Genomic DNA, 44,511 nt, shown 5'->3' on the forward strand with positions numbered 1-44,511 from the left:
CGATGCTGGTGGCATCGATATGGATGGAGCGCTTGATCCTGCGGCCGCCGGCCTGCACCATGCCTCTCCAGTTCCTGAAGGAATCTGATATGAGGGCGTAGGAGGGGATGGTGGTGATGGTCTTGTCGAAATTCTGGATCTTCACCGTGTGCAGCGCCAGGTCGATCACATCGCCATTGGCGTTGAGCTGCGGCATCTCGATCCAGTCGCCGACCCGGATCATGTCGTTGCTGGTCAGCTGCACCGAAGCGACCAGGGACAGGATGGTGTCCTTGAAGACCAGCAGCAGGACCGCGGCCATGGCGCCCAGGCCGGAGATCAGCAGCAGGGGGGAGCGATCAAGCAGGGTGGCCACCACCAGGATCGCGGCCGCCAGATAGAGGATGATCTTGCCGACCTGGATATAGCCCTTGATGGGCCGCTGCCGGGCTTCGGGTCGGCGGGAATAGAGGGCGTTGATCAGGTTCAGGCCGCCGGTGATGGCCAGGAACACCGTCAGGATCATGAAGGCGGCGGCCACGTTCCGCACCACCGTCTCGGCGGCGGCCGGCAGGTGGGGCACCAGCAGCACCGCCTGATAGATCACGATGGCCGGCGCCACATTGGCCAGGCGGGCGATGACCTCGTGGAAGAAGGTCTCCGCCTCTTCTCTCAGGGACAGGCTGAGGGCCCGGCGAACAATCCGCAGAAGCACGTGATGGGTCAGCCAATTGACCACGGCGGCGAGGATCGCCAGGACGCCAAGCCCGATCAGGGTCTGCAGGTAGGGATAGGCGTTGAGGCCGACGAGGGCCTGGTCAATGTCCAGCATGGGCCGGTCCTAGAGGAGGGTGGCCTTCCCCGGCAAGGCCTTCCGGCCTATTTCTCCCCGTGGCGCTCCGCCACCAGCACGGCCTGGGCGAGGCCCATGAATTCGTCGAGGGTGAGGGTCTCGGCCCGGCGGACAGGGTCGATCCCTGCGGCGGCGCATAGATCTGCGCCCCCGAGGGGCTTGAGGCTCGCCCGCAGCATCTTGCGCCTTTGACCAAATGCAGCCTGGCTGACCCGCTCAAGGGCCGCCAGCAGGGGCGTCGGCGGCCGGTCTGGCAGGGGGTCGAGGCGGACCACGGCGGAGTCGACCTTGGGCGGTGGGGTGAAGGCCCGGGCCGGCGCCTCCATCACGATCTTGGCTTGGGTGGTCGCCTGGGCGAGGACGGCCAGACGGCCATAGGCGTCATCCCCTGGACGGGCGACGATCCGCTCAGCCACTTCCTTCTGGAACATCAGGGTCATTGAGGCGGGGCGATAGGGGCCGGTCAGCCACTTGATCAGGAGGGCCGTGCCCACATTGTAGGGCAGGTTGGAGACTATGGTCAGCGGCGCGCCGGCGGCGAGGGCGCCCTCATCGACCTTCAGCGCGTCGCCCATCTGAATGGTCAGCCGGCCTTCGGAAACGGTCGTAAGGTCATTGAGGATCGGGAGAAACCGCGCGTCCTTCTCAATGACGGTCACGTCAGCCCCGGCCTCCAGGAGCGCACGGGTCAGGCCGCCGGGGCCGGGGCCCACCTCCAGAACCGGGCGTCCCTCCAGGGGGCCGGCGAGCCGGGCGATCTTGCGGGTGATGTTCAGGTCGAGAAGGAAGTGCTGGCCCAGGCCCTTGTCGGCCATCAGCCCGTGGGCCTCCAGGCTCTGTCTTAGGGGGGGGAGATTGGTCAGCGCGCTCATTGCCGACGGTCGGCGATCTCTTTGGCCAGGCGGATCGCCGCGATCATGCTGTCGGGGCGCGCCTGGCCGCGGCCGGCGATATCAAAGGCGGTGCCGTGGTCAGGGGAGGTTCGCACGATGGGCAGTCCCAGCGTGACATTCACCCCGCCCCAGAAGTCGAGCATCTTGAGCGGAATGAGGGCCTGGTCGTGATAAAGGCAGAGGACAGCATCGGACTTGGCGCGTGCGGCCTCGTGAAACAGGCTGTCGGCGGGGCTTGGCCCGACGGCGTTCACGCCCAGATCGCGCAGGGACCTTACGGCAGGGCCGACGATCTGAATTTCCTCCCGCCCGATGGTCCCGCCTTCGCCCGCATGGGGATTCAGCGCCGCCACAGCCAGGCGCGGCGATTCTATGCCGAAGTCCCGCCGCAGGGCCTGGGCGGTCACCAGGCCGGCATTGACGATCTTTTCCACAGAAAGACTGGCCGGGACCTCCGCCAAGGGCATGTGGACGGTCACCAATGAGACACGGAGGCCTGGGGCGGCCAGCATCATCACAGGCCCTCGGGCGCCGTCAAATCGGTGAGCCAGGGTGAGTTCACCCAGAAATTCTGTATGTCCGGGGAAGGAAAACCCGGCGCCATAGAGGCTTTCCTTGGCGATCGGGGCGGTCACCACGCCGCCGACGGCGCCCGACAGGGCGAGGCCTACGGCGGTTTCGATCCAGGCGATCACCGCCTTGGCCGCACGGGGCGAGGGCGCCCCGGCCACGACGGGCTCGAGCAGGGGAATGTCGATGACCGGCACGGCGTGGGGGAAGGTGCGGGCGGCGTCCTCCGCCGTGCTAATCGGCCGGACGAGACCTGTCGTCCCGCTGGACGCAGCGGCCACCTGCCCCAGATCTCCGACCACAAGGAAGTGCGGTCCTGTGTGGCGAAGTGCGCTCCAGGCCTTGAAAACAATCTCAGGGCCGATCCCGGAGGGGTCTCCCAGACTGACGGCCAGTGGGCGGTTCTTCACCGGGTCTCAAGGGTGGCTGCGTTTCGGAGGTCACGCATGTAACGCCGGGCGATGAGCCCGAGTTGCTCGAAGAACAGACGCCGTTCGACCATCTGGGGCGACAGCTCGGCCCCTCCAGAGGCGCGCTTGCCGCAAACCGCGACAATGTGCATGCCGGCTTCTGTGCGAATGGGCTCGGAGAGTTCGCCAATCTGCAGGCTCTCGGCCGCGGTCCTGAAGGCCGGCGCCAGATCGCCGATCTCCGCCTCGCCCAGGTCACCGGCGATCACGCCGGCCTCCCGGCTAGCGACAGCTTCAAGGTCGTCGCAACCTGTAATCTGCGACCGCAGAGACATGAGCCGCGACCGCGCGGCGGAGACCTGGCTCTCTGGAGCGCTGGCCGGAACCCCGATCGCCGCCTGCTTGAGGCTGACCACCGTCGCGCCAGCGCCAGACCGCTTGTCGCGGAGATAGACGATGTAGACCCCGTCGGACACCGGAATTGGGCGCGAGAGCTGACCGGGCCGCATCTGATCGAGGGCCTGTTCCACCTCGGCGGGCATTTCGCCAGGGCCGATCCAGCCAGCGTCGCCGCCGGCCGCCGCCGTCGGGGCGGCGGAGAACTGCCGGGCGACGGCCTGGAATGGCGCGCCCTGTTGCATCTGGCTGACCAGCTGCTCAGCGCCGCGAAGGGCCGTATCCATTCCGCCCACGCGGGCGCTGTCGATGAACACCTCGCTCACCTGGAACTGTGGACGCGTGGCCTGGGCCCGCTGCTGCTGCAGCACCGCCTGCACCTGATCATCGCCGATCCGAAGCCGCGAACCATAGCGGCCCTGAATCCAACGTTGCCAGCTGGCCTGGGCGCGCAGCTGTTCGCGCAGGGATCCCAGGACCCCCTGACTGCGGAGCATGGAGGTGAACTGCTCGGCCGTCATCTCATTGCCCGCCGCAAGCTCGGCGATTTCGGCGTCGACGTCCTCGTCGCTGGCGATGATGCTGAACTTCTGCTGGCGCTCAACCCGACGAAGTTCCTGAAGCTGCAAGGCTTCATCCACGAGGGAGACCAGGGCTTCCTGCTGGATTTGCGGCAGGTTCTGCTCGGTCGGCTGAACGCCGGTGGTGGCGATCAGCAGCCGCATCCGCTGGGCGAGGTCGTAGGTCGAGATGATCTCGTCATTGACGACCGCAGCGGCATACTCGGACATGCCCGCGGCGGGGGCGGGACGCGCAGGCGCCTCGTCCTGGGCGAACGCAACGCCGGAGAGGGCGCCGGTCGCCAGGAGAGCCGCAAGGGCGACGCCGCAGGCCGCACGGCCGCGAACTGAACGCGCAGACAACATCGCTTGGGTCATTCCTTCGTGGCGGCTCAAAGCGCCGCTGGTCCTAATTGGCATAGATAGGTTCGCCCAATGTGGCGAGGGTTAGGCGCACGGCTACGGACTCGCTGGGGCCTAGCCGTCCAACAACCGTGTCCTCGCGCCGATAGATGACTTCGATCCGTGTGCACTCGTCCCGATAGACCACTCCGATGTCGCGCACCACCCAGCCGTTCTGCACCATGTCCCGATTTCCGTAGGCGGTGACGCCCCAGTTCTGGGTCAGGAACACCTCTCCGCCCACGTCCAGATTTTCGCGTTTGACGCCGTTGATGTCGAGATCATCCCAGAGGTAGCGGAAGAAGCCTGATCCCCGGCCAAGGGACACATTGGCGCCGGTCTCAGCCCGCCGAACCTCCAGGGTATCGGCGTCCAGTCGAGCGCGGCCAAAGGCCGATATGCCACGGATCGGCTGGGCCTGGGCCGCGACGATCCAGTCTGATTGGGTGTCGCGCAGGCCTGTCCGCTCGGGAAAGGCCTGTTCTTCCCGGTCCCGGAAACTCCGGCCCACCAGCACCGTCGCGCGGCGCCCGTCATCCCAAAGAAGATTGGCCCGCGCAGCGACGCTCGCCCGAAGCCCACCCTCCATCAGGTCATAACCGGGGAAGCGGTCGGTCATGAGCAGGTTGGTCTCGTCAAATTCGAAGGCCAGGCTGTCCTCATCCAGGTAGGTTGGAGCGCCATTGGCGTCGACGCCGACCTGGATCTGGTGGGGGCGGGGGGAGGCCGACACCTGGATCAGAGGCTCAAGGACCGCCGTCATATTGTTGAAACGACGATAGAAGGGCCAGCTCACGTCCGCGCCGGCCGTCGCCATGCCGCGGGTCGTGGTGCGGCTCCCGAAGCCTTCCGAGGGCACATCACCCAGGCTGTAGGCGTCGCCGCGCAGATTGACAAAGGGCTCCAACCGCAGGCCGGCGGGGGTGGTGAAGGTTCTGCGCCAATCAGCCTGGGCCACCACGCGTCGGCTGTCGAGGCCAGGAACGCGCAAGGCCGCTGTGCTGGTGGGAGAGAGGTCCCGTTCCAACGCCACGGCGTTGGCCTGCAACCGGAGACGCCCCCCGGCTAGCCGCACGTCGGGAGTCCACCGGCCCTCGATCAGCGGGGCGACGGTGGGGAAGGTGCGGTCATCATCCCCGGGGCGCAGGCCCTGGATATCGAAGGCCGCGGCTGAGAGATAGGAGCGTTCATCCTGGCGGATGGCGTAGACTTGGGAGATCAGGCGCCGGTCGTCGGCGATGTAAGGGCCGCGGGACTGATAGACGTCGCCGATCTCGTACTTGTCGAACAGCAACCGGTCCGACACCCGTTCGGCGGTGAACCCCCAGTCCCAATGCTCGTCGATCGCGAAGGCGCCGCGGGCCAGAATATAGCTGCGGGATGTGGCGTCCCCGAACTGCCCAAAGGAGTCGAAGTCCTCAGCATAGGTGTAGCCGCCGCGGACATCGATCTCACCCGAATAGAACCGCTTTCGATACCGGGCGTTCAGGAACGGCTCGACCTTGGCGTTAATCTGAGGGCTGAGGGTGAGGTCGGAATAGTCTGAAAGAACAAAAAGATATGGCTGTTCGTAAGAGAAGCCGCGGCGATCTGAAGCGGAGATGTCCGGCATCAACAGGCCCGACTTCCGCTCCGCCTGCGGGTCGGGGTGCCAGAACAGGGGCAGATAGAAGACCGGCGTCCCGAACAGGCGGAAGACCGCATGGCGGTAATAGATGAGCTGCCGTTCCCGATCCTGCACCACCTTGTCAGCCTGGATCGACCAGGTGGGCGCCTTGGACTCATTGTCGGCGCAGATGTCGCACGGGGTATAGATAGCGCGGTTGAGCTCGTTGATGTTCTCGTTGCGGCGCACCGCGCTGGCCGCCGCCAGCTTGACGTTCTGAGGCAGGCGGGCCGAAAAGCCGCGGGCGACGCCCGCCCGCATCTGGTCATCGAGCACGATTTCCCGGGCGAATTCGACGCTGCCGTCGGGGTTCAGAATCTCGACATTCGCCGCTTCGAGCAGGCCTTGGCCCTCGTCATAGACCAGGGAATCGGCGCGTAGGTTGCGGTTGTCATAGCGCGCTTCAACCCCACCGGTGGCGGTGGTGCGGGCCTTAGGATCATCGCGCAGGATCGTTTCAGCCTCGAGATAGATGGCGCCGGGCGGCAGACCATCGGCGCCCAGCGTCGGCACGGTCTGAGCCGCCACCGTCCCTGCGCACAGGCTCGCCAGCGCAGCCCCGGTCAGGAGGCTGAGCTTGACCGAGGCGAACGATGTGCGCCGAGGTGAAGTCTTCAAGCGTGAAATCCCTTCTGGCCGCGGCCCCTGTGCAGGGAATAGCGGCGTGGCGGCGTCTTTCAACCGTCTTCGGTGTAGCAGAGCAGGGTGAGGCCCGACAGCAGGGCGATAATCGGGGGCGCCCAAGCGGCTGCGGCCAGGGGAATGATAGCCGCGTTGGCCAGGGCGCCGGCGAACTCATTCAGGAAGAAGAAGACAAAACCCAGGGCCACACCGGCCCCCGCCAGTCCCGCCATGCCGCCCAGACGCGCCAGGCGTAGGGAGAAGGCTGCCGCCAGGATCGTCATGGCTGCGAACAGGAGGGGTGTGGCCAGAAGTTGATGAAAGCGAAGTTGGTACCGGCTGGCGCTGAAACCGGCTTGCTCGGTGGTTCGGATCGCAGCCGGCAGCCGCCAAAAGGCGATCGCCTGGGGAGAGGCGAAGCGCTCCAGCGCCGATTCGCTGTCGAGACTGGATCTCAGGGACAGGCTCTCCGAGCGGACTGAGCTCTCGCCCGCCGCCGCCTCGCGGACGTCGGTCAGCCGCCAGAACCCCGGTAACAGACGAGCTTCGGCCGCTTCCAGACGGCGTTGGAACTGCGGAATCCCATCCTCATTCTTCTGGTAGATGAACAGGGAGACGGCACGCAGGACCACGGTCCCGTCGATGATCTCCCGGTCCTTGGCATGGATGACGATCTGGCTGCGCTCGTCGCCCTGCCGCAGCCAGATGTCGTCCGGGGCGTCGACCAGATAGTTGTCCATGATCCGCGCCCGCTCCAGGCCGAACCGCGAATTGGCCGCCGCCGCCAGGGGGTTCAGCAGGGAGACTGAAATGGCCCCGATGATCGCCGCCGCCGCCGCCGTGGGCAGGATGAAGCGCCAAGCCGAAACCCCGGCCGCACGCATGGCGACAAGTTCGCTGCGCCGATTCAGGCTGACATAGGCGGCCATGCAGCCAAACAGGAAGACGAAGGGCAGCAGCACCAGGATCAGACTGGGGGCGCCCAGGGCGGTCAGCCCGAACAGCTCCACAACGCTGACCTCGGTGCGTCCCCCGATGGAGCGGGACAGCTCGACGAACTGAACCAGCACGATGACAGCCGTAATCACCGCCAGGGCGACGCCGACGCTCAGCAGGCTGCGGGAGAGGACATAGGCCTCGATCCGACCAAATCTCATGCCCCACCCTCCGCTGCGACGACGGGTTTCGGGCGTCTCTTCCGGATATCGATGAAGCGGGTCACCTTCTGTCGGAACAGCCCGCGCAGCGCCAAGCCGATCGCCAGCAGGGGCACGGCGTATTGCAGCACATTGAGCCAGGCGCTGGCCTCGGAGGCCGCCTGGACGACGAAGCCCAGGATGCGGGTCACCGCGGCGGCGGCTCCGGCCCAGGCGATGCGCCGACCATAGCCCATGCGGTCATAGCCGCCCCCCAGAATGGCGGCCAGGGCCATGGCCATGAAGGCGATATTGTACAGGGGCGTGGCCAGGCGAGCATGCCCCTCGGCCAGCATGTCCAGTCGGTTCCGCCGTTCCCAGTCCTGTTCCAGGTCGGGAAAAAACAGCTCATGGAGATAGCGGTCCGATGGCTTGTAGTGGACCAGCTCCTCGGACGCGACCAGGGGACCCAGGTTGAAGATGTACTCATCGAAGGTCAGGTAGTTCAGCACGCCGGTAGCGCTGAACTCCTGGGTGGAGCCGCGAGACATCACCAGCACGGGGGTTCCGCCGCGGGTGGCCATGCGCCCCTGGTCAGCGGTGTAGGTGGTGGCCGCGCCGTCGCTTTCGGCCACGTGAATGAACAGGTTGCCCATGCGACCGCGGCTGTCGACGCTCTGGGCGTAGACGGTCAATCCTGGGGCGGGCTCGGTAAACTCGCCCTCGCGGACCAGGGTGGCGGCGAGATCGGTGCGCACGTCAAACAGCGTTTCGCGCAATTCCCGATAGGCGGCGGGCTGAATGAAGAGGTTCAGCACCAGGGCCAGCAGGGCGAGGATGACCGCCAGGCGCAGGGGAGGGGCGATAACCCGCCAGCGACTCATGCCGCCCGCGAAGCAGACGACGAGCTCCTGCTCGCTCTGCAAGCGGTTCAAGGCGACCAGGGCTGCCACAAACAAGGCTAGCGGCAGCACCATGTTGATCAGCTGCGGCATGGCCAGCAAGGTGATCTTGAGGAAGACCCCAGCGCTCTGGCGCTGGTTGATGATGACGTCGAGGGCCGAGAGGCTCTGGCTGAGCAAGGCCACTGCGGTGAGGGCGAGCGTCGCCAACAGGGTGGGACCCAGGAGCTGGCGCAGCAGGTATCGGTCGATCAGGCGCATGGAAAAAAGGCGTCGCCGGGCTGATTTGGCGCGCCCTTGGCGCGAAGCTGTTCTAAACCATGCGTCGCCGCGCCACACAACCGCCGCAGGTGACGCCAGACTGGGCGCCCTGGCGGTGGAGCGCCTTCAGCTTTGCTTTGGTTGAGATATCGCATGGACATTCAATTCGTCACGGCCGCTTCGGAAATCGCCGAAAAGTCGGCGCTCGCTCTCATCGTCTTCGAAGGCGCCACCCTTTCCGGGGCGGCGGCCGAGGCTGACCGGCAGGCCGGAGGTGTGGTCGCCCGCGCCCTGGCGCAAGGGCGCTTCACTGGCGCCAAGGGTCAGATCCTGGACCTCGCCGCCCCCGCGGGCCACAAGGCCGAGCGTCTGCTCCTGGTCGGCGCCGGCAAGCGCGAGGCTTTCGACGAGGTCGGCGCAGAGCATGCGGCCGCCAGCGCCTATAACGCCGTCAAGCTCTCGGGGCTGGCGACTCTTCGGGTGGCCTTCGCCGATGAGACGGCTGCTCAGCCCGAGCGCGCCGCCCTGGGGGTTCGTCTGGCCGCCTACCGTTTTGATCGCTACCGGACCAAGGAAGCCGCCGACAAAAAACCGTCGGTGCTCAAGGGTGAGTTCGTCTGCGCCGACATCGAGGCGGCCAAGTCTGGATTTGTCGCCCAATCGGCCCTGGCCGACGCCATCGCCTTCGCCCGCGACCTGGTTTCCGAACCCCCGAACGTTCTCTATCCGGCCGAGTTCGCCCGTCGTGTGAAGGCGTTGGAGAGCCTTGGCCTGGAGGTCGAAATCCTCGGCGAGGCCGAGATGGAGAAGCTCGGCATGGGATCGCTGCTTGGCGTTGGCCGCGGCAGCGCCAAGGACAGCCAGCTGGCCATCATGCGCTGGAACGGCGCCTCTGATCCCAAGGCCCAGCCGATCGCCTTTGTGGGCAAGGGCGTTTGTTTCGACACGGGCGGTATTTCAATCAAGCCGGCCGACGGCATGGAAGACATGAAGTGGGACATGGGCGGCGCCGCCGCCGTGGCCGGTCTCATGCACGCCCTGGCCGGCCGCAAGGCCAAGGCCAATGTGGTCGGCATCCTGGGGCTTGTGGAAAACATGCCCGACGGCGACGCTCAGCGCCCCGGCGATGTGGTCACCAGCATGTCGGGCCAGACCATCGAGATCATCAATACCGACGCCGAAGGCCGCCTCGTCCTGGCGGACGCCCTCTGGTACTGCCAGGAGCGTTTCAAGCCGAAGTTCATGGTCGATCTGGCCACCCTGACCGGCGCCATCATCATCAGCCTCGGCAACGATTATGCCGGCGTGTTCTCCAATAATGACGAGCTGGCCGACAATCTGCTGGCCGCCTCCAAGGCAGAGGCCGAGCCCCTGTGGCGCATGCCGCTGCCGGCCGCCTACGACAAGCAGATCGACAGCATGATCGCCGACATGAAGAATACCGGGGGGCGGCCGGGCGGCTCGATCACCGCGGCGCTCTTCCTGCAGCGGTTCGTCAACGGCCTGCCCTGGGCGCACATGGACATCGCCTCCACCGCCTGGAAGAAGCCGTCGAGCGTGCCGACCATCCCCGAGGGCGCCACCGGCTATGGTGTCCGGCTGCTCAACCGCATGGTCGCCGACAAGTACGAGGACTGACGCAGCCGAGAGCGGAGGTCGCCCGGTGCGGTTCGTGCTCTTGCACAGCCCCTTGCTTGGCCCGCTGACCTGGCAGGCGGTGGGCGACGACCTGCGCGCCCGCGGGGCCAGGGCTGAAACACCGGCATGGCCGGTGCTCTCTCAGGTGAGCGGGAGCTTCTATCGCACCCTGGCCACCAAGCTCGCCCGGGCGGTGGACGAGGCCGGAGACGACCCGCTCATCCTCGTCGCCCACAGCGGCGCGGGCGCCCTGGTTCCGGCCACGGCGGCGGCCCTTTCGGCGCCGGTCGCCGCCACCATTCTGGTTGACGCCATTCTCCCGCATCCCGGCCAGTGCTGGCTCGACACCGCCCCGCCCGCCCTGCGGCAGGATTTGACCCTGGGCTCCCAGGGCGGCGAGCTTCCCACTTGGGATGCATGGTGGCCCCCCGGGGCCCTGGCGCGGCTGATCCCCGACCCTGGACTTCGGAACGCCCTGGTTGCGGAGCTGACGCCCTTGCCGCTCGCCTATTTCGAGGAGGCCGCCCCCCAGGGCGAACTCACAGGCTCTGGCGCCTATCTGCAGCTGAGCGGGGCCTATGAGGACCAGGCTCAGGCCGCCCGTTTGCTCGGCTGGCGGGCCCGCAGGCTGCAGCTCAATCACCTCTCGCCGCTGACCGCCCCAAAAGAGGTCGCAGCTCTCCTCTATGCGCTGGGGCAGGAGTTGCTGGAGGTCCGGCATGGCTGATCCGGCCTGCGAGGTCTGGTTCTATCATATGGAGCGGTCGAGCCTGGAACAGGTGCTGCCAGACCTCCTTGAGCGCTCCCTGGCGCGCAATTGGAGGGCCATCGTTCGAGGACGCCAGAGCGATCGAATCGAGCGCCTGGATGAGCTGCTTTGGACCTATCGGGACGAGAGTTTCCTACCCCATGGTCTCGCCGAAGAACCCCATGCGGCGCTGCAACCGGTGATCCTGACCACCCAGATGGACAATCCGAACGGTGCGGATGTGGTCTTTCTGTTGGACGGGGCGGACGCTGGCGACCTTGATGGGTTTGTCCGCTGCATCGTCCTGTTTGACGGCCGCGATGAGGCGGCCCTCGCCACAGCGCGGGCGCAATGGCGTGCGATCAAGACATCTGGGCTGCCGGTGAGTTACTGGAAACAAATGGCCCGCGGTTGGGAGAAACAGGCATGACACGCAAGCTCGCATTCGCCCTGGGCGTCAGTCTTCTCATGCTCGGCGCTTGCGCCAGCGAGGGGCCGGGCCCCGCGCCGCCGCCAAACTACCCGGCGCCACAGCCGCAGCCGCAGCCGGCGCCGCCCGCTGATCAGTGCGGAGCCGCCGCGGCGCAGCGTCTTGTGGGCCGCCACCGGAGTGAAATCCCTGTGCCGTTGAATCCGGGCCTTCAGCGGGTCGCCTGCACCACATGCCCGGTGACGATGGACTTCCATCCCCGTCGCCTGAACTTCTTCTACGAGGCCGCCACCGGCGTCATCAAGGAGGTTCGCTGCGGCTGACCGCCATGGCCCTAGTCCCGAGGCGGCCGGCGCAACCAACGGGCGATGATGGCGAAGGCGGCTGGCGCCACCAGCACTGCGGCCAACAACAGATAAATCACCCGCGCCCAATCTGGCATGGTGTTGATCCTTCCTCAGCCCCTGGGAGAGGATGAGGCGCCAGCCAGCACCATGTCCAGGGCGCCCAGGAGGCGCTCCAGCTCAATGGGCTTGGGGGTGAGGGCGTCCATGCCCGCGTTCAGATATTCACGCTCATGATGCGACATGGCGTTGGCGGTGAGGGCGATTATGGGGGTCCTTGGGCGGCCCTCGGCCTCCTCACGGGTCCGGATCAGCCGAGTCGCCGTCGGGCCGTCCATGATCGGCATCTGAACGTCCATCAAAATGGCGTCCCATTGGCCATCGGCCCAGGCGGCGACTGCAGCCTGGCCGTCATCGACCAGGTGAAGATCGATCTTCAGGGGCGAGAAGAGGGTCTTCAGCACCAGCTGATTCATCGGATTGTCTTCGGCCGCCAGAATGCGCAGGATCTGGCGGTCGTCCTGGGCGTCCAAGGGCCGACTGTCCTCAAGCGCAGCTTGGGTCGCGGGCGGCGCCGCCACGGTCAGGGGGAGCTTGACCGTAAAGACCGACCCCCGACCGACCACGCTTTCAACGCCGATCGTCCCCCCCATCAGGGCGCACAGGTCCCGGCAGATGGCCAAGCCCAGGCCAGACCCGCCGAACCGTCTGGTTGTGGTGGCGTCGGCCTGGACGAACTTCTCAAACAAGGCGCCGAGCCGTTCGGGCGCGATGCCCGGACCCGTGTCGGTCACAGCCATCACAAGCTGTCCATCCTTGGCGGCTACTGAGACCTCAACAGAGCCCCGGGCGGTGAACTTCACGGCGTTGGAAACCAGGTTATACAAAATCTGCCGGACCCGCGTGGGGTCTCCGCGCCAGTAGGCCGGCGCCTCAGGGTCGATCGCCAGGCTGAAATGGAGATCCTTTTCCGCCGCCAGGGTGGTGAAGGTGGCGCGCGCGCCTTCTGCGATGAGCGCGATGTCCACCAGGCCATCTTCAAGCTCAAGCCGCCCCGCCTCGATACGGGACAGGTCCAGGAGGTCGTTCAGCAGGATGAGGAGCGTCTCCCCGGCCTGGCGGATGACGGCAAGGCGCTCCTTCTGGGGCTGGGGCAGATCTTCGCGGGCCATCGCCTGAGCCATGCCCAGCACACCATTGAGCGGCGTGCGGATCTCATGGCTCATGGTGGCGAGGAAGGCGCTCTTGGCCAGATTGGCGGCGTCCGCCTGGTCTCGGGCGCGCTTCAGATTGGTGTTCAGATTGCGCAAGCGTCGTTCGGACCGCTTCAGATCGGCGATGGACTGGGTGAAAATCACTACCCGCACCGGCCCATCCCCGACAAAGCGCGAGGCGCTGAGCCGGAACCACTCGCCACTTATCGCCTCATAGGCGCGGGTGAAGGTTTCCTTTTGCCCGTCTATCACCGTGCGGACGCCGCGTTCCAGCGGGCGGCCATGGCCGCCTGGAAGCCGCCGGAAAATCTCGAACAGGTTCAGCTGGGGCACCTTCTCCACCGAGGTCCGTGCGCCCCCGCCGTCACGGAAACTCCGGTTGGCCTCCACCAGTTGGCCGTTGGCGTCGATCACCGCCACCATGGCGGCGATGCCGTCAATCACGCCGCGGGCGAAGCCCTCGGACTCACGCAGCTCGCCCAAGGCGTGGCGCATCGTGGTCACGTCCTGGCTTGCGCCCCGAATCGCGACGCAGACGCCGTCCACGATCTCTGCGACCCCCATGACTCGCAGCCAGATAGTACGGCCATCGGCCGTTTGCGCCTCGGCCTCGAAGTCCATCCGCTCGCCGTTTTGCGCGGCGCCGATGATTGCGGCCAGGACAGTGTCCCGGTGTTCGGGCAGGTAGATCTCGATCGCAGCCTGGAAGGAGTCCGTGGACTCGGTGCGCCCCGTCATCGCGCAGAGCTCGGCGCTATAACGAACCTCGGCGGTCCGAAAATCGATTTCCCAGCCGCCCAGCCCCGCCAGCCGCGCGGCGTCGCGCAAGGCCGTTGAGGCCGCCTCGGAGCGACGGTGAGCGTGCCGGCCCTCTGTGATGTCGGTCAGGGTGAGGACATGGCTCTCCAGCACCCCGGATCCATCGCGGACGGGACGGATCTCAGCGTCGAGCCAGTAGATTTCGCCATTCTTTCGACGGGCGGCCACTTCGGCGCGCATCCCATCCATCGCCGAAAGGCTGTGTGCGGTCAGAAGCGTGCTCGCGCCCGTGTCGTTCTCCACGAGCAGAAGGCAAGAGGCGGACTGGCCGATCGCCTCTTTTGCACTGTAGCCTGTGATCACGGTGAAGCTGTCATTGACCCAGGTGATCAATCCCCCAGGATCGATCAGGGCCAGCCCTTGGGAGACGGCGGCCAGGGCGCGCGCAAGCCTGCCGTCCGTCTGGCCTTCATCAGGTTGTGATGTCACGGGCGAGGTCCAGGCGTCCATACGCATCTTCCGCCGAGACTAGGGCTCGGGTGTGAATAAACGCGAAATAGTCGCCTGATTCGAGCGCGCCCATTCGAGGCGAACAGCTTATCCTGCAGGCGACTTCAGCGCCTCATAGGCCTCCACCGCAGCGATCCACTCCGCCTCTGCGGTTTCAAGCACGCCCTGAGCCTGGGCCCGCTGGCGCCCGAGCGCTGCAGCCTTATCGGGGCCTTGCGCAAACACAGCGGGATCGCTGAGCTGAGCGTCGATCCTGGCCACCGCCTCAGTGGCGCGGGCAAGGGCGGCTTCAGCGGCTTCGGCGCGACGGCGGGCGTTTCCGGTGGGCGCCTTCCGAGCCGGCGCGGGCGGCGGCGGCGGGGGGGCGGCGACCTCTTCGCGAACCTGGGTCGGGGCCCGTACGCGGGCCTTGGCGCGTTCGATCACATATCGGGAATAGTCCTCCAGATCGCCGTCGAAGGGGGCGATCGTGCCGTCGGCGGCGAGCCAGAGACGGTCAGCGACCATCTCCATCAGCGATCGGTCGTGGGTGATCAGGATCACGGCCCCGGCGAAGTCGTTCAACGCCTCCAGCAGGGCGCGGCGGGAGTCGATATCCAGGTGGTTTGTGGGCTCATCGAGGATCAGCAGGTGAGGCGCCTCGGCAGCCACCATGTTCAGCAGCAACCGCGCGCGCTCTCCGCCGGACAGATCGGCGACCGTGGTCTCCACCTTGTCGCGATTGAAGCCGTACTGGGCCAGGCGCGAGCGGCGGGCCGCCTCGGAGGCCTCGGGCATGGCCCGGCGGATGATGTCGAGCGGGGTGTCGGTCGGGTCCATCGCCTCGATCTGGTGCTGGTGGAACCAGCCCACCCGCATGCGACGGTCGCGGTGCATATGGCCGTGCTCAATCGCCAGCGCCTCGGCCAACATCTTGGCGAAGGTGGACTTGCCTGCGCCGTTGACTCCCAACAGGCCAATGCGGTCGTCCACGTCCAGGCGCAGGTTCAGGTCTCGCAGGATGGGCGGGCCGCCATAGCCGACGCTGACGCCCTCCAGGCGGATCAGCGGCGGGGCGAGGGGGCGTTCCGGCGAGGGCAGGGTGAAGGGAGCCACATGTTCGCTGCCGACCGCGGCGATCACCGGCAGCTTGGACAGCGCCTTCAAGCGCGACTGGGCCTGGGTCGCCTTGCTGGCCTTGGCCCGGAAGCGGTCCACGAAGGACTGCATGTGGGCCCGCTTGGCCTCGATCTTCGATCGCATGGCCTCTTGAAGCCGCGCCTTTTCAGCCCGCTGGGTTTCAAAGGCGTCATAGCCGCCGGCATAGAGGGTGAGCTTGCCGTCAGCCAGATGCAGGGTGTGGTCGATGGAGTTGTTCAATAGCTCCCGGTCGTGGCTGATCACCAGGGCGTTGTACGGATAGGTTCGCAGCCGAGCCTCGAGCCAAAGGGCGCCTTCCAGATCGAGATAGTTGGTCGGCTCGTCCAGAAGCAGCATGTCGGGTTCGGAGAACAGGGCTGCGGCCAGGGCCACCCGCATCCGCCAGCCGCCGGAGAATTCCGACATGGGCCGTTCGAGATCCTCTGTGGAAAACCCCAGGCCGGCCAGGATTTCGGCCGCCCGAGACGGCGCCCGGTCAGCATCGATCTCGATCAGACGCGCATAGATCTCACCCATGTGCTCAGGTTCGGCGGTCTCCAGCTCCGCCAGCAGACCGTGCCGGATTTCGTCGGCGGCGAGCACGGTGTCGATCAGCGACACCGGGGTGGCCGGATGCTCCTGATCCACCGAGCCCAGGCGCGCGCCCTTGGGCAGGCTGATTTCGCCCGAACCCAGCACCAGCTCGCCCTTGATCAGCTTGAAAAGGGTGGACTTGCCGATCCCGTTGCGACCGACGAGGCCCACCTTGGCGTTGCGGGGCAGGGAGACGCTGGCCCCGTCGAAGAAACGGCGGCCCCAGGCGTCGAAAACCAGATCTTGAATTTGCAGCATGTCAGTCAGGGCACAACAAAGAAGGGGGCGGCCAGAAGGAGAGGCGGCCTTGGGGCCGCGGTCGGGCTCGCCGTCACGGGGAGGGGGGTCGGAAAACTCGAGATCTGCGCCGCCGCTGTCCCGACCGTGGCGCGCTCATAGCAGACCGCGCCCGGCGCGTCAGGGGGCATTGCCGCGCCGGCTTGGCGTCTGCGGGTCTCAGGGCTATACACGCGCGCCTCTGGGCGAAACCCCGCCCCAAGACCCCATTCTGAAGAAAAGCCCCATGACCGAACGCACCTTTTCGATCCTGAAGCCGGACGCCACCGAGCGGAACCTCACCGGCAAGATTAATGCGGTGATCGAAGACGCCGGCCTGCGCATCGTCGCCCAACGCCGCATTCGCATGACCGAGGCCCAGGCCAAGACCTTCTACGAAGTCCACAAGGAGCGCCCGTTCTACGGCGAACTGGTCGGCCAGATGACCTCGGCCCCCGTGGTCGTTCAGGTCCTGGAAGGCGAGAACGCCGTGGCCAAGTATCGTGAGATCATGGGCGCGACCAACCCGGAACAGGCCGCCGAAGGCACGATCCGCAAACTGTTCGCCAAGAACGTCGGCGAGAACTCGGTCCACGGCTCCGACAGCCAGGACAACGCCAAGCTGGAGATCGCCCAGTTCTTCACCGAAGACCAGATCGTCGGCTGATCGGGCTTCCCGGACATGGAAAGGGCCGCAGCGTTCGCCGCTGCGGCCCTTTTTCTTGGGCGATGCCCCGCGAGCTGGTTCAGGCCGCGATCAGTTCACCGCAGATGAAGGCGTCTTCGCCCGCGCCGAGCAGGGCTTCGAGCACGGCGGGGGCCTCTTCGGCGCCAACGATCAGAACCATGCCGATCCCGCAGTTGAATGTCCGGCGCATCTCGGTCTCGGCCACGCCGCCAACCTCCTGTAGCCAGGCGAACACTGGCGGCAAGGTCCAGGCGCTCCAGTCAAATCGAGGCTCCAGGCCCTCGGCGATGGCGCGGGGGGGATTCTCGGTCAGGCCGCCCCCGGTGATATGCGCCAGGCCCTTGATCTGCCCGGCCTTGATCAGCGGCGTCAGGCTTCGGGCATAGATGCGGGTCGGGACCATCAGAGCCTCCGCCAAGGTCTGCCCCTCGGCGAAGGGGGCCGGCGCGTCCCAGGCCAAGCCAGACCGCTCGACAATCTTGCGGACGAGGGAATAGCCGTTGGAGTGCGGGCCTGAGGAGGCCAGGCCGATCAGCAGGTCGCCGGCCCCTTGGTCGTTCATCCGAGGCAGGACCCGATGGCGATCGACCGCCCCGACCGAGAAGCCCGCCAGGTCATAGTCATCGCCCGCATACATGCCTGGCATCTCGGCGGTCTCGCCGCCCACGAGGGCGGCGCCGGCCAGCTTGCAGCCCTCGGCGATGCCGGCCACCACCCGGGTGGCGACGGCCACGTCCAGCTTGCTAGTGGCCAGATAGTCCAGGAACATCAGGGGCTCTGCGCCCTGGGCCAGCAGGTCGTTGACGCACATGGCCACCAAGTCGATGCCGACAGTGTCGTGCAGGCCGGTCTCGATGGCGATCTTCAGCTTGGTGCCGACGCCGTCTGTCGTGGTGACCAGCAGGGGGTCGTCATAGCCGGCCGCCTTGAGGTCGAAAAGGGCGCCAAATCCCCCTAGGGAAGCCTCGGCGCCGGGCCGTCGCGTGGCCTTGGCCAGCGGCTTGATGGCGTCCACAAGCGCATTGCCGGCGTCGATGTCGACACCCGCCTGGGCGTAGGTCAGGCCGTTTGGCCGATCGGTCATATCGAATGCCCTGGCCCCTCTGGGGGCGGAAAGAATTTTGGGGCGCCCATGCATCGGGCGCTTGCAGACTCGGTCGCGCGCGAGGCTATAGCTACGTGATGACGCCGATTACAACCACCGCCGAACTCGCGGCGTTCTGCGACAGACTGAAAGGCCAGCCCTTCGTCGCCGTAGACACCGAGTTCATGCGCGAAACCACCTACTGGCCAAGGCTCTGCCTGATCCAGGCGGCGACCGCCACTGATGAGGCGGTCATCGACCCCATGGCCGAGGGCATGGACCTTGAGCCGTTCCTGGAAGTCATGCGCGATGAGAGCATCCTCAAGGTGTTCCATGCCGCCCGCCAGGATGTCGAGATCTTCAACAATCTGAAGGCCATGCCAAAGCCTCTGTTCGACACTCAGGTGGCCGGGATGGCCGCCGGGTTTGGCGAGCAGATCGCCTATGACGCCCTGGTCAGACAGATGCTGAAGATCGAGCTCGACAAGTCGAGCCGGTTCACCGACTGGGCGCGGCGGCCCCTGGCGGAATCCCAGCTAACCTACGCCCTGGCCGATGTGACCCATCTCGCCAAACTCTATCCGATGCTGCGCGAGCGGCTGGAGACGGAAAACCGCCTCGTCTGGGTGACCGACGAGATGGAGAGCCTGACCGACCCGGCCCACTACGACGTCGTCCCTGAGAACGCCTGGCGGCGCCTCAAGCCCCGTCGTCACACGGCCAAGTACATGGCGGTCTACAAGGCTGTCGCGGCCTGGCGCGAGCGGACGGCGCAGCAACGCGACCAACCCCGCGGTCGAATCCTGAAGGACGAAGCCATCGACGAGGTGGCGACGCAGGCGCCGACCGATGCGGCGGGACTGGATCGTCTGCGCTCGGTGCCCAAGGGCTTCTCGGGCTCGAAGTTTGGCCCTGATCTTCTGGAGGCCATTCGCGAGGCGTTGAAGAACCCCGAGGCCTACGCGCCGGTGGTCGAACGCGCCCGTCCGGCCAGCTCCCCCGCCGCGGGCGCTGTGGTGGAACTGCTGAAGGTCCTGCTCAAGGCCAGGGCCGAAGACACCGGCGTGGCCTCCAAGCTCATCGCCACGGTTTCGGACCTGGAAATGATCGCCAATGATGACGGGGCCGATAGTCAGGCCCTGAAGGGTTGGCGTCTGGAAGCCTTCGGCGCTGACGCCCTGCGGATCAAGCGCGGCGAACTGGCCCTGGTGCTGGACGGCGCGCGGGTTCGGGTCGTCGAGGTTCGACGGGCGCCCAAGGCGGCAGGCTGAGGTTCAGACCAGTTCCAGTTTCAGCTTCAGGGCGCCGGCCAGGGTGGTCGCCCGCTTAGCTGTCTGGTCCCCCAGCAGAAGATCAGACCAGCCTTGTGCGGCGGTCAGGCGGAGTGTCGTTCCCTCAATCGCCAGGGGCGCCTCCGCCAGCAGCCGACCATTGCGGCCTGACAGATCGCATCCCAGACGCAGAGCTGCGCCCAGGGCCTTGGCCCGCGCCCGCCGCTCGCTGGTCAGCACCCGGTTCAGGGTGTCCGGCTCAGGGTGATTGCCCGACGCTGAGTGTCGAGCGAAGGTCGTCAGCGCCAGGAAGCAACGCTCGGCGTGGGACATGCCAGCGATTGGGGCTCGCAGAACCTGTGCAAAAGCCAATTCGGCGCGGTGATCGGGGTGGAGCCGTCCTCCAAGATCGGCCAGGCGACAGGCGGCGGCGATCAGCAGGGGCTCGCGGTCGCCGAAGACCGGCTCCAGCGCCGCGAAGGTTGGCGTCAGCCAGGTCTCCAGCGCCCGGGGCATGTCGCCCGCGGAGAGGCCACGCATGGCGCTCATGGCTTCGCAGCCCTCCAGGAGGGGATCGCGCCGCCGGATTGCAGGCGCCATGGCGTCCCACAGCAGGCCCTCTCGCAGGCCGAAGGCGGAGATGACGATTCGCTCCAGGCCCAGGCGCTCAATCAGCGATTCGAGCACCAGAGCGGCGTAGGGCAGGGTTTCGTAGCGTTTCTTGGACAGCCCCTCGATCCGCTCCAGGGATGAGCGGGACTGGCGCACCACAAACCGGGTCAGGTCCAGGGCCTCGGTGCGCGACATCTCATACTGGTGGGCCACCCGCAGGGGGTAGGCGGTCATGATCATGTGCAGCAGGCCGAGATTTCGCCATGCGCCCCCCACCGCATGGAATTCGCCGCCGCCCCAGGCAGGGGTCAGGGTCGACAGTTCACCTTCGATGAGCCGCCGGGTCGGTTCCAGGGCCAGCGGTCTGGGCGCCCCCAGGGCGAAGGGGCCCAGGGGCAGGGTCAGTCCAGGCGCCGGCCCATCGGGACCCACCTGGACTAGCTCAAGGCTGGAGCCCCCCAGGTCGCCGACCAGGCCACGGGCGCTGGGATGGCCGGCCAGGACGCCGGCGGCGGCGTAATGGGCTTCCTCCTCGCCGCTCAGCACCCGCAGCGGAATGCCCAGCTCAGCGCGGACGTGGTCGGCGAAGGCGGGGCCGTCCTCGGCCTCGCGAACCGCGGCCGTCGCAACCGCCACCACGTCGTCGGGCGCCCAGTCCTGCAGGATGGCCCTGAAACGGCGCAGAGCGCCCATGGCCACCTCGACGCCCTCCGGAGCGAGCCGCCCGGTCTCGGCCATGTCGCGGCCCAGGCCGGCCAGGGCCTTTTCGTTATAGACCGTCCAGATCGCCCGGCCCTCGAGCCGGTAGATCACCAGGCGAACCGAGTTTGAACCGACGTCGATGACCGCGGCCTGCCGGCTCTCAGGTCTAAGCTCGGGCTGCGACATGGTCGATCGCGCGCGGCATGTCCTTCACACGCTGGCCACGGCCAGAGAGGCTTGGATTTGTCATGAAATACTCGTGCGCGGAAAATGCGCCGGGATGGTCCCAGTTGGGATCGCGGGTGTAGCCGCCTCCGGCGTCCAGGGTCCAGCTCTGAGCTTCATCCTTCAGGTTGGCCACCATGATCTGCTGCAGCACCTGCTGATGAACCGTGGGGTTTTCCACCGGCACCAGGCTCTCGACCCGCCGATCCAGGTTGCGGGGCATCCAGTCCGCCGACGAAATGAACACCCGCGCCTTGCTGGACGGCATGGCGTGGCCATTGGCGAACGCCACGATTCGGGAGTGTTCCAGAAACCGGCCGACGATGCTCTTGACCCGAATGTTTTCCGACAGCCCAGGCACCCCCGGCCGCAGGCAGCAGATGCCGCGGATCACCAGGTCGATGGATACCCCGTCCTGGCTGGCGGCGTAGAGGGCGTCAATGATCTCCGGGTCGACCAGGGCGTTCATCTTGGCCCAGATGGCGGCGGGTTTCCCCGCCCGCGCATTGGTCGCCTCCTGGGCGATCAGGGCGATGATGTCGCGCTTCATGGTGATCGGAGAGAAGGACAGTCGCTCCAGCTTGGTCGGCTGGGCGTAGCCGGTGATGTAGTTGAACACCCGCGACGAATCCCGAGCCAGGGCCGGGTCGGTGCTGAACAGGGACAGGTCGGTATAGATCCTGGCGGTGACCGGGTGATAGTTGCCAGTCCCATAGTGGCAGTAGGTGCGAACCTGATCGCCCTCCCGCCGGACGACCACCGACAGCTTGGCGTGGGTCTTGTATTCCACAAAACCGAAGACCACGTGGACGCCGACGCGCTCAAGATCGCGGGCCCACTTCAAATTGGCTTCCTCGTCGAACCGCGCCTTGATCTCGATGACCGCAGTGACGTTCTTGCCGTTCTCGGCCGCCTCGATCAGGGCCGCAACGATCGGGCTGTCGGACGATGTGCGATAAAGGGTCTGTTTGATCGCCAGAACATGGGGATCTCGGGCGGCCTGGCGGACGAACTGCACCACCACGTCAAAGCTCTCGAACGGGTGGTGGACCAGGATGTCCTTTTCCCGGATGGCCGAGAAACAGTCCCCCCCATGGTCCAGGATGCGTTCCGGGAAGCGGGCGGTGAATGGCTTGAATTTCAGGTCGGGCCGGTCGGCGGGGATCAGCTGCGCAAGTTCGTCCAGGCCCAGCAGGCCGTCGATCAGCAGGACGTCGTCGGGCTGGGCGTTGAGGTTTTCGCAGATGAAGGCCCGCAACGGCTCGGGCATGGCCTGTTCGATCTCAACCCGCACGACTGAACCGAGGCGCCGCTGCTTGAGGCGCGCCTCGAACTCGCGAACCAGGTCCTCGGCCTCTTCCTCGATCTCCACGTCGGAGTCGCGGATCAGCCGAAATACGCCGCTGGCCTCCACGTCGCATCCAGGAAACAGGTGGTCGACGAACAGGGCGACCATCCCCTCCAGCGAGATGAAGCGGCGCTGCGGCTTGGCGGGTCTGCGCCCACCCCGGGGCGCCTCCAGTTGCCAGAACCGCGCCACCTGGGCCGGGATGGGGACGAGGGCGTTGAATTTGCGGCCGTCAGCGTCCCGCCGCAGGGTCAGCGCCAGGGAGAAGGCGAGATTGGGAATGAAGGGGAACGGATGGGCCGGGTCGATGGCCAGGGGGGTCAGGATCGGAAACACCAGGTTTAGAAAGGATGTCTCCAGACTGCTCCGTTCGGCTGGGGTCATTTCATCAGCCTCAATGAGCTTGAGGCCCTCGGCCGCCAGTTCCTGGCGAAGATCTCGCCAGCGGGTCTGCTGGTCGGTCATCAGCATGGCCGCTTCGGCGTTGACCTTTTCGAGCTGCTCAGGCGCCGTGAGACCGTCCTGACTGATCGAACGGACCCGCTCGCGGACCTGGGCCTTCAGGCCGGCGACCCGAACCATGTAGAATTCGTCGAGATTGTTGGCCGAAATCGACAGAAAGCGGAGCCGCTCCAGCAGAGGGTGGCGGGGGTTCTTGCTCTCCGACAGAACGCGCTCGTTGAAGGCCAGCCACGAGATTTCCCGGTTGAAAAACCGGTCCTTGGAGGCGGCCAGTTCGGCGTCCCAAGCCAGGACAGCGTGAGCCTTGGCCTCGCTCTGATGCGACGGGGACGCGACATAGGACATGGGGGCCTCGTTGAGCGTGACTGGATTTGGCGAACCTCGCCGATCATGCCCGCAGGGTCACTCGAAAAGGTCAAGATTCTCCGTCTCGTCCTCCAGGACCTGACGGGCGAGCACCCGTGAGACTGGCCGATGACTTTCACCCGAAGCGGCGTCCAGGCGCTGAACCACCTCCCAGGCCGCCGGCGCTGAGCGTTCGATGCGGTTGATGATGTAGGGGATGACATCGTCGTGCGGGGTGATATTGCAGCGGGCGAACAGCCGCCGCAGGACGGCCTCCAGCACAGCGTCATCCGGCGGTTCAATCTCCGCCACCGGCAAGGCGTTGAGACGCGAGCGCAGGTCCGGGAGCTCGACGGGCCAGAGGGCCGGCGCGGTGCGCGCCGTCAGCAGCAGACCGCCTCCGGGCCGTGCGGCCATGTTGATCCGGTGGAAAAGGAATTCCTCGTCAAATCCCCGGTCAACGTCCTCAATCAGGGCTGGGCCGGTATGAGACAGATCGGGGTCCTGGGGCGAAAGTTCCACGGCCCCAGCCGCCTCAGCCCACAGGCGCGCCAGATGGGTCTTGCCCACCCCTTCTGGTCCCACCAGCACCATGGCGCCCCCATGCCATTCGGGCCAGGCGGAGAGGGCGGCGCGGGCGGCGGCGTTGGAGGGGCCGGCGGCGAAGTCGTCCCGTTCATAGGTCGCAGGACGTCGAAGCTTCAGCCGAAGCTGCCGGGGCATGGAGCGTTTCCGCGGAGGGGTGACTCTGGTCGCGCGACCCTAGCAGCCGCCTCCTTGGGGGTCGATGCATCGGCCCCTGTCCCCTGGGGATGACCGGGCGAGGCCTGTGCGCGCCTTTCGGAACGGGATTGCAGGCAGAACGCTAAGGAATTGCGCCGAGCCGGCGCGTCACAGGAGGCTTTTCATGTCGGATCACGTCTACAGGGTCGTCGAGCTGGTTGGCTCGTCAAATGACAGCATCGAGGACGCCATCCGGAACGCCGTCACCGAGGCGGGCAAGTCCCTGCGCGACATGCGCTGGTATGAAGTCACCGGGACCCGGGGAGAGATCACTGACGGGCAGGTCGGCCACTTTCAGGTCTATTTGAAGGTGGGCTTCACCATGGAGGGTTCTCGCGACTGAGGTCAGTTTCAGCCGCGGGGTGCGTTCAGGATTTCGCGGCTGCTGACCCGGGCCCAGCCCTCAGGGCGCAGAAACTCGATGGGCGAGAACCGGGCCTTGTAGTCCATCTTGTCGCTGCCTCGGACCCAATAGCCGAGATAGACGTGGGGCAGTTCCAGCAGGCCGCACTGAACCACGTGATCCAGGATCATGAATGACCCCAGGCTTCTTCGGGTCTGCTCGGGATCATAGAAGCTGTAGACCATGGACAGGCCGTCAGCCATCAGGTCGATCAGGGCGCAGGACACCAGGTCGCCGGGCCCGCCATCCTCTGACCGAATTCGGTATTCTACCAGGTGAGTACGCACGGCGGTGTCTTCGACCATGGCCACATAGTCGGGCCAGCTCATTTCAGCCATGCCGCCGTCAACATGTCTGGTGGTGAGATAGCGGCGCAGCAGGTCGAACTGCTCCATCGTGGCCTCAGCCTCGACGACGGAGCGTTCAATGTCGCCGTTTCGCGTCAAAATACGGCGTTCTGAGCGCGAGAAAACATAGTCGGCCGCCGGCAATCGCGCCGAGATGCAGGCCATGCACGACTCACAGGCCGGCCGGTAGGCGATGTTCTGGGATCGGCGAAAACCCATCTGGGTCAGGGAATCATTGACGCTGGGCCCGTCGGCCATGGGCAGGTGGGCGAAGACCTTTCGCTCAAATCGGCCCGGCAGATAGGGACACGGCGAGGGCGCGGTCAGGAAGAACCTAAGCTGTCGTGTCGGGAAATGCTGCGTCACGGAGCCGGTTTCGACCTCAAGCCTCTGCGTCGCCGATGATTAGGCGGCATTGAACCCAATCAGGCAAGCCGCACATTTTAGTGACTGGCAAAAGACTTACCCGTTTCTGGTTGACCCTAGGGGCGGATGTCCGGCGGCAGCACGGGCGCCTCGCGAAGCAGCACCACAGCGATGCGGCGGTTGCCGGGCAGGGTGGGATCGTCAGGATAGAGCGGCTCTGAATTGGCCTTGCCAGACACCTGATAAATCCGATCGGAGTCGACTCCGGCGGTCTGAAGCACCCGGCGCGAGGAATCAGCCCGGGTCGCCGACAGCGCCCAGTCGCCCTCTGATCGGGCGCCGTTCATGTTCACGCTGGTGTGACCATAGATGCTCACCCGGTTGGGGAGCTGATTGATGATCTTGGCCACAGCCCGCAGCAACAGGCGGGCCCGGTCATTGGGCTGTCCCGACCCCTCGGCGAACATCGAGCGACCCTCCTGGTCCACCAGCTGGATGCGCAGCCCCTCAGGGGTCTGATCGATGATGATGTTTTTGGAGAGCTCCGCCAGCTCCGGCATGTCCTGAAGGGCTTGGCGGAGGGACTGGGCGGCCGATTGGAAGGCGGCCTCCTCCCGCTTCTGAAGCGCGTCGCGCAGAGCCTCGGTGCTGGCCGCCTGAAGCCGGCTCTTGGTCGACGGGTCCTGGGTCTCGCCATCTTCTTCGGGATTTGGCGATTCCGGCGACATCTGCTCGATGATTGACATGGAGCCTGAGGACTTGGCGCCGTCAGATCCAAGCGCCGTGCCCCCGAGTATTCCCCCCGAACCGGAGGTGGTGGAGGAAATGCTGGCCGGCGCGAAATAGTCGGCGATGCCCCGCTTCTGTTCCGGGCTCGTGGTGTTGATCAGCCACATCAGCAGGAAGAAGGCCATCATCGCGGTGACGAAGTCGGCATAGGCCACCTTCCAGGCGCCGCCATGGTGCCCATGACCCCCGCCCTTCTTGACCTTCTTGATGATGATCGGCCGCTCGCCCGTCGCCATCGACACACCCCGGTTAACGCTAATCGTCGGTAAGGTCTTCGGTCGGCGTTAAGATGGCGTTGCGATCTTTGAGTCTGGGAGATGGATATGAAGCTGGCCTTTGTCGGACTTGGGGTCATGGGCTTTCCCATGGCGGGGCATCTGGCCCGGGCGGGCCATGATGTGGCGGTCTTCAACCGCACCGGCGCCAAGGCCCTGCGCTGGGCAGAAACCCACAAGGGGCGGGCCGTCTCGACCATCGCCGAGGCGACGGCTGGGGCCGAGGCCTTGATCCTGTGCGTCGGCGCTGATGACGATGTCCGTCAAGTGACGACCGAGGGCCTTGAAGCGCTGGCGGTTGGGGCGGTGATCATCGACCACACCACCACCTCTGCGGCGCTTGCCCGCGACATGGCGAACCTCGCCTCAGCCGCGGGCCGAAGCTTCGTGGACGCGCCGGTTTCGGGCGGTCAGGCAGGGGCGGAGGCTGGCAAGCTGACCATCATGTGCGGCGGCGATCCCGCGGCCTTCGCCCGCGCCGAACCGGTGATGGCCGCCTATGCTCAGGCGATACGGCACATGGGTCCGGCCGGGGCGGGTCAGCTGACCAAGATGGTCAATCAGATCTGCATCGCTGGCGTTGTCCAGGGCCTGGCCGAGGGGATGCACTTCGCGCGCCGGGCGGGCCTTGATCCCGTCGAGGTGCTGGGGGCGATCTCCAAGGGCGCGGCTCAGTCATGGCAGATGGACAACCGCTGGCCGACCATGGCGCAGGGGCGGTTCGACTTCGGGTTCGCCGTCGACTGGATGCGCAAGGATCTGGGGCTGGTGCTAGACGAGGCGGCCGCCAATGGCGCCCAGCTGGAGGTCACCCGGTTGGTGGACAGCTTCTATGCCGAGGTTCAGGCCATGGGCGGGTCCCGCTGGGACACGTCGAGCCTGGTGGCGCGGCTGGAACCGCCGGCGTGATCCTGGAGACGCCGCGTCTGACCCTGCGCGAGGCAGGGGCGGAGGATGCGGCCTTCGTGCTCGACCTGTTGAACGCGCCGGGCTTCATTCAGGGGATCGGGGATCGTGGCGTCCGCACCCTCGATGAGGCGCGCGGCTATATCGAGACCCGTATCCTCAGCAGCTATCGCGACCATGGCTTTGGGATGTGGGTGGTAACGCCGAAGGGGGAGGGCCAGGCCGTCGGGCTCTGCGGCCTGGTGCGGCGAGAGATCCTGCCCCATGTGGACCTGGGCTACGCCTTCCTCGAGCGTTACTGGGGACAAGGCTACGCCCAGGAGGCGGCGGGCGCCGTGCTCGCCCATGCCCGGGGCGTGTTCGGGCTCGCGACCGTGGCGGCCATCGTCAATCCGGATAACCTGGCCTCGTGCCGGGTGCTGGAGAAGATCGGGTTCCGGTGGGTCGACATCCGTCAGCTGGAGGGATGGGACCAGCCCAGCGCCTACTACTGCGCCTGAGCGCCTCCGGGAGGGGCTAATGACCATCACCACCAGGACTGTGCAGGCGAACGGCCTTGCGTTTGCGGTGGACGAGGCCGGTGAAGGCGAGCGTCTGGCTCTTTGCCTGCATGGCTTCCCCGAAAGCCGTTTCTCCTGGCGGGCGCAGATGCCGGTCCTGGCGGACCTGGGCTACCGGGTCTGGGCCCCGGATCTGCGCGGCTATGGCGAAACCGAACCCAAGCCACAGGACGTGGACAGCTACCGGATGGAGCGTCTTCTCGAAGACGTGGCCGCCCTCCTCGATGCGGCCGGCGCCCGGGAGGGCATGCTGGTGGCCCATGACTGGGGCGCGGCCGTCGCCTGGACCTTTGCGGCGCGAAAGGTGCGCCCCTTAAGCCGCCTGGTGATCATGAACCTGCCGCATCCGGCAGTGTTCGGGACGGTCCTGCGTCGCTCGCCCAGGCAGATGCTGCGTTCCTGGTATTTGGCCTTTTTCCAGATTCCCGGGGTACCCGAACGCATGCTGTTGGCCAGGGACGCCCGGGCCATCCGGCGGGCCTTTTCCGAAATGGCCAAGGACAAGGGCCGCTTCCCCGAGGCGGTGCTTGACCGCTACGCCATGGACGCCCAGCGGCCGGGCGCCATGACCGGCATGATCAACTGGTACCGGGCGGCGGCCCGCCACCCTGACTTCATGCGCGAGCCCTGGGCGAAGATCGAGATTCCCACCCTGGTCATCTGGGGCGAGGCCGATGCGGCGCTCGGCCTGGAGACGCTGGAGGGGACGGAGGCCTATGTCTCCGATCTGCGGATCGAGCGTCTGCCCGGCGTCTCCCACTGGGTGCAGCAGGAGGCGCCGGAGGCGGTCAACAGCTTGCTGGTCGACTGGCTAAAGGACTAGGCGCCGAGCAGCCGCGCCGCGTGGGGGGCGAAATAGGTGATGGTGCCGGCCGCGCCGGCCCGTTTGAAGGCGCCCAGGCTTTCGAGGATGGCGCGGTCCTCATCGATCCAGCCATTGGCGCCGGCGGCCTTGATCATGGCGTACTCGCCGGACACCTGGAAGGCGAAGGTCGGCAGGCCGTAGGCCTCCACGAGGCGGCGCAGGATGTCGAGATAGGGCAGGCCCGGCTTGACCATCACCATGTCGGCGCCCTCGGCGATGTCGAGGGCGACCTCCCGCAGGGCCTCCTCGGTATTGGCCGGGTCCATCTGGTAGGTCTTTTTGTCCCCGGGATTATCCACAGACCCTGTGCCCAGTTTTCCCGAGCCGATGGCGTCGCGATAGGGGCCGTAAAAGGCCGAGGCGTACTTGGCGGCATAGGACATGATCATCACGTCCTGCAGGCCGTCAGCCTACAGGGCGGTGCGCAGGGCGCCGACCCGACCGTCCATCATGTCTGACGGAGCCAGGATATCGCAGCCGGCCCTGGCCTGGACCAGGGCCTGTTCGACCAACTTCTCGATGGTGGCGTCGTTCAGGATGACGCCGTTTTCAATCAGGCCGTCATGGCCATGGTCGGTGAACGGATCCAGGGCCACATCGCACATGATCCCAACCTCAGGCGCGGCGTCCTTCATGGCTTTGACCGCCCGGCAGATCAGCCCGTCGGGGTCGGCCGCCAGGGAGCCCGTGGCGTCCTTCCGAGACATCTCGATGTGCGGAAAGATGGCGATGGCCGGAATACCAAGGCGCCTGGCCTCCACCGCGGCCTTGGCGGCCTCGGCCACCGACAGGCGGGCCACCCCGGGCATGGAGGTCACGGGGACCTGACCCTCACCCTCATGGACCACCATCGACCAGATCAGGTCGGCCGGGGTCAGGACGGTCTCGCGAACGAGGCGGCGGATCCAGTCGGCCTGACGCAGACGGCGCAGGCGCAGGGCGGGGTAGGCGGCGAGGGGAGGCTGGCTCATGACGCCCGGCTCTTACCCATCCCCTGGTCAGAGGCAAGTCTGATGGCGCCGATGACCGAAGCGCCAATGAGCCAGAGGCCCGAGAGGAAGGCCATGGCGATGGCGCCGACGATCAGGGCCAAGAGGGTGGCGTCGATGGCGACCTGACCGATCACCACCTCCATCTTGTCGAATCCGTCCCAGCCCAGGGTGTTGGCGACGCCATAGAGGGAGGCCAACACATGGATGACGGCGGCCAGACCGCAGATACCCGCCAGAAGCGCGAGGACAAAGGACACCCAGAAGCATCTGATTTGAAAGGTGAAGTGACTCCGCCCAGGCTCGGCAGCCGAATCGCGCTGGGTATAGGCGATGATCACCGCCACCAAGGCCGGAACGCCAGCGAAGAAGAAGGAGGCGAACAGCAGACCATAGTTCAGCAAGGCCAGGTTGCGGGCCGCTTCGCGTGGAGTCTCGCCCATGCCATCGAACGTCATTCTGTCTCCCCCTGTCGTTGACAGGGTGCGCCGCCCGGGCAAGTTCCTCAAGCCCACGAAAGGCCAGGCCATGAATTTTGAGTTCTCTGACGACCAGCGAGCGCTACAGGCCGCCGCCCAGGCCTTCGCCGCCGCGGAACTGGCCCCGTATTCGGCCCGCTGGGATCGGGAGTCGTATTTTCCTGTCGAAACTCTTCGTCAGGCCGCCGCCCTTGGCTTTGCAGGCATCTATCTGTCGGAGGACGTCGGCGGGACGGGGCTGTCGCGGCTGGACGCTTCTCTGATCTTCGAAGCCCTCGCCTATGGTGACGTGGCGACTACGGCCTATCTGACCATTCACAACATGGCCTCCTGGATGATCGACCGGTTCGGGGACGAGGCGCTCCGACAGCGCTACCTGCCGCGCCTGACCACCATGGACCTGATCGCCTCCTATTGCCTGACCGAGCCGGGGGCGGGGTCCGACGCCGCAGCGCTCACCACCACCGCCGAGCGGCAGGGGGAGACCTATGTGCTCAACGGCTCCAAGGCGTTCATCTCTGGCGGTGGGGTCTCTGATCTCTATGTCGTGATGGCGCGCACTGGCGGGGCCGGGGCCGGCGGGGTCTCGGCCTTTGTGGTGGAGAAGGAGACGCCAGGCCTCTCCTTCGGAGCCAGGGAGCGCAAGATGGGCTGGAACGCCCAGCCTACGGCGCAGGTGAACTTTGACAGCGTCCGCATTCCACTCGCCAACCGCATCGGCGGGGAGGGCGAGGGGTTCCGCTTCGCCATGATGGGGCTCGACGGCGGACGCCTCAACATCGCCTCCTGTTCCCTGGGTGGCGCGGCCCTGGCCCTGGACACGGCTCAGGCCTATCTGGCCGAACGTCGGCAGTTCGGCCGACCTTTACGGGAGTTCCAGGCCCTGCAGTTCAAGTTGGCCGATATGGCCACCGAGCTGGAGGCCGCCCGCCTGATGGTTCGTCGAGCCGCCGCGGCCCTGGACGCCGGGCGCGTAGACGCCACCAAGCTGTGCGCCATGGCCAAACGGTTCGCCACCGACGCGGGGTTTCAGATCGCCAATGAGGCCCTGCAGCTGCATGGCGGCTATGGCTATCTCTCCGACTACCCGCTGGAGCGGATCGTCCGCGACCTGCGCGTTCACCAGATCCTGGAAGGGACGAACGAGATCATGCGGGTGATCATCGCCCGGGAGCTTTACCGATGACCGTTGAGCCTGACGTCCTGACTCGCATTGAGGGCGCGGTGGGCCGCATCACCTTGAACCGGCCTGGCGCCCTACATGCCCTGACCACCGGCATGTGCCAGGCGATGATCGAGGCCCTGGTGGCCTGGCGGCAAGACCCCGCCGTGACCTTCGTGCTTATCGACCATTCCGGCGAGCGGGGCTTCTGCGCCGGGGGCGACATCCGCATGCTGGCGAAAAGCGGGGCCGGCGACGGCTTTGCCGCGCGGGAGTTCTTCTTCACCGAGTACCGGCTGAACCACCTGATCCATGAGTTTCCCAAGCCGGTGATGGCGATCATGGATGGGGTGACCATGGGCGGCGGCGTCGGTCTGGCCCTGCCGGCCCGCTACCGGGTGGCCACCGAGCGGACCACCTTCGCCATGCCGGAAACCGGTATTGGGCTCTTCCCGGACGTGGGTGGGGGGTGGCACCTGCCGCGTCTGCCGGGGAAGTCTGGTCTCTGGCTGGCCCTGACGGGGGCCCGGCTCAAGGCGGCGGACTGCGAACTGCTGGGCCTGGCCACAGACTATGTGCTCGCCGACCAGATCGAAGGCCTGAAGGCGCAGATCATCACCGATCCGGACGCGGTCGAGACGCACCTGACCCTGCTGGAGGCCGACCCAGGCCGCCCGCCCCTGGGGCTGCACCGGGACGAGATGGATCACCTGTTCGCCGGCGACAGCGTGGAGGCCATCTTCGCGGCCCTGGAGGCTGACGGCGGGGACTGGGCGAAGGCCCAGCTGGAGGTCCTTAAGACCAAGTCGCCCCAGACCCTGAAGGTCGCCTTTCGGCAGCTGTCCCTGGGTGCGCAAGCGCAGAGCTTCGCCGAAAACATGGAAATGGAATACCGGATCGGCGCCCGGGTCGTCGGGCTCTACGACTTCATTGAAGGCGTCCGTGCGGTGATCCTCGACAAGGACAATGCGCCCCGCTGGAACCCGGCCCGGCTCGAAGGGGTGAGCGAGGCCATGCTGGACGAGATCTTTGCGCCCCTGCCTTCCGCCCAGGGCTGGCGGCCGCTACCCTTGGAGTAAGGCGGCGATCGTCCGCCAGATCACGGGAGGACCACCATGCGCGCGCTTGAATGGGCGATTGGAGCATGACTCGCTACGCCCTGATCGGCCTGGGCAACATGGGTGGCGGAATGGCCGCGGTCCTGGCGAAGGCCGGCCACCAGGTTCAGGCCTTTGATCTTTCGCCTGCGGCCGTTGGTCGCGCCGCTGATGCCGGAGCCGAGCCTGCGGCCTCGGCGGCGGACGCTGTGGCCGGGGCCGACGTCGTGCTGACCATGCTGCCAGCCGGCGCCCATGTCCGGCAGGTCTATGATCAGGCGGTCCTGCCCCATGCCGGGCGCGACGCGCTATTGATCGACTGCTCGACCGTGGACGTCGACACCGCCCGCGACGTCGCCACCCTGGCGAGGGAGGCCGGTTTCGCCGTGGCCGACGCCCCAGTATCGGGCGGGGTGACGGCGGCGGCGGCCGGAACGCTGACCTTCATGGTCGGCTGCCCCGAGCCCTTGTTTCCCAATGTTAAGGCCGCCCTCTCGCCGATGGCCAAGACGGTGGCGCGGGCTGGCGAGGCCGGCGCGGGGCAGGCGGCGAAGATCTGCAATAACCTGCTGTTGGGCGTGTCGATGATCGGCGTCTGCGAGGCCTTGGCCCTGGCCGAACGCCTGGACCTGGATCCAGAGCGATTCTTCGAAATCGCCTCGGCCTCATCGGGCCAGTGCTGGTCTCTCACCTCATACTGCCCCTGGCCGGGCCCGGTGGCGGCCGCGCCGTCCAATCGCGGTTATGAGGGGGGATTCGCCGTCGCCATGATGCTCAAGGACCTCAAGCTGGCGCAGGGCGCGGCGGCTTCGGTGGGGGCCTCGACGCCCCTGGCGGCCCAGGCGGAGGCGCTTTATGCGTTGTTTGATCGCCTTGGCTATGGCGAAAAAGACTTTTCGAGCCTACTTCAGTTGCTACGCGGACGGTTGGACACCTTGGCCTGACCGTTGACGAAGTCGGCACGGTCGTTGACGCAGATCAAGCAGGCGCGACACAGCGCCTTGTAGACATTTTCCGAACCCGGCGCCAAAAACCGGGCGGATTTTAGGGGACCAGTTGCGGCGTGAGATTGTCGAGCGCGCGACCGGATTTCGTTGCGATGGATTACAGGACCGCCTTTCAGAACGCCCTTGAGCGGATTCACGCCGAGGGTCGCTACCGGGTCTTTGCAGATCTGAAGCGCCATCGCGGCGCCTTCCCCCGGGCCACATGGACCCGTCCCGACGGCTCGACCCAGGACGTGGTGGTCTGGTGCTCCAACGACTATCTCGGCCAGGGCCAGAACCCCGTCGTGATCGAGGCCATGAAGACGGCCATCGACGAAGCCGGCGCCGGCTCCGGTGGCACCCGCAACATCTCCGGCACCACCCATTACCATGTCGAGCTGGAGCATGAGCTCGCCGACCTGCACGGCAAGGAAGCCGCGCTTCTGTTCACCTCAGGCTATGTGTCCAACGAGGCGTCGCTTTCGACCCTCTACAAGATCCTGCCCGGGCTCATCATGTTCTCCGATGAGCTGAACCATAATTCGATGATCTCGGGCATCCGCGCCGGCGCGCGCGAGCAGCGTCGGGTCTTCCGCCACAATGATCTGGCTCACCTGGAAGAACTGCTGGCGGCAGCGCCGGCCGACGCGCCCAAACTGATCGCCTTTGAGAGCGTCTATTCCATGGACGGCGACATCGCCGACATGCCGGCCATGGTCGCTCTGGCCAAGAAGTACGGCGCCATGACCTATCTGGACGAAGTCCATGCGGTGGGCATGTATGGCCCCCGCGGCGCTGGCGTCGCCGAGCGCGACGGCGTCATGGACCAGATCGATATTGTCGAAGGCACCCTGGGCAAGGCGTTCGGCGTCATGGGCGGTTATATCGCCGCTGATGCTGTGATCATCGATGCGATCCGGTCCTATGCCGACGGCTTCATCTTCACCACCTCGATCCCGCCGGCCCTGGCGGCGGGGGCGGTGGCCTCGATCCGCTATCTGAAGGCGCACAACGAGGTTCGGGTGGCCCATCAGGCCCGCGCCCAGGCGCTCAAGGAGCGGCTGAGCAAGGCGGGCATCCCGGTGATGCCGTCCGAGAGCCATATTGTCCCGGTGCTTGTGGGCGATCCGGTCCATTGCAAAATGATCTCGGACATCCTGCTGAGCGACTACGGCGTCTATGTCCAGCCGATCAACTATCCCACCGTGCCCCGGGGCACCGAGCGGCTGCGCTTTACCCCGTCACCGGCCCATTCCGACGAGATGATCGATCATCTGGCCCGGTCGCTGGAAACCCTGTGGGTTCATTGCAATATCAAGCGCGTCGGCGGCGTCGCCGCCTGAGGCGCTAGGGTTTCGGGTTGGCGCGCGGTTCATCGGCGCGCCCTTCGACGGGATGCGCCTCAGGCCTTGCGGCGAACCCCGCGGCCAAGGCCGATCTGCTTGGCGAAGTTGGATCGCTTGGCCGCATAGGCCGGGGCGACCATGGGATAGTCTGGCGGCAGGCCCCAGCGGCGACGATAATCCTCGGGGCTCATGTCATAGCGGGACCGAAGGTAGCGCTTGAGCATTTTTAGCTGCTTGCCGTCCTCCAGGCAGACAATGAAGTCCTCCTGGATCGAACGGCTGATTGGCACGGCGGGCTTTGGCCGCTCCGTGGGCGCGATGGGTTGGGGTTCACCGAGGCCGCTGAGGGCGCCATGGACCGAGCGGATCAGGTCCGGCACGGCGTCAGCGCTGACCGCGTTGCGGCTCACATAGGCTGTGATGATGTCGGCCCCCAGGCGCAATACATACATCGAACGGCCCGAGGCCTCGTCTTCAACGCTCATTTGGTGGTCCCCTCCGACACGTACGACGGCGCCATGGCCGGGCTATGGCTGGCTTGGCGATGGGGTGGGAAACGCGCCGGATTGGACTTTGTTCCGCAGGTCGTCGGCTGTGGTTGGAACCTTGCCGCGATAGGGGTAAAAGGCGCCTCCGCTCCACCGACTCCGATGCGAGGTCCTCCCTTGACCGCCCAAGCCCAAACCACCGCCGCCGCCGACGCCTTCTTTGGACAGGGTGTGGCCGAGCGCGATCCTGAGATCGCGCACGTCCTGCAAGGGGAACTGAAGCGCCAGCAGGATCAGATCGAACTGATCGCCTCGGAGAACATCGTCTCGCGGGCGATCCTTGAGGTGCAGGGTTCGGTCCTGACCAACAAATACGCCGAAGGGTACCCGGGCAAGCGCTACTATGGCGGTTGCGAAGAGGTTGATGTGGCCGAAAGCCTGGCCATCGAGCGGGCGAAGCGCCTGTTCGGGGCGGAGTTCGCCAATGTGCAGCCGCACTCAGGCAGCCAAGCCAACCAGGCGGTATTCATGGCCACCATGAGCCCCGGCGACACCTTCATGGGCATGGATCTGGCGGCGGGCGGTCATCTGACTCATGGCAAGAACGTCAACCAGTCGGGCAAGTGGTTCAATCCCGTGGCCTATTCGGTCCGCCAGCAGGACCAGCTGATCGACTATGACGAGGCCGCGGCCGTTGCGCTGAGCGCCAAGCCCAAGGTCATCATCGCTGGTGGTTCCGCCTATAGCCGCGAAATCGACTGGGCCCGGTTCCGGGAGATCGCCGACAGCGTCGGCGCCATTCTGATGGTGGACATGGCCCACTATGCCGGTCTGATCGCCGGCGGCGCCTATCCCAACCCGGTTCCCCACGCCCATGTGGTGACCTCGACCACCCACAAGACCCTCCGCGGTCCCCGCGGCGGTCTGATCCTGACCAATGACAAGAAGCTGGCCAAGAAGATCGACTCTGCCGTCTTCCCCGGCCTGCAGGGCGGGCCGCTGATGCATGTCATCGCCGCCAAGGCCGTGGCCTTCGGCGAGGCCCTGCGTCCCGATTTCAAACTCTATGCCCGTCAGGTGGTGGAAAACGCCCGCGCCATGGCCGACGCCCTGGCCGCGGGGGGACTGAAAATCGTTTCCGGCGGCACCGACAGCCATCTGATGCTGGTCGACCTGACGCCCAAGGGGGTGACGGGGGCTGACGCCGAGGTCGCCCTGGAGCGCGCCAACATCACCTGCAACAAGAACGGCATACCCTTCGACCCGCTGCCCTTCACCCAGACCTCGGGCCTGCGCCTGGGATCGCCGGCCGGCACCTCGCGGGGGTTCGGCCCGGCCGAGTTCCGTCGCATCGGGCAGTTGATCGCCCAGGTGGTCGACGGTCTGGCCGCGGGTGGCGATAACGCCGCGGTCGAAGCCGCGGTCCGCGAAGAGGTCCTGACCTTGACCCGCCGCTTCCCTATCTACAGCTAGAGCGGCCAAGCTGGCCGCGGAGGGGCTGATCTCATGCGATGCCCGTTCTGTGGCCACGCCGAGAGCCAGGTGAAAGATAGCCGCCCGTCCGAGGACGGGGCGGCTATCCGTCGTCGCCGGCTGTGTCCGGCCTGCGGCGGCCGGTTCACCACCTTCGAGCGCGTCCAGCTCCGCGAGCTTACGGTGATCAAACGGTCTGGACGGCGCACGCCTTTTGATCGCGAAAAGCTGCTGCGCTCCATCGATATCGCCATCCGCAAGCGCCCGGTCGATCCCGAGCAAATTGACCGCATGGTCAATGGCATCACCCGTCAGCTGGAGAGCATGGGCGAGACCGATATTCCCTCAGAGGTAGTCGGGGAGCTGGTGATGAAGGCGCTCAAGTCCCTCGATGATGTGGCCTATGTTCGCTACGCCTCCGTCTATCGCGACTTCCGGGAGACCCGCGACTTCGCCGATTTCCTGGGCAGCGAAGGCCTTGGTGAGCGTTCGGAGGAGGAGCGTTAGGCGCACGTTCCGCCTGGCGCCGGCTCCTGGCGATGATCACGCTCAAGCTCGCCACCTCCCTCGACGGCAAGATCGCGACAGCTGCGGGCGAAAGCCGCTGGATCACTGGCGCGGAATCCCGCCAGCAGGTCCACCATCTCCGCAGCCTTCATGACGCCGTTCTGGTTGGCGCTGGAACGGCGCTGGCCGATGACCCCGAACTCACGGTCCGCCTGCCTGGCTATGCGGGGCCGCAGCCGGCTCGGGTGATCCTCGACAGTCGCCAGCGGCTGTCGCCGACATCGCGTCTGGCTCTTACGGCCCGGGATGTGCCCACCTATCTGGTCACCAATGGCGCGCCGGCCAGCGGACTGGTGGAGGCCGGCGTCCAGATTGTGCAGGTTGGCGAGAACGGCGCGGAGCGATCATCGCTTCCATCGGTCGTGGCCGCCCTGGCCGCCCTGGGTCTCGCTCGACTGTTCGTTGAGGGGGGCGGTGAGGTGGCCGCGAGCTTCCTGCGCCATAATCTCGTGGCGCGCCTGGAGTGGTTTAGAGCGCCTATCGTCATTGGCGACGAGGGCCGCTCTGGCGTCGGCGCTATGGCTCTTGAGGCCCTGTCCGGTGCGCCCCGGCTACGGCGAACGGAGATTCAGGTCCTGGGGCAGGATCTTTGGGAACGATACGAGAGGATCTGAATGTTCACAGGCATCATCACTGACGTCGGGCGAGTTCGGTCCGTCCGGGATACGGACCGTGATCGGCGATTTGAGATCGAAACCCGGTTCGACCTGTCGAGCGTGGAGATCGGCGCCTCCATCGCCCATGCGGGCTGCTGTCTGACCTTGGTCGAGAAGGGCGCCGACTGGTTCGCCGTCGAGGTGTCTGGCGAAACCCTCGATCGGACAACCATTGGGGCCTGGGAGCCCGGTCATCCCGTCAATCTGGAGCGTTCGGCCCGGGTCGGCGATGAGTTAGGCGGACATATCGTTTCTGGCCATGTGGACGGCGTCGGAGAGGTGATTTCGGTCGAGTCCGAGGGCGGCTCGCATCGGGTGAAGGTGCGGGTTCCCCGCCCGCTCCACCGATATATCGCCCCAAAGGGCTCCATCACGGTCGAAGGGGTGTCCTTGACCGTCAACGAGGTTGAGGATGACGTCTTCGGGGTGAACCTCATTCCTCACACCTGGGAGGTGACCACCCTGGGCGGGCTGAAGCCGGGCTCGGCGGTCAATCTGGAGATCGACATGCTGGCGCGGTATCTCGCGCGCTGGCGCGAAACCGCCTAAAGGCAGCATATGGCCGCCTTCCGCGGCCCCTGGAATCTGTGATGCAAGACGAGAAGCTGCGCGTCCTCGTGGTCGAGGCGCGATATTATAGCGAAATCGCCGACGCCCTGCTGGCGGGCGCAACCGACGTGCTGAGCGCGCACGAGGTCGATTTCGACGTGGTGACCGTGCCCGGGGCGCTGGAGATTCCCAGCGCCATCGCGATCGCCGACGCATCCGGCAGCGGTGGCGGGGTTGCCTATGACGGCTTTGTGGCCCTGGGCTGTGTGATCCGCGGCGAAACCTATCACTTCGAGATCGTGTCCAACGAATCGGCGCGGGGGCTGATGGAGCTGACCATTGGGCGCCGGCTCTGTATCGGGAACGGTATTCTGACGGTTGATGAAGAAGCTCAGGCCTGGGCGCGCGCCCGGGCCAGCGAGGGTGACAAGGGCGGCGGCGCTGCGCGGGCCTGCCTGGAAATGATCAGCCTGAAGGCCCGCCTGTCTGGGCACGACCAATGAGCGGCGACCTGCCGACGCCCCCGCAGCCGGCGCGACAGGCAAGGTCGGTGGCCCGTCTGGCCGTCGTCCAGGCCCTTTATCAGATGGAAGTATCCGGCGCGGGCGTGGAGGCGGTGATCCGCGAGTTCTCCGACCACCGTTTCGACCGGGATGTGGAAGGCTTCGCCCTCACGGGCGCGGACGAAACCTTCTTTGCTGACCTGCTGCGCGGTGTTGTGGCCCACCAGACTCAGGTCGACCGAGCCGTGGTTCGGCGACTGGCCCAGGGCTGGCGTCTGGAGCGGCTGGACGCCACCGTTCGGGCCATTCTTCGCTCAGGGGCCTACGAGCTTTCTGAGCGTCCTGATGTCCCCACCGAGGTGGTGATCGACGAATATGTGGAGCTGGCCAAGTCCTTCTTTGAGGGACCAGAGCCCGGCTTTGTGAACGGCGCCCTGGACGGATTGGCGCAGGATGTCCGGACCTGACGGCGCGGACAAAGCGCCGGACGAATTCGAGCAGATCGCCCGGCTCTACCGTCCCCTGACCCGCGGCGCCCCAGAGGCCCTTGGCCTTTTGGACGATGCGGCGGTCATTCCGGCCCGGCCCGGCTTCGACCTGGTTGTGACCAAGGACGCCATGGTGGAGGGGGTGCATTTCCCGGTCGGCGAGGCGCCCGACCTGGTGGCGCGCAAGCTGTTGCGGACCAACCTCTCCGACCTTGCGGCCAAGGGGGCTGATCCCTTCGGCTATTTCCTCGCGGTGGCCTGGCCGCCTGATGCGGACCTTGCTGTTCGCGAAGCCTTCGCCCGCGGCCTGGACGTCGACGGCGCGACCTTTGGCGTCGTGCTGCTCGGCGGCGACACCGTCTCGACTCCGGGCCCCTTGAGCGCCAGCCTGACTCTTCTCGGCTGGGTCCCCCAGGGGCGGGCGGTGCTCCGTTCGGGGGCGAGGCCTGGGGATCTCGTGATGGTCAGCGGCCCGATCGGGGACGGGGGCCTGGGCCTGGCCGCCGTCGAGGGTCGCCTCGCCGATGGCGATGGCTATCTGAAGGGCCGCTACAGGCTTCCTGGCCCGCGGTTGGACCTTCGCGACGGTTTGCGCCGTTGGGCCTCCGCCTGCGCCGACATCTCCGATGGATTGCTGGCCGATGCCGGTCATATCGCCACAGCCAGCGGCGTAGGGATTCAGTTGCACCTTGATCGTGTTCCCCTCTCCGCCGCCGGAGAAGGCTGGTTGGCCGACCAGCGCGACGTCGCCCGCGGCCGGGCGGCGCTGGCTAGCTTTGGCGACGATTATGAACTGGTGATCACCGCTTCGCCGCAGGCCGCGAAGGCCCTGGGTTTGCCGGTCATCGGCGTCGTCGAGGAGGGCCGGGGGTTGAGGGTGGACTTCGACGGCGCGCCCCTGCCGATCGAGCGCGCCGGCTGGTCGCACCCCTGATCGTAAGACAACGGCAACCCTGTCGCCCTAGGGTTTCGCCATGCATCGTCGAAGCCTGCTCGCCGCCATCCCGGCCCTGATACTGGCCAATCGCGCATCGGCCGCAGGCCCTCCGGCGGCCAAGGCCCAGGCAGGTCAGTATGTGGATATCTCTCCAGTGGCCCTGCCCGTGGTGATCGGCGAACGGGTGGTCAACTACATCTTCGTGGGCGTCCGGGTGAACCTCTCGCAGGTCGCCAACCTCCAGAAAATCAGGGAGCGCGAGCCGTTCTTTCGGGACGCCCTGGTGCGGGCGGGGCATCGCACCCCGTTCACGGGCAAGACCGACTTCGTCACCCTTGATGTGGACCGGTTGAAGGCGGTGATGCTCAAGGAGGCGGTGCGTCTCGGGGGCAGGGACATTCAGAGCGTGGCGGTCACGTCCCAGACCGCCAAGCGGCAAAGCGGCCTGCCTCGGCATCCGGGGGCCTGAGCCCCCTAGAAGGCCCGAAAACACAACCCGTTGCGCCCCTATCGCAACCTTGGCACAGTCCCCTGGCGAAAAATAAAAATGAGGCGCTGCAATGACGGCGTCTCAACCCAGAGGAAACGTTGCGGCTTGTCTTCCCCGGCATTCAGGCGGGGAAAGGCTGCGTCGCGCCATCAAATAGGGGCGTCTGAACTATGAGTCTCGAGCTTACGCTGGTGATTGTCGCCGGCCTGCTGGCGGTGCTTTACGGCATTGTCCAGTCCGCATCTCTGATGCGGGCTTCCCCCGGCAACCCTCGCATGCAGGAAATCGCCGCGGCGATCCAAGAGGGCGCCCAGGCCTATCTGCGCCGCCAATACACGACCATCGCCATGGTGGGCGTGGTCATTCTGATCGGTGTCGGGGCGCTTTTGGGCATCTACCCAGCCATTGGCTTCCTGATCGGAGCCGTCCTTTCGGGCGCCGCGGGTTTCGCCGGCATGTGGATTTCGGTGCGGGCCAATGTGCGGACCGCCCAGGCGGCTTCGGAGAGCCTCGAAAAGGGTCTGTCCCTGGCCTTCAGGTCCGGCGCTGTCACCGGCATGCTGGTGGCGGGTTTCGCCCTGGTCGGGGTGGCTGGCTACTTCTTCGTCCTGACGAGGACCCTTGGCTTCGAACTCACCAGCCGCGAGGTCGTGGACTCGCTGGTGGCCTTGGGCTTTGGCGCCTCCCTGATCTCAATCTTCGCCCGTCTGGGCGGGGGCATCTTCACCAAGGGCGCCGACGTGGGCGGCGATATGGTGGGCAAGGTCGAGGCTGGCATCCCAGAGGATGACCCGCGCAACGCCGCCACCATCGCCGACAATGTGGGTGACAATGTCGGCGACTGCGCCGGTATGGCCGCCGACCTCTTTGAGACCTATGCGGTGACCACCGTGGCCACCATGGTGTTGGCGGCGATCTTCTTCCGGGGCACCCCCCTGGTGGAGGCCATGATGATGCTGCCCCTGGCCATCTGCGGCGTCTGCATCATCACCTCGATCATCGGCACCTTCTTCGTTCGACTGGGCAAGTCGCGCAACATCATGGGCGCCCTCTATCGCGGCCTGATCGTCACCGGCCTCCTGTCTGTGGGCGCGATCTGGTGGGTCACCACTCGTATGGTGCCTGACACGGTGACCCTGGGAGCACGCAGCTTCGACGGCCTGTCCTTGTTCTATTGCGGCGTCGTCGGCCTGGCCGTCACCGCGGCCATCGTCGTCATCACCGAGTACTACACCAGCACCGCCTTCCGTCCGGTGAAGTCTGTGGCCAAGGCGAGCGTCTCTGGCCATGGCACCAATGTCATTCAGGGTCTGGCCGTCAGCCTTGAATCCACGGCGCTTCCGGCCCTGGTGATCATCGCCGGCATCATCGTGGCCAATGGCCTGGCGGGCCTGTTCGGCATCGCCATCGCCACCACCGCCATGCTGTCCCTGGCCGGCTTCATCGTCGCCCTGGACGCCTTCGGTCCGGTGACGGACAACGCCGGCGGCATCGCCGAGATGGCGGGCCTGCCCGCGGACGTCCGAGTGTCCACCGACGCCCTGGACGCGGTGGGTAACACCACCAAGGCCGTGACCAAGGGCTACGCCATCGGCTCGGCGGGCCTCGGGGCTCTGGTGCTGTTCGGCGCCTATACCGAGGACCTGAAGTTCTTCGCGTCCACCGCCGCGCCCGGATCCTTCTTTGAAGGCATGGGCGACGTGGCCTTCGATCTGTCCAATCCCTATGTGGTGGTCGGTCTGCTGTTCGGCGGGCTTCTGCCCTTCCTGTTCGGCGGCATGTCGATGACGGCCGTGGGTCGGGCGGCTGAGGCCGTGGTGGTCGAGGTTCGTCGCCAGTTCAAGGAGAACCCCGGCATCATGACCGGCGAGGTCAAGCCGGAGTACGGCCGGGCTGTGGACATCCTCACCAAGGCGGCGATCCGCGAAATGATCGTGCCCAGCCTTCTGCCCGTGGTGTCGCCGGTGGCCCTGTTCTTCGTCATCATGGCCATCGCTGGCAAGGCTGACGCCTTCTCAGCTCTGGGCGCCATGCTGATGGGGGTGATCGTCACCGGACTGTTCGTGGCCATTTCCATGACGTCTGGCGGCGGCGCCTGGGACAACGCCAAGAAGCTCATCGAAGAGGGCCATCACGGCGGCAAGGGATCGGAGGCTCACAAGGCCGCCGTCACCGGCGACACCGTCGGCGACCCCTACAAGGACACGGCCGGTCCCGCGGTGAACCCCATGATCAAGATCACCAACATCGTGGCGCTGCTGCTGCTGGCGATCCTGGCTCATGGAGCGGTCGGCTAGTCCGCCGATCAGCCAAACGACAAACGCCCCGGAGAGCGATCTCCGGGGCGTTTTCTTTGGACGTCTTACAGATGGCTTTAGCGCCGGTCCCCCGGGCGATTGCCAGGCACTGATTCATCGTCCCGCGGCAGCATGCCCCCACGGCCGACATTGCCCAGCAGCTGCTCGAGAACGGTCAGCTCGCGGCCGCGGGTCGGGGTTTCGCGATCATTGAAGGCCACCACCCGGCCGTCCTCCAGGGTGTAGTGATCCACCGACTCCACCACTTCGCTGTCGCTGTTGAACGTAATGGCGACCACCTCGCGGTTGACGATCTGCGGCCGCAGGAAGGCCACCTGCTCCTTCACCTGGGCGACATAGAACCAGATGTTGTCCTCAAAGGTCGAGGTGGCGGAGGGCGAACCCAACCGGCCTCTGACGGTGGACTTGGTGTCCTCTCCCACCTTCACATCGGTCGGACTGGCGTCGATCGCCTGGAATCCGGAGTAGGTGGTGATCGGCGCGCAGGCGCTGGTGGCCAGCAGTCCGGCCGAAAAGACGGCGAAGGCGACACGGCGAAACATGTGGGAACCGGACCTGTTCAAGACTTCAAGACTTTGACCTATCGCCCGCGGGGCCTTAGTTCAATGCCCGCCGTTAACGCCCTGTGGCGGCAAAATCGAGGCAAAGATGATCCTGGAGCGTCTCTTTCGTCCCAAGCCGGCAAGAATCGCTGGCCAAAAACTCTATGCCGAAGTGGTGACCCAGGCCCGCTCGCCTGAATTTTACGGTCGCCTGGCCGCGCCGGACACGGTGGAAGGGCGCTTCGAGCTCTACTCCCTCCATGTGGTGCTGCTGCTGGATCGCCTCAAGCGTCAGGGCGCTCCAGCGGCCGACACCGCCCAGGCCCTGTTCGACGCCTACATCTCAGCCCTCGATGACGCCCTGCGGGAAATGGGGGTGGGCGACCTGTCCGTAGGTAAGAAGATGCGCAAGCTGGGTGAGGCCTTCTACGGGCGGGTGAAATCCTATGAGACGGCCCTGAGCCTGCTCCCCGACGAGGCGCCCTTGGCCGCCCTGATCGCGCGGACGGTCTATGCCGAGGCCGAAGGCGCGCCGGTCGAGCCCATGGTCGCCTATGTCCTGCGCCAGCGGCTAACCCTGGCTGAGCTGCCCTTGGAGACCATTCTGGCGGGCGATATCGTCTGGGCGGCTCCGTGAACCAGGCTCCGATCTGGTCCCATCGGTTCCGTATGGGCGATCTCGCCCGCGGACCGGTAAATCTGCGGCTTGAGGCCGACGAAGCGACGCGGACGGCTCTGGCGCGCCATCTGGGCCTGCGCAAGATCAAGTCTCTGACCGCCGATGTCCGGGTTCGCCCGTGGTTGGATGGCGCGGAGATTGGCGGCCGGTTCGAGGCCGTGGTGGAGCAGGAGTCCGGGATATCCCTCGAGATCTTCGACCAGACGGTCGAAGGTCCCTTGGAGGTGCGCCTGGTCCCTGCGGGGAGCCCCAACGCTCCAGATCCCGAGGTGGAAATCGAGCTTGATCCAGACGCCCCCGATCCGCCCGAAATCCTCCAAGGCGACGTTATCGATCTGGCGGCCTATGTGGTCGAGCACCTCGCCGTGGAGCTCGATCCCTTCCCCCGATTGCCCGGGGAAACCTTCGACTACCAGTCGCCGCAGGATGACGACTCGCCCTTCGCCGTGC

At 66.2% G+C, this 44,511-nt stretch carries 43 protein-coding genes and 1 pseudogene; 25 read left to right on the forward strand and 19 right to left on the reverse strand.

Annotation, left to right across the window (positions count from 1 at the left end; genetic code table 11):
• The 7 genes from Q7V15_RS05915 to lptF form a co-directional block, all read right to left on the reverse strand.
• Positions 1–811: mechanosensitive ion channel family protein (locus tag Q7V15_RS05915; RefSeq protein ID WP_304754505.1), on the reverse strand; the 811-nt coding region annotated here is incomplete at its 3' end.
• Positions 812–858: 47 nt separating this feature from the next.
• Entirely contained in the window at positions 859–1,704 is an 846-nt protein-coding gene (rsmA, locus tag Q7V15_RS05920) for a 16S rRNA (adenine(1518)-N(6)/adenine(1519)-N(6))-dimethyltransferase RsmA (protein WP_304754506.1), read from the reverse strand.
• Complete coding sequence (pdxA, locus tag Q7V15_RS05925) at positions 1,701–2,705, reverse strand: 4-hydroxythreonine-4-phosphate dehydrogenase PdxA (RefSeq protein ID WP_304754507.1); 1,005 nt, start codon at positions 2,703–2,705, stop codon at positions 1,701–1,703. Before pdxA ends, rsmA begins: the two co-directional genes overlap by 4 nt.
• Positions 2,702–4,027, reverse strand: coding sequence for a peptidylprolyl isomerase (locus tag Q7V15_RS05930; protein ID WP_304754508.1), 1,326 nt, complete (start codon positions 4,025–4,027; stop codon positions 2,702–2,704). Before Q7V15_RS05930 ends, pdxA begins: the two co-directional genes overlap by 4 nt.
• A 43-nt stretch (positions 4,028–4,070) precedes the next feature.
• Positions 4,071–6,347: an LPS-assembly protein LptD gene (locus tag Q7V15_RS05935; RefSeq protein ID WP_304754509.1), complete on the reverse strand. Its 2,277-nt coding sequence runs from the start codon at positions 6,345–6,347 to the stop codon at positions 4,071–4,073.
• 59 nt (positions 6,348–6,406) lie between these two features.
• The gene (gene lptG, locus Q7V15_RS05940; RefSeq protein WP_304754510.1) at positions 6,407–7,507 is read right to left on the reverse strand and encodes an LPS export ABC transporter permease LptG; all 1,101 of its coding nucleotides are present in this window, start codon (positions 7,505–7,507) and stop codon (positions 6,407–6,409) included.
• On the reverse strand, positions 7,504–8,649 hold the full coding sequence (lptF, locus tag Q7V15_RS05945; protein WP_304754511.1) for an LPS export ABC transporter permease LptF: 1,146 nt from the start codon (positions 8,647–8,649) through the stop codon (positions 7,504–7,506). Before lptF ends, lptG begins: the two co-directional genes overlap by 4 nt.
• A gap of 153 nt (positions 8,650–8,802) precedes the next feature.
• Here lptF and Q7V15_RS05950 point away from each other — a divergent pair, with 153 nt between their 5' ends.
• From Q7V15_RS05950 to Q7V15_RS05965, 4 genes are read left to right on the forward strand one after another with little or no spacing between them, the layout of a single operon-like run.
• Positions 8,803–10,287 carry a leucyl aminopeptidase gene (locus tag Q7V15_RS05950; protein ID WP_304754512.1) on the forward strand — a complete coding sequence of 495 codons (1,485 nt, stop codon included), beginning with the start codon at positions 8,803–8,805 and terminating at the stop codon, positions 10,285–10,287.
• 25 nt (positions 10,288–10,312) lie between these two features.
• Entirely contained in the window at positions 10,313–11,014 is a 702-nt protein-coding gene (locus Q7V15_RS05955; RefSeq protein WP_304754513.1) for a hypothetical protein, read from the forward strand.
• Entirely contained in the window at positions 11,007–11,465 is a 459-nt protein-coding gene (locus Q7V15_RS05960; protein WP_304754514.1) for a DNA polymerase III subunit chi, read from the forward strand. The genes Q7V15_RS05955 and Q7V15_RS05960 overlap by 8 nt, the downstream gene beginning before the upstream one ends.
• Positions 11,462–11,788 carry a peptidase inhibitor I78 gene (locus Q7V15_RS05965; protein WP_304754515.1) on the forward strand — a complete coding sequence of 109 codons (327 nt, stop codon included), beginning with the start codon at positions 11,462–11,464 and terminating at the stop codon, positions 11,786–11,788. The genes Q7V15_RS05960 and Q7V15_RS05965 overlap by 4 nt, the downstream gene beginning before the upstream one ends.
• Before the next feature lie 134 nt (positions 11,789–11,922).
• Here the strand turns inward: Q7V15_RS05965 and Q7V15_RS05970 are convergent, their stop codons facing one another.
• On the reverse strand, positions 11,923–14,271 hold the full coding sequence (locus Q7V15_RS05970) for an ATP-binding protein (protein WP_304754516.1): 2,349 nt from the start codon (positions 14,269–14,271) through the stop codon (positions 11,923–11,925).
• Positions 14,272–14,379: 108 nt separating this feature from the next.
• On the reverse strand, positions 14,380–16,263 hold the full coding sequence (locus tag Q7V15_RS05975; protein ID WP_304754517.1) for an ABC-F family ATP-binding cassette domain-containing protein: 1,884 nt from the start codon (positions 16,261–16,263) through the stop codon (positions 14,380–14,382).
• 265 nt (positions 16,264–16,528) lie between these two features.
• Between Q7V15_RS05975 and ndk the strand changes: the two genes are divergently transcribed.
• Positions 16,529–16,948 (forward strand): nucleoside-diphosphate kinase, encoded by a 420-nt coding sequence (gene ndk / locus Q7V15_RS05980; RefSeq protein ID WP_304754518.1) that lies wholly within the window; start codon positions 16,529–16,531, stop codon positions 16,946–16,948.
• A 79-nt stretch (positions 16,949–17,027) separates the two neighbouring features.
• Here the strand turns inward: ndk and purM are convergent, their stop codons facing one another.
• Entirely contained in the window at positions 17,028–18,053 is a 1,026-nt protein-coding gene (purM, locus tag Q7V15_RS05985; RefSeq protein ID WP_304754519.1) for a phosphoribosylformylglycinamidine cyclo-ligase, read from the reverse strand.
• A gap of 98 nt (positions 18,054–18,151) precedes the next feature.
• Here purM and rnd point away from each other — a divergent pair, with 98 nt between their 5' ends.
• Positions 18,152–19,324: a ribonuclease D gene (rnd, locus tag Q7V15_RS05990; RefSeq protein ID WP_304754520.1), complete on the forward strand. Its 1,173-nt coding sequence runs from the start codon at positions 18,152–18,154 to the stop codon at positions 19,322–19,324.
• Positions 19,325–19,327: 3 nt separating this feature from the next.
• Here the strand turns inward: rnd and Q7V15_RS05995 are convergent, their stop codons facing one another.
• From Q7V15_RS05995 to Q7V15_RS06005, 3 genes are read right to left on the reverse strand one after another with little or no spacing between them, the layout of a single operon-like run.
• Positions 19,328–20,824: a Ppx/GppA phosphatase family protein gene (locus Q7V15_RS05995; protein ID WP_304754521.1), complete on the reverse strand. Its 1,497-nt coding sequence runs from the start codon at positions 20,822–20,824 to the stop codon at positions 19,328–19,330.
• Positions 20,805–23,018: an RNA degradosome polyphosphate kinase gene (locus Q7V15_RS06000; RefSeq protein WP_304754522.1), complete on the reverse strand. Its 2,214-nt coding sequence runs from the start codon at positions 23,016–23,018 to the stop codon at positions 20,805–20,807. The genes Q7V15_RS05995 and Q7V15_RS06000 overlap by 20 nt, the downstream gene beginning before the upstream one ends.
• A gap of 57 nt (positions 23,019–23,075) precedes the next feature.
• Positions 23,076–23,741, reverse strand: a complete 666-nt coding sequence (locus tag Q7V15_RS06005; RefSeq protein ID WP_304754523.1) for a chromosomal replication initiator DnaA — start codon at positions 23,739–23,741, stop codon at positions 23,076–23,078.
• A gap of 184 nt (positions 23,742–23,925) precedes the next feature.
• Here Q7V15_RS06005 and Q7V15_RS06010 point away from each other — a divergent pair, with 184 nt between their 5' ends.
• A complete protein-coding gene (locus tag Q7V15_RS06010; protein ID WP_304754524.1) occupies positions 23,926–24,144 on the forward strand; it encodes a dodecin in 219 nt (72 codons plus the stop codon).
• 8 nt (positions 24,145–24,152) lie between these two features.
• Here Q7V15_RS06010 and Q7V15_RS06015 read toward each other — a convergent pair whose 3' ends face one another.
• The gene (locus Q7V15_RS06015) at positions 24,153–24,917 is read right to left on the reverse strand and encodes an arginyltransferase (RefSeq protein WP_304754525.1); all 765 of its coding nucleotides are present in this window, start codon (positions 24,915–24,917) and stop codon (positions 24,153–24,155) included.
• 116 nt (positions 24,918–25,033) lie between these two features.
• Positions 25,034–25,942, reverse strand: a complete 909-nt coding sequence (locus tag Q7V15_RS06020; protein WP_304754526.1) for a flagellar motor protein MotB — start codon at positions 25,940–25,942, stop codon at positions 25,034–25,036.
• A gap of 87 nt (positions 25,943–26,029) precedes the next feature.
• Here Q7V15_RS06020 and Q7V15_RS06025 point away from each other — a divergent pair, with 87 nt between their 5' ends.
• The 3 genes from Q7V15_RS06025 to Q7V15_RS06035 are packed head-to-tail and all read left to right on the forward strand — an operon-like array spanning position 26,030 to position 28,270.
• Positions 26,030–26,890 carry an NAD(P)-dependent oxidoreductase gene (locus Q7V15_RS06025; RefSeq protein WP_304754527.1) on the forward strand — a complete coding sequence of 287 codons (861 nt, stop codon included), beginning with the start codon at positions 26,030–26,032 and terminating at the stop codon, positions 26,888–26,890.
• The gene (locus Q7V15_RS06030; protein WP_304754528.1) at positions 26,887–27,387 is read left to right on the forward strand and encodes a GNAT family N-acetyltransferase; all 501 of its coding nucleotides are present in this window, start codon (positions 26,887–26,889) and stop codon (positions 27,385–27,387) included. The genes Q7V15_RS06025 and Q7V15_RS06030 overlap by 4 nt, the downstream gene beginning before the upstream one ends.
• Positions 27,388–27,406: 19 nt before the next feature.
• Positions 27,407–28,270, forward strand: coding sequence for an alpha/beta fold hydrolase (locus tag Q7V15_RS06035; RefSeq protein WP_304754529.1), 864 nt, complete (start codon positions 27,407–27,409; stop codon positions 28,268–28,270).
• Here Q7V15_RS06035 and hemB read toward each other — a convergent pair.
• Together hemB and Q7V15_RS06045 are read right to left on the reverse strand one after the other, a co-directional pair.
• Positions 28,267–29,283, reverse strand: a pseudogene (gene hemB, locus Q7V15_RS06040) (porphobilinogen synthase). The gene Q7V15_RS06035 and the pseudogene hemB sit on opposite strands and share 4 nt — an antisense overlap.
• The gene (locus Q7V15_RS06045) at positions 29,280–29,759 is read right to left on the reverse strand and encodes a hypothetical protein (RefSeq protein ID WP_304754530.1); all 480 of its coding nucleotides are present in this window, start codon (positions 29,757–29,759) and stop codon (positions 29,280–29,282) included. Before Q7V15_RS06045 ends, hemB begins: the two are co-directional and overlap by 4 nt.
• Positions 29,760–29,829: 70 nt before the next feature.
• Here Q7V15_RS06045 and Q7V15_RS06050 point away from each other — a divergent pair, with 70 nt between their 5' ends.
• The 4 genes from Q7V15_RS06050 to hemA all read left to right on the forward strand — a co-directional run bounded on the left by Q7V15_RS06050 (position 29,830) and on the right by hemA (position 34,368).
• Complete coding sequence (locus tag Q7V15_RS06050) at positions 29,830–30,966, forward strand: acyl-CoA dehydrogenase family protein (RefSeq protein ID WP_304754531.1); 1,137 nt, start codon at positions 29,830–29,832, stop codon at positions 30,964–30,966.
• On the forward strand, positions 30,963–32,021 hold the full coding sequence (locus Q7V15_RS06055) for an enoyl-CoA hydratase/isomerase family protein (protein WP_304754532.1): 1,059 nt from the start codon (positions 30,963–30,965) through the stop codon (positions 32,019–32,021). Before Q7V15_RS06050 ends, Q7V15_RS06055 begins: the two co-directional genes overlap by 4 nt.
• Before the next feature lie 65 nt (positions 32,022–32,086).
• The gene (gene mmsB, locus Q7V15_RS06060; RefSeq protein ID WP_304754533.1) at positions 32,087–32,983 is read left to right on the forward strand and encodes a 3-hydroxyisobutyrate dehydrogenase; all 897 of its coding nucleotides are present in this window, start codon (positions 32,087–32,089) and stop codon (positions 32,981–32,983) included.
• Positions 32,984–33,138: 155 nt separating this feature from the next.
• The gene (hemA, locus tag Q7V15_RS06065) at positions 33,139–34,368 is read left to right on the forward strand and encodes a 5-aminolevulinate synthase (RefSeq protein WP_304754534.1); all 1,230 of its coding nucleotides are present in this window, start codon (positions 33,139–33,141) and stop codon (positions 34,366–34,368) included.
• Between the two features lie 59 nt (positions 34,369–34,427).
• On the opposite strand, the gene Q7V15_RS06070 is transcribed toward hemA, so the two are convergent.
• Complete coding sequence (locus Q7V15_RS06070) at positions 34,428–34,856, reverse strand: MucR family transcriptional regulator (protein WP_304754535.1); 429 nt, start codon at positions 34,854–34,856, stop codon at positions 34,428–34,430.
• A gap of 165 nt (positions 34,857–35,021) precedes the next feature.
• Here Q7V15_RS06070 and glyA point away from each other — a divergent pair, with 165 nt between their 5' ends.
• The 9 genes from glyA to Q7V15_RS06115 all read left to right on the forward strand — a co-directional run bounded on the left by glyA (position 35,022) and on the right by Q7V15_RS06115 (position 42,819).
• A complete protein-coding gene (glyA, locus tag Q7V15_RS06075) occupies positions 35,022–36,332 on the forward strand; it encodes a serine hydroxymethyltransferase (protein WP_370689774.1) in 1,311 nt (436 codons plus the stop codon).
• A 33-nt stretch (positions 36,333–36,365) separates the two neighbouring features.
• Complete coding sequence (gene nrdR, locus Q7V15_RS06080; RefSeq protein WP_304754537.1) at positions 36,366–36,839, forward strand: transcriptional regulator NrdR; 474 nt, start codon at positions 36,366–36,368, stop codon at positions 36,837–36,839.
• 32 nt (positions 36,840–36,871) lie between these two features.
• Positions 36,872–37,513, forward strand: a complete 642-nt coding sequence (locus Q7V15_RS06085) for a RibD family protein (RefSeq protein WP_304754538.1) — start codon at positions 36,872–36,874, stop codon at positions 37,511–37,513.
• Positions 37,514–38,104, forward strand: a complete 591-nt coding sequence (locus tag Q7V15_RS06090; RefSeq protein ID WP_304754539.1) for a riboflavin synthase — start codon at positions 37,514–37,516, stop codon at positions 38,102–38,104.
• A gap of 41 nt (positions 38,105–38,145) precedes the next feature.
• Positions 38,146–38,607, forward strand: a complete 462-nt coding sequence (gene ribH, locus Q7V15_RS06095; RefSeq protein ID WP_304754540.1) for a 6,7-dimethyl-8-ribityllumazine synthase — start codon at positions 38,146–38,148, stop codon at positions 38,605–38,607.
• Positions 38,604–39,074: a transcription antitermination factor NusB gene (nusB, locus tag Q7V15_RS06100; RefSeq protein ID WP_304754541.1), complete on the forward strand. Its 471-nt coding sequence runs from the start codon at positions 38,604–38,606 to the stop codon at positions 39,072–39,074. The genes ribH and nusB overlap by 4 nt, the downstream gene beginning before the upstream one ends.
• On the forward strand, positions 39,061–40,029 hold the full coding sequence (gene thiL / locus Q7V15_RS06105; RefSeq protein ID WP_304754542.1) for a thiamine-phosphate kinase: 969 nt from the start codon (positions 39,061–39,063) through the stop codon (positions 40,027–40,029). Before nusB ends, thiL begins: the two co-directional genes overlap by 14 nt.
• Before the next feature lie 40 nt (positions 40,030–40,069).
• Complete coding sequence (locus Q7V15_RS06110; protein WP_304754543.1) at positions 40,070–40,501, forward strand: hypothetical protein; 432 nt, start codon at positions 40,070–40,072, stop codon at positions 40,499–40,501.
• Between the two features lie 191 nt (positions 40,502–40,692).
• On the forward strand, positions 40,693–42,819 hold the full coding sequence (locus tag Q7V15_RS06115) for a sodium-translocating pyrophosphatase (RefSeq protein WP_304754544.1): 2,127 nt from the start codon (positions 40,693–40,695) through the stop codon (positions 42,817–42,819).
• A gap of 77 nt (positions 42,820–42,896) precedes the next feature.
• On the opposite strand, the gene Q7V15_RS06120 is transcribed toward Q7V15_RS06115, so the two are convergent.
• Positions 42,897–43,382 (reverse strand): outer membrane protein assembly factor BamE, encoded by a 486-nt coding sequence (locus tag Q7V15_RS06120; protein ID WP_304754545.1) that lies wholly within the window; start codon positions 43,380–43,382, stop codon positions 42,897–42,899.
• A 106-nt stretch (positions 43,383–43,488) separates the two neighbouring features.
• Here Q7V15_RS06120 and Q7V15_RS06125 point away from each other — a divergent pair, with 106 nt between their 5' ends.
• Together Q7V15_RS06125 and Q7V15_RS06130 are read left to right on the forward strand one after the other, a co-directional pair.
• Complete coding sequence (locus Q7V15_RS06125) at positions 43,489–44,019, forward strand: ubiquinol-cytochrome C chaperone family protein (protein WP_304754546.1); 531 nt, start codon at positions 43,489–43,491, stop codon at positions 44,017–44,019.
• The coding region (locus Q7V15_RS06130) for a DUF177 domain-containing protein (RefSeq protein ID WP_304754547.1) at positions 44,016–44,511 on the forward strand (496 nt) is incomplete at its 3' end. The genes Q7V15_RS06125 and Q7V15_RS06130, both read left to right, overlap by 4 nt.

Source organism: Phenylobacterium sp., assembly GCF_030651755.1.
Lineage (GTDB): Bacteria > Pseudomonadota > Alphaproteobacteria > Caulobacterales > Caulobacteraceae > Phenylobacterium.

What these genes read in the sequence shown, in the direction of transcription:
- rsmA (WP_304754506.1), bottom strand. Translation starts at nt 1,704, where the DNA reads ATGAGCGCGCTGACCAATCTCCCCCCCCTAAGACAGAGCCTGGAGGCC.
- Q7V15_RS05930 (WP_304754508.1), bottom strand. Translation starts at nt 4,027, where the DNA reads ATGTTGTCTGCGCGTTCAGTTCGCGGCCGTGCGGCCTGCGGCGTCGCC.
- lptG (WP_304754510.1), bottom strand. Translation starts at nt 7,507, where the DNA reads ATGAGATTTGGTCGGATCGAGGCCTATGTCCTCTCCCGCAGCCTGCTG.
- lptF (WP_304754511.1), bottom strand. Translation starts at nt 8,649, where the DNA reads ATGCGCCTGATCGACCGATACCTGCTGCGCCAGCTCCTGGGTCCCACC.
- Q7V15_RS05950 (WP_304754512.1), top strand. Translation starts at nt 8,803, where the DNA reads ATGGACATTCAATTCGTCACGGCCGCTTCGGAAATCGCCGAAAAGTCG.
- Q7V15_RS05960 (WP_304754514.1), top strand. Translation starts at nt 11,007, where the DNA reads ATGGCTGATCCGGCCTGCGAGGTCTGGTTCTATCATATGGAGCGGTCG.
- Q7V15_RS05965 (WP_304754515.1), top strand. Translation starts at nt 11,462, where the DNA reads ATGACACGCAAGCTCGCATTCGCCCTGGGCGTCAGTCTTCTCATGCTC.
- Q7V15_RS05975 (WP_304754517.1), bottom strand. Translation starts at nt 16,263, where the DNA reads ATGCTGCAAATTCAAGATCTGGTTTTCGACGCCTGGGGCCGCCGTTTC.
- ndk (WP_304754518.1), top strand. Translation starts at nt 16,529, where the DNA reads ATGACCGAACGCACCTTTTCGATCCTGAAGCCGGACGCCACCGAGCGG.
- purM (WP_304754519.1), bottom strand. Translation starts at nt 18,053, where the DNA reads ATGACCGATCGGCCAAACGGCCTGACCTACGCCCAGGCGGGTGTCGAC.
- rnd (WP_304754520.1), top strand. Translation starts at nt 18,152, where the DNA reads ATGACGCCGATTACAACCACCGCCGAACTCGCGGCGTTCTGCGACAGA.
- Q7V15_RS05995 (WP_304754521.1), bottom strand. Translation starts at nt 20,824, where the DNA reads ATGTCGCAGCCCGAGCTTAGACCTGAGAGCCGGCAGGCCGCGGTCATC.
- Q7V15_RS06000 (WP_304754522.1), bottom strand. Translation starts at nt 23,018, where the DNA reads ATGTCCTATGTCGCGTCCCCGTCGCATCAGAGCGAGGCCAAGGCTCAC.
- Q7V15_RS06005 (WP_304754523.1), bottom strand. Translation starts at nt 23,741, where the DNA reads ATGCCCCGGCAGCTTCGGCTGAAGCTTCGACGTCCTGCGACCTATGAA.
- Q7V15_RS06010 (WP_304754524.1), top strand. Translation starts at nt 23,926, where the DNA reads ATGTCGGATCACGTCTACAGGGTCGTCGAGCTGGTTGGCTCGTCAAAT.
- Q7V15_RS06020 (WP_304754526.1), bottom strand. Translation starts at nt 25,942, where the DNA reads ATGGCGACGGGCGAGCGGCCGATCATCATCAAGAAGGTCAAGAAGGGC.
- Q7V15_RS06025 (WP_304754527.1), top strand. Translation starts at nt 26,030, where the DNA reads ATGAAGCTGGCCTTTGTCGGACTTGGGGTCATGGGCTTTCCCATGGCG.
- Q7V15_RS06035 (WP_304754529.1), top strand. Translation starts at nt 27,407, where the DNA reads ATGACCATCACCACCAGGACTGTGCAGGCGAACGGCCTTGCGTTTGCG.
- Q7V15_RS06045 (WP_304754530.1), bottom strand. Translation starts at nt 29,759, where the DNA reads ATGACGTTCGATGGCATGGGCGAGACTCCACGCGAAGCGGCCCGCAAC.
- Q7V15_RS06050 (WP_304754531.1), top strand. Translation starts at nt 29,830, where the DNA reads ATGAATTTTGAGTTCTCTGACGACCAGCGAGCGCTACAGGCCGCCGCC.
- Q7V15_RS06055 (WP_304754532.1), top strand. Translation starts at nt 30,963, where the DNA reads ATGACCGTTGAGCCTGACGTCCTGACTCGCATTGAGGGCGCGGTGGGC.
- mmsB (WP_304754533.1), top strand. Translation starts at nt 32,087, where the DNA reads ATGACTCGCTACGCCCTGATCGGCCTGGGCAACATGGGTGGCGGAATG.
- hemA (WP_304754534.1), top strand. Translation starts at nt 33,139, where the DNA reads ATGGATTACAGGACCGCCTTTCAGAACGCCCTTGAGCGGATTCACGCC.
- Q7V15_RS06070 (WP_304754535.1), bottom strand. Translation starts at nt 34,856, where the DNA reads ATGAGCGTTGAAGACGAGGCCTCGGGCCGTTCGATGTATGTATTGCGC.
- glyA (WP_370689774.1), top strand. Translation starts at nt 35,022, where the DNA reads ATGCGAGGTCCTCCCTTGACCGCCCAAGCCCAAACCACCGCCGCCGCC.
- nrdR (WP_304754537.1), top strand. Translation starts at nt 36,366, where the DNA reads ATGCGATGCCCGTTCTGTGGCCACGCCGAGAGCCAGGTGAAAGATAGC.
- Q7V15_RS06085 (WP_304754538.1), top strand. Translation starts at nt 36,872, where the DNA reads ATGATCACGCTCAAGCTCGCCACCTCCCTCGACGGCAAGATCGCGACA.
- Q7V15_RS06090 (WP_304754539.1), top strand. Translation starts at nt 37,514, where the DNA reads ATGTTCACAGGCATCATCACTGACGTCGGGCGAGTTCGGTCCGTCCGG.
- ribH (WP_304754540.1), top strand. Translation starts at nt 38,146, where the DNA reads ATGCAAGACGAGAAGCTGCGCGTCCTCGTGGTCGAGGCGCGATATTAT.
- nusB (WP_304754541.1), top strand. Translation starts at nt 38,604, where the DNA reads ATGAGCGGCGACCTGCCGACGCCCCCGCAGCCGGCGCGACAGGCAAGG.
- thiL (WP_304754542.1), top strand. Translation starts at nt 39,061, where the DNA reads ATGTCCGGACCTGACGGCGCGGACAAAGCGCCGGACGAATTCGAGCAG.
- Q7V15_RS06110 (WP_304754543.1), top strand. Translation starts at nt 40,070, where the DNA reads ATGCATCGTCGAAGCCTGCTCGCCGCCATCCCGGCCCTGATACTGGCC.
- Q7V15_RS06115 (WP_304754544.1), top strand. Translation starts at nt 40,693, where the DNA reads ATGAGTCTCGAGCTTACGCTGGTGATTGTCGCCGGCCTGCTGGCGGTG.
- Q7V15_RS06120 (WP_304754545.1), bottom strand. Translation starts at nt 43,382, where the DNA reads ATGTTTCGCCGTGTCGCCTTCGCCGTCTTTTCGGCCGGACTGCTGGCC.
- Q7V15_RS06125 (WP_304754546.1), top strand. Translation starts at nt 43,489, where the DNA reads ATGATCCTGGAGCGTCTCTTTCGTCCCAAGCCGGCAAGAATCGCTGGC.